Raw genomic sequence first — 56189 nt, 5'->3', positions numbered from 1 at the left:
GCAGGCTCTCACCGTCCCGCACGTAGGCGCCCGCCGCCACGCACTCGCCCGCGAGCGCCATCGCCGTCGGTGTCACGCCCCACCAGTGCTCCAGCGCCATCCGCAGGCAGGCCACCCCGCACAGCCGCCACGACCACCACGCGTACTCCGTCGGGCCGGCCGCCCCGGACTGCCCCCAGCGCGGGTCCGCAGACGCGTCCAACCGCCCGTCGACGATCTCCCGCACCAGCTCCGGGGACTCCCACTGCGCCCGGTACGGCACCTCGTGCACCACCCGCGCCGGCCGCGCGGCGCTGCCCTGATCCACCATCCCCCGACGCTCTCACGCCGGGCGGCCGGACAACTCACGACACTCCCTGAGTATCCGTACTCAGGCGGCCGACCTGCGGCTTTCCGTACCGTGATCACGCGGTGGACAAGGACGGTCGAGGACGTGGGAGCAACGGTGAAGCAGGTCTTCCTGGGGGTACTGGCCCTACTGGCGACGGGCGCGACGATTCTCCTGGCGCCATGGGTCTACCTGGCGGTCGCCATGGGGCCGGACTCGCCCGATTCACCCGTCTCGCCGGCCACCGCCACCTACGCGCCCGTCGCGCCGTCCCCGACGGCTGTGTCCCCGAGCCGCTTCCCGGCGCCGGCGGAGTCTCCCGCCCCGCCGGTCTCGCTCGACCGGTAGGCCAGCCGCTGCGTCGCGTGCCGTCCCCGCTTCTCCACCGGGAGCGCACCGGTGGCGCCGGCCAGACCGAACGGCGGCATGTCGAAGTAGATCGACTCGTACCCGCCCTCCGGCACGATGTACGTCTCGTGCCAGAGCCCGACGTGCCCGCGGGCCTTGCCCTCCCGCAGCTTGCGGTTGGCGATGCCCCACACGGTGTGGTGGAAGCCGTCCGGCGCGCTCGCGTAGCCGTACAGCCTCTCCTTCGACTCCCAGTACTGGACGACGTAGTAGGTGCGCGGCGAGGCGGTGAGCAGGATGCGGCCGAGAAGACCGCGCTCGGCGCCACGCTCGGAGCCGCGGCGCAGCTCGTACAGCATCCGGAACATCGCGAACATCACCGGGCCCCAGTGGTGCACGGCCCAGAACCGGTTGATCCGCATGCCGATGAGCAGCACCACGGTGTCGCCGGTGGCGGCGGCGGTGGTGTAGCCCCGCAGCGGCTTGGCGAACACCGAGCGGACGAACGGCGAACCCGTCCCTCCCGCACGTGATCCCGGACCCGTGGACATCCCGGCCTCCCCGCGCCGAACCCGCACCCCATGTAAGCGGTGATTACATCAGCGCACGATGACCCGGTCAAGGCTCGCAACCGCCACAATTCAGCTACTGCGCAGGTTGGTTGGCGATCCCCTGACCGAAGGTGTCCAGTACCTGCGCGGCCAGCTCCTCCGCCTTCTCGGTCGGCAGGTAGCCGTCCACGATCATCTGCGCCAGCCCGTACACCAGCGCCTGCCCGGCCAGCCCGACCAGCGCCGGATCCCCGGGACGCAACCGGCCCGCCTCCTGGTCCGCGGCGACCACATCCATCAACGCCCGGTCGATCCCGTCCAGTTGCTCCCGCAGCTCCGGCTCCCGCGAGGCCGCGAACACCCGCGAGCGCACCAGCTCGAACCGCCGCGGATGACGCACCGCGTACCGGACGAACCCCAGGCCGACCGCCCGCATCACCGACCCCCCGTCCGGCCCCCCATCCGGCCCGGCGGCCGCCACCTGCGCCTCCTGCCAGCGCACGAAGTCCGCCAGCACCCGGTCCGCCAACGCGGTCAACAGCGCCTGCCGGTCGGCGAAGTGCCGGAACGGCGCCCCCGCCGACACCCCCGCCCGCCGCGCCACCTCCCGCACACTCACCTTCTCCTGCCCCTGCTCGTCCAACACCTCGAACGCCGCCGCCACCAACGCCTCCGGCAACGCCCCGTGGTGGTACGCCCCCCGCTCCCCGCCCCGTTCCCTCGTCTCCCTCATACCAGCCTTGCTACCACAGCCGGCCGGGCCCGGGAGTCGACGTCCCGCGCCCAGCCGGCGGCGGCACCGAACCACCCGGGCAGGTGGCCGAGCAGGTCCCGCGGATCCCCGCCGGCCGGACGATCCCCGCAATGCCCGGCCCCGGCCGGGGGCGGGTGGCCTACCAGGCGTAGTCCTCCGGGGCGGGCTGGTGGCCCGGGAAGAGTTCGTCGAGGCGGTCGAGGGTCTTCCGGTCGAGTTCGAGGTCGAGGGCGGCGAGGGCGGCGTCGAGGTGGGCGGGGGTGCGGGGGCCGATGATGGGGGCGGTGACGGCGGGGCGGGAGAGGAGCCAGGCGAGGGCGAGGTCGGCGGGGTCGGTGCCGAGTTCGTCGGCGAAGTCCTCGTAGGCCTGGATGCGGTCGCGGTGCTTGGCGAGGAGTTCGTTCGCGTAGCCCGTGCCGCTGCGGTCGCGGGTGCCCTCGCGTTCCTTGCGCAGGACGCCGCCGAGCAGGCCGCTGCGCAGCGGCGACCACGGGATGAGCCCGAGGCCGTAGTGCTGGAGGGCGGGGATGACCTCGAGCTCGATCGCGCGGTCGAGCAGGTTGTAGAGGGACTGCTCGCTGACCAGGCCGAGGAAGTGGCGGGAGCGGGCGGCCTCCTGGGCCTGGGCGATGTGCCAGCCGGCGAAGTTGCTGGAGCCGACGTAGATGATCTTGCCTTGGGCGACCAGGATCTCCATCGCCTGCCAGATCTCTTCCCAGGGCGTGGCCCGGTCGATGTGGTGCATCTGGTAGAGGTCGATGTGGTCGGTCTGCAGGCGGCGCAGGCTGGCCTCGACGGCCTTGCGGATGGCGAGCGCGGAGAGCTTGCCGCCGTTGGGCCAGTCGCTCATGTCGGCGTAGGCCTTGGTGGCGAGGACGGTGCGCTCGCGGCGGCCGCCGCCCTGGGCGAACCAGCGGCCGATGATCTCCTCGGTGCGACCCTTGAGGTTGCCCTCGCTGTCGCGGCCGTAGCTGTTGGCGGTGTCGAAGAAGTTGATGCCGCGGTCGTGGGCGGTGTCCATGAGACGGTGGGCGTCGGCCTCTTCGGTGTGCGGGCCGAAGTTCATGGTGCCGAGGCAGAGGCGGGAGACGGTCAGGCCGGTGCGGCCGAGGTGGGTGTACTCCATGGCGCCCCACCCAAGACCACACCGACCCCCCTGTCCAGCACATTTCGCGGGCGCGCCGGAACCCCTGGTCACCGCCCGTGCGTGGCGAACTTCCGTACGGCGAGCGGCATGCAGAGCGCGAGCAGCACGGCGCTCCAGAGCAGCGCGGCGAGCGTGGCGTGCTGCGCCGGCCAGGCGGATCCGGGTGCCGAGGGGTTGCCGAAGAGCTCCCGGCAGGCCTGGACGACGGAGCTGATCGGGTTCCAGTCGGCGACGAAGCGCAGCCAGCCGGGCATGCCGACGGTCGGCACGTAGGCGTTGGTGATCATCGCCACCGGGAAGACCACGACGGAGAGTTGGCCGGCCGCCTCCTCCTTGCCGACGGTCAGGCCGAGCAGGGTGCCGACCCACGTCATCACGAACCGGAAGAGCAGCAGCAGTGCGAACGCCCCCGCGGTGTCGGCGAGTCCGTGCCGGGCCCGCCAGCCGGTGGCGAGCCCGACCAGTGCCAGCAGCGCCAGGACGACCGCGCTGACCAGCAGGTCGGCGAGGGTCTGTCCGAGCAGCAGACCGGTACGGGAGACCGGCATGGAGCGCAGCCGGTCGGTGACGCCGCGCCCGACGTCGCGGGCGGCGCCGACCATTGTGGGCATGATGCCGTTGGTGGCGACCATGGCGAACAGCCCGGGCATCAGGAACTCCCGGTAGTCGCCGCCGCCCGGCACCCGCATCGCGCTGCCGAAGACGTACCCGAAGACCACCACCATGATCACCGGGACGCCCAGCGAGGCGGCCAACAGGCCCGGTGAGTGGCGGTAGTTGAGCAGGATGCGGAGCATCGACGTCCAGGTGTCGGAGAGCAGCCGGCCGACGGTGGACGGTCGCGGGGCCGCGTACACGACGGTGGCCATCAGGCGGCCCTCCCGGCCTCGGCGGGCCCTCCGACCTCAGCGGGCTCGGCGGGCGCCCCGGCCTCGGCGGACTCGGCGGACTCGGCGGGGGCCCCGCCCGACCGGCCGGTCAGCGCCAGGAAGACGTCGTCCAGCGACGGAGTCCGCACCGCGACGTCCTGCGCGACGACCCCCGCCCCGTCCAACTCCCGCACCAGCGAGGGCAACAGGACGGACACGCCGGGGGCCGTCAGCACCGTGACGGTCCGCTCGGCGACGTCCACCTGCGCGTCGCCGCCCGTCATCGCGGACAACACCACGGCGGTGGAGGCGAGCTGACCGGGCGTGGCCAGGGTGACGGAGACCTGACTGCCGATCGCCGCCTTGAGCCGGTCCGGTGGGCCGGTGGCGATGGCGGCGCCGTGGTCGACGACGACGATGTCGTCGGCGAGCCGGTCGGCCTCCTCCAGGTACTGGGTGGTGAGCAGGACGGTGGTGCCGCCGTCCGCCAACTCCTTGACGGTGTCCCAGATTTCCTGGCGGCTGCGCGGGTCGAGCCCGGTGGTCGGCTCGTCCAGGAAGAGTACGGGCGGGCTGGTGACCAGGCTGGCGATGAGGTCGAGGCGCCGGCGCATGCCGCCGGAGTAGGTGCGCACCAGCCGGTCGGCGGCCTCGGCGAGGCCGAAGCGGGTCAGCAATTCGTCGGCGCGCGCCCGGGCCCGGCGGGCGCCCAGGCGGTGCAGCCGGCCGAGCAGGTGGAGGTTGTCGCGGCCGGTGATGCCCTCGTCGACGGCGGCGTGCTGCCCGGCGAGGCCGATGGAGCGTCGGACGTCCTCGGCGGCGCGGACGACGTCGTGTCCGGCGACCCTGGCGGTGCCGCGGTCGGGGGCGACCAGGGTGGCGAGGACGCGGACGGCGGTGGTCTTGCCGGCGCCGTTGGGGCCGAGGAGGCCGCAGACGGTGCCGGCGGGGACGGTGAGGTCGAGGCCGCGCAGGGCCTGGGTGGCGCCGAAGCGTTTCGCCACGCCCGCCATCTCGATGGCGGGCCGGGTGGTGTCGGACATGGCTCTGCCCTTCTCTAAGTACAGCGTACGTAGAAGCGAATGCGGACGCAATCGTACTACGTACGCCGTACGTATCTAAGGGGTCGATCCGGAAGCGTCTCTAAGATGGGAGAGCGAGGTGATCTTCCAGTGCCGTCCAGCAAGACCCCCACCGGCTCCGAGAGCCGAAAGAGCCCCGACGCTGCGCAGCAGCCGGGCAGGCCCACACCCCCCGAGGCCCCAGAACTGATCTGGCTGCGCCCCGAGCGCACCGGCCGCGGCCCGCGCCCGGCCCACAGTCGCGACTCGATCGCCGCCGCGGCCATCGGGATCGCCGACGCCGAGGGCCTGGACGCGGTCTCCATGCGCCGGGTCGCGGCGGCGCTCGGCGCGGGCACGATGTCGCTCTACAACTACGTTCCGAAGAAGGAGCACCTGCTCGACCTGATGCTCGACGCGGTCACCGGCGAGTACCGGCTGCCGCCCGCGCCGAGCGGCGACGTCCGGGCCGACCTCGCCGACCTCGCCCACCAGCAGCTCGACATCTCCCGCCGCCACCCCTGGCTGCCCGCGCTGCTGCTGGCCCGTCCCAGCCTCGGCCCCAACGCCCTGCGCTACACCGACCACTTCCTGGCCGTCACCGCCCCCACCGGCCTCGGCGGCGGAGCCCGGATGGAGGCGATGGCACTGTTCAACGGGTTCGTCACCCAGTTCGCGCAGTACGAGCAGACGGCGGCTGCGGGCGCCAAGTGGCAGGCGGAGCTGGTCGGTTACCTCAGCCAGGCGGCGATGAGCGGCGAATTCCCGCACCTGGCGCAGGCATTCGCCACCGCCGGCCCGCCCGCCGACCCGGACAGGGCCTTCGACCGCACGCTGGACCGGGTGATCTCCGCCATCCTGACACCCACCGGCGCCATCTGACGGATCGTCAGTTCTCGAAGGCCTCCCGCGGCAGCACCCCGGCCACCCGCCCGTCCACCAGCACCAGGACGGCCGGGTGGCCACCCCCGCCGGCCTGCCCGGCCTGCCCCACCTGCCCCACCTGCCCGGTCGGCCCCGCCAGGGCCGCCCGCGCCTCGGCCGGCGACTGCCCGACGCCCACCGTCGGCAGCGCCGGCCCGAGCAGCGCGCCCAGCGGATCGCCCGGCTTGGCACCGCCGTCCGCGAGCGCCGCCGCCAGCACCTCCCGCGACACCGAGCCCACCACCTCCGTCGCGCTCACCCCGAACGGGCGCGCCGCCCGCGCCAGCACCGCCGGTGCCACGCCACCCGGCACGGCCCGCAGCGCCTCCACCGCCTCGCCGACGGTCGCGTCGGCGGGGACCGTCACCGGCGGGCCCGCCGCCTCCAGCGCCTCCCGCACCGCCGTCTCCCCCGGCTCCTCCAGGAAGCCCCATTCCCGCATCCACACGTCGCTGTGCACCTTGGACAGGTACGAGCGTCCCGAGTCCGGCAGCAGCACGACCACCAGGTCGTCCGGGCCCAGCCGCCGCGCCACCCGCAGCGCCGCCGCCACCGCCGTGCCCGAGGACGGGCCGGCCAGGATGCCCTCCTCCCGTGCGAGCCGGCGTGCCGTCAGCAGCGATTCGCGGTCGGGGATCCGTTCGAAGGAGTCGACCACCTCCGAGCGGTAGGCCTGCGGCCAGCGGTCCTCGATCGTCTCGGGGTGGAGGAAGTGCCCGATGCTCTCGACGAACCACGGGCTGCCGTCCCCGCCTCCGTACGAGGAGGACTCCGGGTCCGCGCCGACCACGGTCACCGCGCCGCCGGACACCTGCTGCAGGTACCCGCCGGTGCCGGTGACGGTTCCGCCGGTGCCGACGCCCGCGACGAAGTGGGTCACCCGGCCGCCGGTCTGCTCCCAGATCTCGGGACCGGTGGTCCGGACATGGGCATCGGGATTGGCCAGGTTGTCGTACTGGTTGGCGAGCCAGGCCCCGGGAATCTCCGCGGCGAGCCGCTGGACCACGTTGAACAGGTGCCGCGGATCCTCCCGCGGCACGGTGGTCGTGGCGCGCACCACCTCCGCGCTGTATGCCCGCAGGATGTCCGACTTCTCGGGCGCCGACTTCTCCGACACCCCGGCGATCACCCGGTACCCGCGCCGCCGCCCGACGATGGCCAGGCCGATGCCGGTGTTGCCGGAGGTCGCCTCGATGATCGTCCCGCCGGGCTTGAGCAGACCGTCCCGCTCGGCGGCCAGGACCATGGACAGCGCGGCGCGGTCCTTGACGCTGCCGCCGATGTTGAGGAACTCGGCCTTGGCGTAGATCGGCGCCGCGATGTCGGCACCGAGCCGGGCGAGCCGGATCAGCGGCGTCCCGCCGATCGCGTCGAGGACGGATTCGTGCACTGCGGTCATCCTGGGCTCTCCTTCATCCGGTGCGGCGCGTGGGGACGTCCCGACCGAGCCTTCCCACACCCGCGCCCCGCCAGCCATCCCACAGCCACACCGGCACCCGCACCCGCACCCACACCCAGACCCCGCCGACCGGCCGACCGGCCGACCGGCCGACCGCGAGTCGACCTCGGTCAGTACCCCTGCGGGTGCTTCGACAGCCACTCGCTGTGCCGCTCCTTCAGCCGGTCGCGCTCCTGCGTCGTGGTCAGGAAGACGTCCGCGCCGCCGTCGTACGGGTGGTAGACCCGCAGGAGTTCGGTGTCCGTGATGATCACACCGGCCACCTCGTCGTCGGCGACCCGTCGCAGCAGCCCGTCGAGGCAGCCGCGCCGCCACGGGCGCTGCTCGACGAAGGCATGGCGGTGGAACCAGAATTCCGGGTCGGGGTCGTCCGTCTGCTGCCAGCTCCGCCAGTGGGTCGTTCCCGGGCGCGCGGCGGGGGCGGGCGGCTCCGACGTCCACTCCGGCGTGATCACGTACACCTCCGTGCCGGCGAACAGCTCGTCCAGCACGGTGTTGTAGCGCTCCAGCACGATCGCGTACTCGCGCTCGTCGTCGGGGTAGCGCTTGGACTCCGGCAGGCTGTGGAAGCGCACCCAGACGTCCCGCCCCTCCGCGTAGAGCCCGTTCCCTACGGGCTCGCAGCCCGGCCACCGCCGCTGCCAGAGCGCGGTCAACGCCTCCCGGTCCACCGGACCCCCTCCGTCGCTTCTCCTCCGGTTCTGCTCCGGATCGCCCGCGAGTCTGTCACACCCACCCCTCCAGCCCCGGCGTGGTGAAATCCCCTCGTCACGGCCGCCCGGCTCCCGTACCGTGGTCCGGTCGCTGATCTTGAGGGCAGAACGGGGCTCCACACCATGCAGCAGTACCAGGGCTGGGCCGACGAACGCTTCGGCGCCGTCGCGGATGCCTTCGCGCGCAACTTCGCCGAGTTCCCCGAGCTGGGCGCCGCCGTCACGGTGTTCGCCGGCGGCCACAAGGTGGTCGAACTGTGGGGCGGCACGGCCGACGAGCGCACCGGCCGGGCCTGGACGCAGGACACCGTGGTGCCGGTCTTCTCGTGCGCCAAGGGCCCGGTGAGCATCTGCGCGCACCTGCTCGCCCAGCAGGGCCGGCTCGACCTGGACGCGCCGATCGCCCGCTACTGGCCCGAGTTCGCGCGGAACGGCAAGCAGTCGATCACCACCCGGATGATCCTCGGCCACCGCGCCGGCCTCCCGGCGCTGGACGCGGTGCTCTCCTTCGAGGAGATCGCCGCCTGGGAGCCGGTGATCCGGGCGATCGAGGCGCAGGAGCCGCTCTGGGAGCCGGGCACGGCCTACGAGTACCACGGCCATGTGTTCGGCTTCGCGGTCGGCGAGCTGATCCGCCGGATCACCGGTCTGACCCCCGGCGCGTTCCTGCGCAAGGAACTCGCCGAGCCGCTCGGCCTGCCGGTCTGGCTCGGCCTGCCGGAGGGCGAACTCCCCCGCCTGGCCCGACTGGTGGAGGCCGAGGGCCGCCGTCCGATGCCCGGCCCGGAGCACCTGCTCACCCGGATCGTGACGATGAACGGCGCCCTGGTCTTCCCCGGCCTGGACGTGCCGCACGGCTGGAACGACCCGGCCCTGCACGCGATCGAGCTGCCCGGCGCGGGCGCCGTCGCCTCCGCCACCGGCCTCGCCGGCCTGTACGCCGCGGCCGTCACCGGCCTGGACGGCGGCGAGCGGCTGCTCTCGCCCGACACGGTCACCGACGCGGTGCGCGAAGTCTCCTCCGGCACGGGCTTCCTGGGCTTCGACATGGGCGCCCGCTGGGGCTCCGGCGTACTGCTCGACTCCCCCGCCTTCCGCAGGCTGCTCGGCGGGCGCAGCTTCGGCAACGACGGCGCCGGCGGCCAGTTCGCCTTCGGCGACGACGAGTTCGGCATCGGCTTCGGCTACGTCGCCAACCGGATGATCGGCCACGGCGACGCCCGGGCGACCCGACTGATCGACGCGGTGCGCGGGTGCCTGGGATGACGGACTTCATGGCTGTCCTCACCGGCCTGGCCACCACCGGCAGCCTCGGCGAGCTGCGCTACGGCGCCTCGCTGCCCGAACTCGCCGCCCACTACGGCGATCCGTGGGACCAGGGCCGGATCCACCGCGAAAGCCGCTGGCCGCGCGCCTACCACTGGGGCGACGTGATGACGGTGTTCTGCCGCTGCCGCCGGCTCCACTCACTGTCCCTGTCGGCCTGGAATGACCAGCTCGAATTCCCCCGGCCGGGTGGCGAGTTGGTGACGCTCGACACCATCGTCACCGAGACCGAGCTGATGGCCGCGCTGACCGCCACCGGCCACACATGGCAGACGGTGACGTACGAGAACCTCACGGACCAGCGGAACCTGATCTTCGAGCCGGTCGAAGACGTCCACGTGGAGCTGGTCCTCAGCAACCGGCCCGACTACGACGAGCCGCCGCTGGAGGAGTTCAGGCTGTACAAGGTGATCCTGTGGGGCTACGAGCACGACGACTGCGCCGAGCCGGACCCCACCCAGCCCGCCGACGGCTGGGGTACGGGCGACCACTGAGCACCGCACGGCCGCACCGGTGGCGGGCCGTCCGGGAGACCCCGACCGGCGACGGGCCGTTCCCACCCCCGTGTGGAACGGCCCGTCGCCGGTCTTCCCCGAGTCCCCCGAGCTCGCGAGCCCCCTGACTGCCCCGAACTCCCCGGTCTCCCCTGCTACTTCAGCAGGAAGTCGTACACCGCCTGCCGCCCGGCCGGGTTCGCCGCCCGGGTCTGCACCGAGTGCGACGCCCCGGGGACGATCACGATCTGCGGGTCGTGCGTCGACGCGGCCTGTTGGTAGAGCCATTCGTACGGCGTGGACAGGTCACGGTCGCCGCCGAGCAGCAGCACCGGCACGTTGGGCAGCCTGCGGTGGGCCGGCGGCGTCGGCGGCACCTGCTCGCGCGGCCAGTCAAGGCAGACCAGCAGGCTGCCGAGCCCGGTCGCGGTCGCCGCGTCGTACGGCCAGGTCTGCTGGGTGGTCAGCTGCTGCCGGGTGCGCTCCAGCGCCGCCGCCCGGCCCTCGACCGGAGTGTCCGAGGTGCCCCACGGGTACCGCCCGTCCGCGCACAGGGTGGCGGCGTGCAGGCCCTGGCTGAGCCATTCGGCGGGGGCGGCGTCGCCCTGGTGGACGGCGTCGATGAAGGCCTGGAGTTTCGCCGGCTGCCCGGCGGCGGCCTCGTGCAGGGACTCCGGCACGCCGCCGTAGTTCGGGTCGACGAACTCGTAGCTGGTGAGGGCGTCCAGGATCTGCGCCCCGTTGCCGTACCGTCGGACGGTCTCGGCGAGGTCGGCGGCCGGGTCGGTGGTGCAGCCGGTGGCCTGGCAGGCGGCCCGCAGCACCCGGGCGGTGGCCGGCAGAGCGATCAGGTCGAGCGGGTCGTAGCCCTGTTGCGGGACCACCGAGTCGAGCACCAGCCGGGCCACGTGCGCCGGCTGGGCGAGGGCGTACCGTTCGGCGACGAAGGTGCCGTAGGAGACACCGTCGATGGTGAGGCGGTGGTCGCCGAGGTCCCGGCGCAGCAGGTCCATGTCGGCGACGGTGTCCGCGGTGCTGTAGAAGCGCGCGTTCGGGCCGAGCGTGGCCGCGCAGTCGGTGACGGACTGCTTGCGGGGCGGGGCGAGGTCGGAGGAGCCCATGTCCTCCTGCAGCCCGGGGCACTGCAGGGCCCGCTCACCGGTGCCGCGCTGGTCGAACATGACCAGGCGGTAGTCCTTGAGGACGGGCTCGATCTTGCTCGCGATCCGTTGGATCAGCGGCACGCCGGGCTGGCCGGGGCCGCCGGTGAGGAACAGCAGGTCACCCTTGGGGGCGTCGGTGTTCCCGGTCATCGCCACGTCGAGCTGGAGGGCGCCGGGGACGGCGCCGCTGTGGTCGAGCGGCACGGTGATGGTCCCGCAGGTGAATTCGGGCGCGCCCTGGCAGGGCGCCTGCCCGGTGATCCCTCCGCCGTGCCGGGCCGGTGCGTCCGGCGCCGCGACGGCAGGAGTGGCCACGGTGGTGCCGGCGACCACCGCGACGGCGCCCAGCAGGGCGGCGATGCGGCCGCGCGTGCTCGTCATGTTCGTCCTTCCGGTCGCGCCGCGTCCGTGCTGACGCGGTCACGGAGTCAGCTTGGGCCCGGGCGACTTCGAACGCGAGCATTCATGCCAGGATTCGACCAGTGTCGAATCGTCGCCTGCCGGAAGCCCGGCAAATCCGGCCGTGTCCGACGGCTCGACAGTCCGACGGCTCGACAGTTTCGACAGTCCGGCGACTCGACAGTTCGACAGTTCGACAGGGGGAAGGACACTGATCCGGCTCACGATCGACTCGACCGGGCTCGCCCGCACCCGTTTCGTGGTCTCGCCACTGCACGAGGCGGTCAACACCCTGATGGCCTCCTCGCTCAACTCCCGTACCGGGCCGTACGCCTGGGTGGGCCGCACCCGCCGGGTGCTGCGCCGGGAGAAGCTGGAGCTGCTGTCGGGGCTGGCCCTGGAACAGGACGGCGGCTACATCCCCGACTTCCTCTCCCCGCACCCCTCCGGGCCGGACCCGACGGTGGCGGAGCAGCTGGAGGCCGTCCGCCGCACCGACCCGAAACGGGTACGGGCGGAGCTGGAGACCGTCCGACACGGGCTGCCGGCCGCCAATCTGGCTGGCCGTCAGGTCCCTGATGTGGTGCTGCGCTCACTGGAGCGCGGCCCGCGCTACTTCGCCGAGCGGGTCGCCGACGAGCTGGGCCGGTACTGGGAGTCGGCCCTCGCGCCGTACTGGCCGGACGCCCGGGGCGTCCTGGACGCCGAGGTCGACCAACGTGGCCGCCACCTGGCCCGGTACGGCACCGGCTCCCTGTTCAACTCCCTCTCGCCGCAGCTCTCCTGGGCCGACGGGCTGATCCTGCTGGAGAGCCGTTTCGACGTGGCCCTGCCGGCCCGGATGGTCCTGCTGATGCCGACCCTGGTGAGCCGGAGGATCCACGTCATGCTGGACCCGGTGGACGGCTGCCACCGGGTGCCGACGCTGATGTACCCGGTCGGCAAGCCGCCGACCGTCCCGCAGACCCCCACCCCGGCGCTGGCGCAGCTGCTCGGACCGACCCGGGCGGACCTGCTGGCCGCGCTGGTCGACCCGATCACCACCGCCGACCTTGCCGCCCGGCACTTCCTGAGCGCGGGCACCGTCTCGTACCACCTGGGCGTGCTGCACCGCTCCGGCCTGGTCAGCCGGGTGCGCAGCGGGCGGGAGGTGCTGTACCGGCGGACGCCGCGCGGGGAGGAGATGCTGGCAACCGGTAGCCCGCCGCGTTTCAGCCCCCGCCGGACTCAGCCACTGCCGGACTCAGCCCCCGCCGGTTTCAGGCCAGCGCGCGCGGGAGGACCACCCGCACCCACTCCTCCGGCTGCGACAGGTGCGGGGCGTGGCCGGCGCCGGTGTACAGGTGGCGCTCCGCCTTCGGCAGGGCGAGGTCGATCAGGTCCAGCACCTCGCCGAACATCGGCGCGCTGTCGTCGCTCTGCGTGAGCAGCGCCGGTTCGGGGTACCGGGCCAGCCCGGTGAGGTCGAGGTCGAGCGCGTCCGGGTCGCGCAGCTCGTCCAGGTAGGTGGGCGCGTTGCGGATGTACGTGTGCCGGATCGGGGCGGGCAGTTGCTCCCACGCGCCCGGCCCGAAGGCGAGGCTGTCCACGTAGAGTTCGGCGGCCGCGGCCGATTCGGCCTGTTCCAGCAGCTCCCGGACGGCGGCGATCCGGTCGGCGAAGGCGGTGCCGATCGGGCGCAGGTCCGGGTCGGCGAGCAGGATGCCGGTGCCGGGCGGCTCGTGCACGGCGATCCCCCGGAGCAGGTCGGGACGGGCGGCGGCGAGCCGGAGGGTGACCAGCGCGCCGTAGGAGTCGCCGTAGACGAACGCCGGAGCGAGGCCGAGCCCCTGGATCAGCCCGGCCAGGTCGGCCGCGTCCTCGTACACCGAACCCTGGGTGAGCGGGTCCTCGCTGCGGCTGTGCCCCCGGCGGTCGTAGGAGACGACGGTGGCGGACTCCGCCAGGCCGGGCACCACCCGCGCCCAGGAGTCCCCGTCGCTCCACGAGCCGTGCACCAGGACGACGCCGGGGCCCTCACCGTGGGCCTCGTAGTGCAGCGCCACTCCGTTCACCCTGGTCTCGGCCATCACGAGCCTCCCGATCTCGGCGGTGCTCCCCCACCAGCCTGACACAACCGCCTGGAAGGCTCAGATCCGCCGGTCGCGGCGGATCTCCCCCGCGCCGGGGAGGTCCCCGGACGAAGATCATCCTCACGCGTGATCCCGGCCGCCCCACCACCGTGCCAGGCTCGGCGCATGCACTACGTCGTACGCCGGATCACCGCCGAGGACTGGCGGGAACTCCGCGAGATCACCCTGGAGGCGCTGCGGGACTCCCCCGACGCCTTCAACCTGTCCTACGCCGACACCGCCGCCCACCCCGACGGCTACTGGCAGCACCAGGCCGCCGCCGAGGCCACCACCGGGGAACGCGCCACCTTCACGGTCCGTGACGAAGACGGGAACTGGGTGGGCATCGCCGGGGTCGAACCCGTCCCCGACGTCCCCGACACCATGTGCGTCCGCTCCGTCTACGTCGCCCCGGCCCACCGCGGCGCCGCCGGCCCCGCCGCCGACCTCGTGAACGCGACCGTCCGCCACGCCCGGGACCACACCGACGCACGGTGGCTGACCCTCGGCGTCAACGAGAGCAACGGCCGCGCGCTGGCCTTCTACCGGCGACTCGGCTTCGAGGACACCGGCAAGGTGATCCCCTACGTCCGGAACCCGGCGGAGAAGGTCTTCATCCTGGGCTACCCGCAGTTCCGGGACGGCTCCGGTAACCGGCGCGACTCCCGGTAACCCGGAACCGCACCCGGTAGCCGGAACCACGCCTGTCGGCCGGTCCCGCGTCCCGTCCTCAGTTCATCCCGCGTACCGGCGGCTCGTCCCGCGTCCCGTCCTCCGCCACCACCGTGAACCGCTCGGGCCCCGACACCGACAGGTCGACCGGGTACAGCGACGCCGTGCCGTTCACGTCCAGTTCGGCGCTCTGCCGTCCCGTCGTGGTGTCCACCCGGGCGACCCGGTCGCGCGTCATCGCCCAGACCGACGTCCCGTCCACCGCCAGGCCGGTGACCTGGTCGTCCAGCCCCGCCGTCCAACGCTGCACCCCGTCGGCGAGCGAGTAGGCCACCAGCCGGCCCGTCGCGCTGCGGCTCGGGTGCTTGCCGCCGCTGATGCTGACGTCGCCGGGCTTCTCGCCCGGCACGATGAACAGGTCCCCGACGACCACCCCGCCGAACAGGGGCCGGGCGTCGAACTCGTCGAAGGCGTGCAGCCCGCCGAGCATCACGTCCAGGTCGTACTCGTCCCCCGAGACCGGGATCGACGCCCGCTGCCGCCCGGCCCGGTCGTAGCTGAGCACCGCGTGCGTCCCGCGCTCGCCCTGGGCGTCGACCCACACCGCGAGCGGCTCGACCGACACCACCGCGAGGTTCTTCAGCCCGCCCGACGCCGGCAGCGCGATCCGCGACTGCTCCCGCCCGTCCGGGGCCGCCAGCGACCGCAGGACGGGCGCCGCCGCGCCGCACTGCGCCACGGTCACCACGTCCGCCGTCCCACCCGCGACCTGCAGCGGAGTGCAACCGGCGTCGGCCGTGGCGCGCCACACCGCCCCGCCGTCGGTCAGCCGCACCGCCCGCCAGCCGCCCTTCTCCTGCAGGACGGCCTGCTGCCCGGAGACGGCGACCACGTCCGGTGTCGCCGAGTCCCCGTCCCGGGCGGGCGCGTCCACGGCGGTGGTCCAGCCCTCCTTGCCGTCGGCCAGGTCGAGCGCGGTCACCGCCGCGCACGGCTTGTCGTGCGGCGAGTGGCCGATCAGCCCGACGCCGCCCGGGCCGACGGCGCTCTGCCCGGCACCGCCCTGCCCGGCACCGCTCTGCCCGATACCGCCCCGGCCGATCCCGCGGCTCATCGCGCACACCGAGTCCTCCCCCGGCGGCGTCCAGCGCCACACGACGGCACCGGTGGCGCTGCGGTACGCGACCACCTGGTCGGGCCGGACCCGCACCACCAGGTCCCCGGTCGTCCAGCTGCCCACCGCGCGGGTGGTGGACGGCCGGTCGAGCGGCGCCGCCCAGGAGTCGTTGAGGCCGTCCCCGGCGAAGCAGACGAAGATCCCGAGGCCCAGCAGCGCCCCGAGGGCGGCGGACGGCAGCCCGTACCGGGGGTGGATCAGCGCCCAGACGAAGCCCGCGCCGCACGGCATCAGCCCGAGGATGCTGATGATGCCCATGTAGGCGAGGCTGTCGCCGCCGAACCCGTTCCCCGGCCCGAACAGCACCGCCAGCCCCATGCTCGCGAACATGGCCCCCAGCACCCCGCCGGAGACCACCATCCAGGTCTCCCTGCCCCAGGCGAACCTGGCACCCCACCCCGCCCGGACCACGCTGTCCTCGGGCCCAACGGCCATGCCGGTCTCTCCCCTGCGACGCCCCTGAGACGCGCCGCCCACCACGACAGGGCGACGATCATCGGATCGTCGCAGAGCCCGTCATGATCCGGAAACAAAGAGCAGGGAAAACCCCGGCCAGGGCGGGCCAATCTTGGCCCCTCATCCTCGACCCGACGTCACCTCACACCCCGCCCCGACGTCACCTCACGCTTTCTCCGGCGCACCCGGTTCCCCGCCCTGTACCCAGTTCCCGTGCAGCCCCAGCGGCACCCGCACCGGCAGGTGGACCCGGGCGACGGGCTCGCCGGTGAAGTCCTGGGCGGCGAGGATCACCAGGTCCGTCGCACCCCGCGCCGGGTCGAAGACGTACGCCATCACATACCCGTCGTCCTCCCCGGTCGGCGACTCGGCGGCGACGAACACCCCCTCCCCCACCGCGCCATCGCGCCCGAACTCGTGGGCCTCGACCGTTCCCCGGCGCAGATCGTGCTTGAGCAGGGCGTTGCTGAAGCCCTCATCCGGACGGTCGTCCGCGGGCCCGGCCGGCGGCGCGTAGAGCTCGACGGCGGCCGCGTAGCCGTAGCGGTAAGGACGCCCGGTGTAGCGGGAGTTGAGGCGCGGGAACTCCTGGACCCGGTCGTCCAGCCGCTCCTCCTTCACCGTCCCCGCCGCCAGGTCGACCGTCCAGCGGTCGAGCGTGGGCCGACTCGCGCCGAGGTTCCGCAGGTCGATGCCCGGCGGATGCCGGACGACGTCGACCACCAGCGAATCCGCCGTCCGCTCGTACGCGTTGAGCGTGTGCCCCACCAGGTGCGGCGCGAGTTCGAACCACCGCACCTCGCCGCCCTCGCGCGGCAGCACGCCGACCCGGGCCGCGCGCCGCTCGTCCCAGGTGAACGGGACGCCGGTCGCCAGGTGCGCCGCGCTGAACACCACCGGAGTGTCGTACAGCACCACGAACCGCTCGGTGAGCGCGAAATCGTGCATGTACGGGTTCCCGGGCACCGGGATCGTGGTGGCGCGCCGGACGGCACCGGCCGCGTCCATCACGATGTGCTGCACCTGGTCCGAGCCGTAGCGGAAGGCGAGCGAGTGCAGTTCGCCGGTGTGCGGGTCGAACACCGAGTGCGCGTTGGCGCTGTACCCCTCCGGTGTCGCACCCAGGCCGCAGGGGCCCACCGTGTCCAGCTCGTAGGTGAGTTCGTACGGGGGGATGCCGCCCTCGGTGAGCGCGAAGGTACGTCCGGCGAGGCCCGCGACCTGCACGTTCGGGGAGATGTCCAGCCGCTCGTCGACGGGTGTGCCGCGCCGCGGTTCGCCGAGCAGGTCGGCGACGGATCCCGAGCGGACCCAGCGGTTGCGGTACCACTCGGCGCGCCCGTCCCGGATCCGGACGCCGTGCACCATACCCGCGCCCAGAGTCCACTGGTGCGCGGCGGGGTCCTCGATGCCCAGCGGGTTGGGGCCGTTGCGCAGGTATCGGCCGTCGAGGTGATCCGGGATCCGCCCGGTCACGGGCAGGTCGTAGGCGGTGACCTCCTCGGTCACGGGGGCGAAGTTCCCTGACAGGTAACGGTTCACGGGCGTGCGGCTCATCGTGTCGTCCTCTCGTCGGTCAGCGGATCACCGGTCAGCGCATCGCCGCCAGCGCATCGCCGGTCAGCGGATCGCCGGATCGCCGGTCAGTGGATCGCCGGATCATCGGCCGGCGGATCGCCGGCACCGAACGCCCGCCCCAGCGCAGCCATCAGCGCCTCGTAGCGCGGCCCGGCCTCGGCCGGGGCGAAGTGGCCGGCGAGCTCCAGGCTCACCGCGCCGTGCGTAGCCGCCCAGAAGATCTTGGAGACCTCGTGGGCGTCCCCGGGCCGGAAGACCCCGGCCGCCATGCACGCGTCCACGGCGACCACGGAGGCGCCGAACGCGCCCTCGGCCATGGCCAAGGCCTCGTCACTGGGCCGGAATTCGGGCACCGGCTGCTCGAACATCACCCGGTAGTAGGCGGGTTCGGCGATCGCACGCTCCCGGTAGGCCCGACCGAGTGCGGCCAGGTACGCCAACGGGTCGTCCCCGCGCGGGACTTGCTCCTGCGCGCGGCGCAGCCGTGCGAAGCCCTCGCGATACAGCGCGTCGAGCAGCCCCTCCTTCCCGCCGAACATCGTGTACAGCACCTTGGTCGAGGAGCCGATCTCGGCGGCGATCCGGCGCACGGTCAGCGCGGCGGGGCCTTCGGCGACGAGGAGGGCGATGGCGCGGTCGAGGATCACGGCGCGTACGGCGTCCTGGCCGGCCCGCTGCGCGTCCTGGTAGGGCGTGCTCATGAGCAACAACGTAACCCATCGGAAACAGTGTTACCACCCTTTCACGCCAATCGACTTGCCACTCCTTCCTCGCCCCTCGGCTGCACTGTCACGCTCCACCGCCGAGGGGAGTCACCGATGAGCAACTCCACCTGCCACGCCACCGACCAGACCCGACCCGACCGAATCGAAGCCCGCCACCCCCGGCCGACGCACACCGGCGGACCCGGAGCCGAGCGGCGCCGGAGCGCCCCCCAGCGTCGGCCCGACGATCCACCCGCCGCGTCAACCGCCGCCATCCACACGCAAGTTGCTGCCGTAGAAGGGTCGGCACCGCAGCACCCCCCCGCTCTTCACGTCTTCGCCACCACCCGCGCACAACGCCGCGCCGAGGCTCCCGTAGCCGTGATCGGGCGAGCAACAGCGGCGGTGATCTCCCTCGCGATCCTGCTCGTCCCGGCGGCGGTCACACCCGGCGGCGAACGGCCGCCCGAGGTCGGGGCGGGCTGGTGGGAGGTCTCGGCGAACGCCGCCAATGTCCGGATCGACCACGTCGGCGGCGACACCGTCATCGGACTCGCCCGCTCCGGCGACGTCGTGGAGATCGTGGACACCTGGACCTCACCGCTCGGTGCCCACTGGGCCAAGGTCATGGTCGTGCGCACCCGGATCACCGGCTGGGTCCTGTGGCCCCTGCTCACGCACCGCGACCCGCCACCGGAACCGTAGAATCCACCTGTACACATCAGGAAGGATCTCGCGTGTTCCGAGCGCACCACCCGCGCACCCCAGAACTGACCCCGCGACAGGGGAACGGGCCGGTCAACGGCGTCGCCCTGCTGCTGCCCGGCGGATTCATCCGAAGCCGACTCGGGCCACTGAAGGTCGCCGAGCTGGGTCTACGGGAACTCGCCACCGAACTCACCGACCGCGGCCGCCCGCACGGCCTCGCCGTCCACCTGCTGCGCTACCGCTACAGCGGCTGGAACGGCGACGCCGCCGACACCGCCGTCGACACCCGCTGGGCGCTCGACGAACTCGCCCGACGGTACGAGGGCGCGCCGGTTGTCCTGATCGGCAACTCGCTCGGCGGCCGCGCCGCCTTCCGGTGCGCCGGACACCCCTCCGTCGTCGGCGTCGCCGGGATCGCCCCCTGGCTGCCCAGCGGCGACCCGGTCGACCAACTCGCCGGCCGGCGGGTACTGATCGTCCACGGCACCGGCGACCACAGCGCGGCCAACGCCACCCAGTCCCTGGAGTACGCGCTGCGCGCCCGGCAGGTCGTCCCGGACCTCGCCCGCTACGAGATCCCCGGCGGCAACCACTACCTCCTCCGCGAGACCCGCGACATCAGCGCACTCACCACCGCCTTCACCCTCGCCACCCTGAACGCCGAACCCGCGGCGCTCGCCACCGGCGCCGTCCGCACCCGACTCCCGGCACGGATGTAGCACGCCCGAACTCCCCGGTCAGCGCGGCACCTTGTCCCCACCGACTGGTCCCCACCGACCGGACGTCGACGGCTGACGCCCCCGTCCGCGGCGAGGGCCACCTCAGCTACGACCTCTCCGCGCGGGCCGCCTTCACCTTCCGCTTCCTCGGCGCGACCGAGGCCGAGGAGGACATCCTGGCGGCCACCGAGCGGGCCGAGCAGACGGCGCAGAGCCGGCTGGCCGAGCGCGGCTACGGCTTCAAGAACCTCCGTTCCCAGTCCGAGGACCTCGGCCGCCTGTCCACCCTGCTCACCCGCCTCGGCGGCACCGCCCCCGGCCGACTCGGCTGAGCACCACCCCCGCCCCGACGCCCGGCACCTCCGACGCCCGGCACCCACGGTCCCCCGGCACCCATGCCCCGCCGGACCCAGCGCCCGACCCGCGCCCTAGGCTGAACCCGCACCACCGCACGACCACCCCGCGAAGGGCAGCGCCATGACCCAGACCCCCGTCACCACCCCCGACCTCACCATCGACGGCACCGGTCTGCTCTGCGTCCAGCTCCTGCTCCGCCTGCGCGCCCGGATCGCGCACCTCCCGGCCGGCGCGGTGGTCCACATCCACACCACCGACCCCGCCGCCCCGCTCGACCTGCCCGCCTGGTGCCACCTGACCGGCCACGACTACCTCGGCCCGGTCCCGTACGAGGCCACCGACCGCGAGGTGTACGGGCTGCGCCTCACCTCCGCCCCGGTCCGAACCCGCCCCGACCGCCCCTGGCACCCGGCCCCCACCACCGACTGATTTACCGACCCGGCGCCCGCCCCTCCGCCGGAAGACCCCGCGCGCCACCCCCACCTGGCAACGGGGCCGAGAACGGCTCACACCCGACTTCCCTCCGCCACCCGGTGTGCCACGATGAGGAATGCCGAACAGCCGAGAACCACAGGGAGGTTGACCATCATGGACCTGACCCTCCACTGCCACTGGCGTGACCAGGACGGCCAGTGGGCACTGACCGTCAGCCACAACGGCCGCGAGTGGGAGCTGTTCGCCGCCGGCCCCTTCGGGTCCGAGTCGCTCCCGTTCGCGAACCCGGACGAGGTCCGCCGGCTCGCCCAGGCCCTGCTGGACCTGCCCGCCGAACCGGAGCCCTACGAGTTCGAGTGGGAGCTCTCCCGGACCGAGGTCGCGCGGACGGGGCGGGAACACACCTGCTTCGCGACCTTCGCCGTCGGGCTCGACCCCAGCGACGACCACCGCCCGTACCTCGCCTTCCAGTCCTACTTCCACTGGGACCAGACGACCGCGCTCGGCATGGAAGTGATCTGCGAGGACCCGCCGGTCGACGACCTCCGCGCCCAGGCCCACGCCTTCCTCACCGGGTTCCCCGGCCCCGCGCACCGCCAGCCGTAGCCACCGCGCCCGCGCCACCCCTACCGCTTCAGGCCACGGCGCGCCGCACCCAGTCCACCTCAAACGCCCAACTCTCCGGCGCTGCCCACCCGTTGACCACCGTTACGGGAGATGCAAGCGGCCACTCGCGACGAGGCACGAGCGGCCGCCACGATCAGCCCGTCCGCCCGAGCTCCCGCCCGAGCCGTCCGTCCGATCCGCCTGTCCGAGCCCTCGCTCAGGCCGTCCGGCGCAGCAGCGCCAGGTACATCGCGTCCGTCCCGTGCAGGTGCGGCCAGAGCTGCACGTCCGGCCCGTCCCCGAGCGCCGGGACGCCGGGCAGCAGCGGGCGCGCGTCGATCCACTCGACCCGGCCGCCTTCGGTCCGCAGCACGTCGTCGACGACCGCCCGGGTCTCCGCCAGGTGCGGCGAGCAGGTCGCGTAGCCGACCACGCCACCGATCCGGGTGGCATCGATCGCCGAGCGCAGCAGGTCCCGCTGGAGCGGCCTGAACGCGGCCACATCGGCGGGCCGGCGCCGCCAGCGTGCCTCCGGGCGGCGCCGCAGCGCACCGAGGCCTGAGCACGGCACGTCGACCAGCACCCGGTCGAAGCTGTCCGCCTGCCAGGCCGGACGGGTCCCGTCCGCCGCGATCACCGTGTACGGACCGGGGTTGCCCTGCAGTGCCCGCGCCACCAGCCGGGCCCGGTGCGGCTGCTTCTCGCTCGCGACCAGCGCCGCCCCGCGTTCGGCGGCCAGTGCGCCGAGCAGCGCGGCCTTGCCGCCGGGGCCCGCGCAGCCGTCCAGCCAGATCCGGTCGGGGCCGTCGAGCGGGGCGGCGGCGAGGGCGAGCGCGACCAGCTGGCTGCCCTCGTCCTGGACGCCCGCCCGGTTGTCCTGCACCGCCTCGACCGAGCCGGGGTCGCCGCCCTCGGCGAGCCGCAGCGCGAAGGGCGACCAGCGCCCCGGCTCGGCTTCGGGCAGGGCCTCGGCCAGCTCGCCGACGGTGGCCCGGCCGGGGCGGGCGACCAGGGTGACCTCGGGCCGCTCGTTGTCGGCCCGCAGGAGCTCTTCGATCGCGCCGCGCCCGGAGGCGTCCGGCTGCCAGCGGCCGAGCGAGTCCCAGAGCGCGGAGACCACCCAGCGCGGGTGCGAGTGGACGACCGCCAGGTGGTCCTCGGCGTCCTTGTCGTACGGCGGGGCGACCTTCTCGATCCAGGTGTCCAGGTCGTGGGCGCTGATCCGGCGCAGCACGGCGTTGACGAACTTCGCCTTGCCGTCGCCGAGCACCACCCGGGCGAGCTCGACGGTCGCCGAGACGGCCGCGTGGCTGGGGATCCGGGTGGTGAGCAGCTGGTGGGCGCCGAGCGAGAGCACGTCCAGCACCGGCGGGTCGACCTTGCTGAGCGGCCGGTCGATGCAGGCGGCGATGACCGCGTCGTAGGTGCCCTGCAGGCGCAGGGTGCCGTAGACGAGTTCGGTGGCCAGGGCGGCGTCGCGCCGGTCCATGCCCTTCTGCTCGGCTTCGCGGAGCAGGGAGGGCAGGATCAGGTTGGCGTACGCGTCGCGCTCGTCGACGGCGCGCAGCGCGCGGAACGCGACGATCCGGGCCGGGTCCTTCTTCGGGCGACGGTGCGGGCGGGGGGCGCGCTTGGCGCTGGGGGTGGTCACAAGTGCCTCAAAGTGCTGCGGTGGTTATCACGCCAACGATATCCCTCCTGGGAGGGCCCGATCGAACGCCAGGTGCGAACGCCAGGGCCCGGTGCCCGGAACCAGACCGGCTCCGGGCGCCGGGCCCCTTCCCGGACGGCTCGTCACGCGCTCTCGCAGAGCGCGAACGCCGTCGCCCCGCCGGCTCCGGTCGCCTCGGCCAGCCAGGTGTCGGCATCGCTGGTCGAGGGGGCGTTGAGCGTCACGAGCACCGGTAGGGGCGTGTTCGTGGCGGGGTCGATCGGGACGCTCCCCAGGTCGAAGCCGCCACCGATCAGATGGGTGCCCTGAGGGCAGGTCGCGTGGGACTGCGAGCCGGCGGCGGCCTGGTCGCCTTGGACCACCGTGGTGGTCACGGCGCCGACCGGAGGAGCGGTCGCGAGTCCGTAGGTCGCGGTCACCAGCAGTGCACCGGCCACGGCGGTCCAGGTGCGCGGGCTCGTCCAGGTGAGTCGGGCCATGGGATCAGCCTTCCTGGTGAGGGATCCCCCACTCGGACCAAGGTAGGCCCACCCGCAGCGGCTCGCGCGGCGAGCCGACCCGCTCCCGGACCGTCCCGAACGCTCGGCCCGCCGAGCCCGTCGGCCCTCGGAGCCTGTCAGCTCTCGGAGCCCGTCGGCCCTCGGAGCCCGTCAGCCCCCGGAGCCCGTCAGCTCTCGGAGCCGCCGGACGGGAGGCCGAACCGCTCCCCCGCCTCCAGCCGGGCGCCGCGGGCCCAGTCCGCCGCCCGCATCTCCTTCTTGCCCTGCGGACGGACCTCTCCCAGCTCGACGTCGTGACTGCCGGTCCCGACCCGCACGCTGTTCTTGCCGACCATCGCCACCTGACCGGGCGCCAGTTCGGCCGACTCCGGCAGCAGCTTCACCGGTCCGGTGACCTTCAGCCGCTCGCCGCGGAACTCGGTCCACGCTCCCGGCGCCGGCGCGCAGCCGCGCACCACGCGGTCGACGCGCAGCGCGGGGTGGTTCCAGTCGATCCGCGCGTCCTCGACGCTGATCTTCGGCGCGAGCGTGATGCCTTCGCCCGGCTGCGGCACGGCGTGCAGGGAGCCGTCCTCGATGCCGTCCATGGTGGCCGCGAGCAGTCGCGCGCCGGAGTGCGAGAGCCGGGTGAGCAGTTCGCCGCTGGTGTCGGCCGGGCGGATCTCCTCGGTGATCACGCCGTAGACCGGGCCGGAGTCCAGGCCCTGCTCGATCAGGAAGGTGGACGCGCCGGTGACCTCGTCGCCGGCCAGCACCGCGTGCTGGACCGGGGCCGCGCCGCGCCAGGCGGGCAGCAGCGAGAAGTGCAGGTTGACCCAGCCGTGCTTGGGGATCTCCAGGGTGCCGGGGCGCAGCAACGCGCCGTAGGCGACCACCGGGCAGCAGTCGGGGGCGAGTTCGGTGAGCCGGGCGACGAACTCCGGGTCGCTGGGCTTCGCCGGCTTGAGGACCTCGATCCCGGCCTCCTCGGCGCGCTGGGCGACGGGGCTGGCGACCAGCTTGCGCCCGCGCCCGGCGGGGGCGTCGGGGCGGGTGACCACCGCGACGACCTCGTGCCGGCCGGAGGCGAGCAGGGCGTCCAGGGCGGGAACGGCGACCTCGGGGGTGCCGGCGAAGACGAGACGCATCAAGTGCCTTTCTGCAAAAGGGAGTTCGGGACGCCAGGGTGGTTCAGATCGCCGGGGTGGCTGAGGACCCCAGGATGGCTCAGGACCCCGGGGTGGCTCAGCGCGCCGCGCCGAAGGTGCTGTGCGGCGAGACCTTGACGACCGGCGCCGGCCCGCTGCCCCAGTCCGCCTCCCGGATCGCCTTCAGCGCGGCCTTGCGCTGCTCGCGGTCGAGTCGGTCGATGAAGATGATGCCGTCCAGGTGGTCGGTCTCGTGCTGGATGCACCGGGCGAGCAGTTGGGTGCCCTCCACCGTCACCGGGTCGCCGTACATGTTGAAGCCCTTGGCGACCACGCCGTACGCGCGCTTGGTGTCGTAGCGCAGGCCGGGCAGCGAGAGGCAGCCCTCTGGACCCTCCTGCTCGTCCTCGCTCAGCGACAGGTCCGGGTTGATCAGGTGCCCGGTGACACCGTCCACGTGGTACGTGAACACCCGCAGGGAGACACCGAGTTGGGGCGCGGCGAGACCGGCGCCGGGGGCGTTCAGCATGGTTTCGGTGAGGTCGCCGACCAGGTTGCGCAGTTCCTTGTCGAACACGGTCACCGGCTTGGCGGTGGCCCGCAGGACAGGGTCTCCGAAGAGACGGATCGGCTGGATCGACACGGGGTACGGGCTCCTGTCCGTCGGGGTGTCGGAAGTCGGGGAGGGACTGCGGTCAACGGCTGTTCCCGCCAAGTCTATGCAACGCGCCTGCGCCGTCCCCCATGCCCTCGGAGCCGCCGGAACCGTCCTGGCATATCCCGACTCCGCCGACGGCGTTACCCCGGCCCCCGCTTCGGCGTTGGTCAAGAGAGATTGACCGGGGCCGGGCGCACGGGACACCGCGCCCCGGCCGAGCCGAACCGTACGGAAGGTGGCACGTAAGCCATGGCCGAGCAGATCAACCACGACGCCCGGGCGCGGGCGAGCCTTCACCTGCTGGTGCGGGACATCGAGCGGGTGAGGCGCCAGGTCGACGCGCTGCGGACGCTCACCGCCCAGCTGGGCAACGTCTACCGACCGCGCCGCCCCAGCACCTCGGCCGGCTTCGTGGTGTACGGGCGGGCGCCGGCACCGACCGTGCGCCTGGCCCAGGAGCTGCGGGAGAGCGTCGAGACCCTGGTGGCGGCGGCGGTGGAGTTCGACCGGGCGCTGGGCTTCTCCTGGGACTCGGTGGGCTCCGCCCTCGGGGTCACCAAGCAGGCCGTGCACCGCCGCTACGGCATGCGCCGCCCGACCAGCGAGCTGCTCGCCGCCAGCGGCGCCGTCCCGGGCCCCGGCCGCCCGGACCGCTCCGAGGACCTGCCCGCCGCCTCCACCGGCGGCCTGGCCGCGACCGTCCCGGCGGCCCGCCAGGGCGGCCTGGACCGCAGCAGCCTGGAACGCGCCGCCCTGGACCGCGGCGCGATGGACCGCGGCGCCCTCGACCGCGCCCCCCTGGACCGCACCCCCCTCGACCGCAGCCCCCTCGACCGTCCCCAGCCCGACCGCAGCCCGATCGACCGCAGCACCCCCGTCGACCGCACCGGCATCCCCCTGCGCGGCTGACCGCACCACCACCCGAACGCCCGGCCACCCCGGGGCGGGGTGGCCCACTCACCCCGCCCCCAGCAGCCCCCTCTCCACCTGCCCCGCCCCCAGCAGCCCCCTCTCCACCTGCCACGCCCCACCGACCCCTCAGCCGATGTCCGTCGGATCCACCCGCACCCGCACCGGCTCCGCCGTCCGCAGCGCGATCCGCGCGATCTGCGCCGCCTTGAGCGCCGCGGCCAGCGCCGACCCCTGCCCGGGCGACACCCGCAGCAGCGCGCGCTCCTGCTCCTCCCCCCGCAGTGCGGGCACCGGTACCGGCCCGAGCACGTCGGCCCCCTCCGGCAGCCTGATCAGCCCGAGCAGGTCGGCGACCGCCGCCGGGGTCCCGCTGATCGAGGCCATCCGCGACACCGGCGGGAAGTGCAGCTGCGCCCGTTCGTCCCGCTCCAGCCCGGCGTGGCCGAGCGGGTCCCAGCGCACCAGTGCCTGCACCGGACGGGCCGACGGCTCGGCGACCACGACGACCGTGCCGCCCTCCGTCGAGGAGCGCACCAGCGCGGCGGCCGCCAGCCAGAGCCGCAGGGTCTCCTCCCCCGCGCGCAGGTCGGGCCGGCTCAGCAGGGCCCACCCGTCCAGCAGCAGCGCCGCCCCGTACCCGCCGCCGCCCTCCACCACAGGCTCCGCGCCCGGTGTGGAGATCACCAGTGAGGGCTCGTCCGGCACGGTGACCAGCACCGAGTCCCGCCCGGAGGTGCGCACCGGGATCCGCGGGAAGGCCTTGCCCAGTTCCTCCGCGGTCCGCCGGGCGCCGATCACCTGGGCCCGGAGCCGGAACGACCCGCACTCGGGGCAGTGCCAGTCGTTCTCCGCCACCCCGCACCATCCGCAGCACAGCGGGGCGTCCGCCGAGGGCGCCTCCAACGGCCCTTCGCACCGCCGGCACCGCGCCGGGGTCCGGCAGCGCCCGCAGGCCAGCCGGGGCACGTAGCCGCGCCGGGGCACCTGGATGAGCACCGGGTGTCCGGCCGCCAGCGCCTCCCGGGCGGCTTCCCAGGCCACCGAGGGCAGCCGGGCGGCCTGCGCGGCCGCGTCGCGGTGCTGGTCCTGGTCGGTGACGGTGCGCACCCTCGGCGCGACCTGCCGCACCGTCTCCCGGTCCGCGACGAGCGGGCGCGCCCAGCCGGTGCTCACCAGCTGCGCGCCCTCGACGGTGACCGCGTGCCCGCCGAGCAGCACCGCCGCGCCCTCCTCGGCGGCGCGCAGCAGCGCCACCTCCCGGACGTGCGGGTGCGGGGCGCGCGGGTCGCTGTGGCTGCCGTCCCCGTCCGACCAGACGACGACCAGCCCGAGGTCGCGCACCGGCGCGAACATGGTGGCGCGGGTCCCGATGACGGCGTGTACCGAGCCGCGGCTCACCGCGAGCCAGCGCGTGTAGCGCTCGCGCGGGCCGAGGTCGGCTTCCAGGGCCACGTGCATCCCGGGGCCGAGCAGTTCGGTCAGCGCCTGGTCGACCCGGGCCACCGAGCGCCCGTCCGGCAGCACGACCAGCGCACCGCGCCCGCCGGCCAGCGTCGCCGCCACCGCCCGCGCGATCTCGTACGGCCAGCCGGGCCCGGGCAGGGCCGCCCACACCGCGCGCGGCGCGCCGCCGCCGGCCAGCGCGGCGAGGAGGTCGGGCCCGGCCGGGTAGCGCTGCCAGCCGCCGGGGGCCGGGGCCGCCGGGCGCGGCAGCGGCGGCGGCGAGGGCTCGGCCTCGGCCTTGGCGTGCCGGGGCGGGACGGCCAGCTGCAGCACGTCGGCGAGCGTCCCGGCGTACCGGTCGGCGACGGTCCGGCACAGCCGGAGCAACTGCGGGGTGAGCACGGGCTCGGGCGACAGCACCTGGGCGAGCGGGGCGAGCGGCCCGGGGAAGTCGCTCTTCTCCAGGCGGGCGACGATGAACCCGTCGTGCAGTTCCCCGCCCTCGCGCTGCCCCTTGACCACGCGTGCCCCGAACCGCACCCGCACCCGGACGCCCGGCTGGGCCTCCTCGGCCATGGCGGCAGGCACCTCGTAGTCGAAGAACTTGTCGATGGTGAGCACGCCCTTGTCCACCACGACCCGGGCCACCGGCAGGTGCTCGGCCCGCTTGGCCCCGCGCCAGCTGCGCGGCTTGGCCCGCTTGACCGTCTCCCGGATGAACGCCAGCTGCTCCGGCTCGGCGGCCCCGTTCTCCCCTGTGCTGCTCATCGCCACCAAGTACTACCAGGTCACACCGACACTGCGCACACCTCGGCAACGCGCACACACCGGCAGCGGGCACGAAAGCGGCGCCCGTCCCCCGTCGGGGGCGGGCGCCGCTTCGAGCGCTACGGACGTCAGTCCTGGACGGCGGCCTTCAGGGCGTCCACCCGGTCGGTGCGCTCCCAGGTGAAGTCCGGCAGCTCACGGCCGAAGTGGCCGTACGCGGCGGTCTGGGAGTAGATCGGGCGCAGCAGGTCCAGGTCGCGGATGATCGCGGCCGGACGCAGGTCGAAGACCTCGGAGACAGCCTTCTGGATGCTGAGGACCGGCACGGCCTCGGTGCCGAAGGTCTCCACGAAGAGGCCGACCGGCTCGGCCTTGCCGATCGCGTACGCGACCTGCACCTCGGCGCGGCGGGCGAGGCCGGCGGCGACGATGTTCTTCGCCACCCAGCGCATCGCGTACGCGGCCGAGCGGTCCACCTTGGACGGGTCCTTGCCGGAGAAGGCGCCGCCACCGTGGCGGGCCATGCCGCCGTAGGTGTCGATGATGATCTTGCGGCCGGTGAGGCCGGCGTCGCCCATCGGGCCGCCGATCTCGAAACGTCCGGTCGGGTTGACCAGCAGGCGGTAGCCCTCGGTGGTCAGCTTGATGCCCTGCTCGGCCAGCGCCTTCAGCTCCGGCTCGACCACGAACTCGCGGATGTCCGGGGTGAGCAGCGACTCCAGGTCGATGTCGCTGGCGTGCTGGGTGGAGACGACCACGGTGTCGAGGCGGACGGCCTTGTCGCCGTCGTACTCGATGGTGACCTGGGTCTTGCCGTCGGGACGCAGGTACGGGATGGTCCCGTTCTTGCGGACATCGGTCAGCCGGCGCGAGAGGCGGTGGGCCAGGGTGATCGGCAGCGGCATGAGCTCGGGCGTCTCGTCGGACGCGTAGCCGAACATCAGGCCCTGGTCGCCGGCGCCCTGCTTGTCCAGGTCGTCCTCGTCACCCTCGACCCGAGCCTCGTACGCGGTGTCGACACCCTGCGCGATGTCGGGCGACTGGGCACCGATGGACACCGAGACGCCGCAGGAGGCGCCGTCGAAGCCCTTCTTGGAGCTGTCGTAGCCGATCTCCAGGATCTTGTCCCGGACGAGCTGGGCGATCGGCGCGTACGCCTTGGTGGTCACCTCGCCGGCCACGTGCACCTGGCCGGTGGTGATGAGCGTCTCCACGGCGACCCGGGAAGTCGGGTCCTCGCGCAGGAGAGCGTCAAGGATGGTGTCGCTGATCTGGTCAGCGATCTTGTCGGGGTGTCCCTCGGTGACGGACTCCGAGGTGAACAGGCGGCGAGACACAGCGCTCCCTGGGGTTGCAGCGGCTGCTGACTGAAGTTCCCGGGCGACCCGGGAACTCCGGAAAGACTTGATTCCTGGAGTCTAACCGTCTGCCTCCGTCGAACGTCACCCGCTCCAGGAATTCTCGAGCGTTCTGCAGCCTCTTCCGATCAGTTGCCGCTCGTTTCCAGCCTCTTTGCGACCAGGTCCCAGATCACGTCCGCGAGCGCTTCCTTCGGACCCACCGGAACGGGCGTCTCACTGCCGTCCGAGCCCAGGACGACGGCCTCGTTGACGTCCGTGCCGAAGGCCTTGCCGTTGCCCACCTCGTTGACGACGAGCAGGTCGCAGCCCTTGCGGGCGAGCTTGGCGCGGCCGTTGGCGAGCACGTCGTCGGTCTCCGCCGCGAAACCCACCACCAGTTGACCCGAACGGGGCCGGTGGGCCGACAGCTCGGCCAGGATGTCGGGGTTGCGGATCAGCGCGACCGGCGCCGGCTCGACCCCCTCGACCTTCTTGATCTTGCCGGTCGCGTACTCGGCGGGCCGGAAGTCCGCCACCGCTGCGGCCATCACCACGGCGTCCGCGTCCGCGACCGCCTTGAGCGCCGCCTCGCGCAGCTCGAGCGCGGTCGACACGTGCACCACGTCCACCCCGGCCGGGTCCGGCAGCTCGGCATTGGCCGAAAGCAGGGTCACCCGGGCCCCACGCGCCGCGGCCGTCACGGCCAGCGCGTAGCCCTGCTTGCCGGAGGAGCGGTTGCCCAGGTAGCGCACCGGGTCGAGCGGCTCCCGGGTGCCGCCGGCCGAGACCACCACGTGTCGGCCCGCGAGGTCGGTCGGCACCGCCCCGCCGCGGCGCAGCACGGCCCGGCAGGCGTCGAAGATCGCCGACGGCTCGGGCAGGCGTCCCTTGCCGGTGTCCTTGCCGGTGAGCCGGCCGACAGCCGGCTCCAGCACGATCACGCCCCGGCGGCGCAGCGTGGCGACGTTGTCCCGGGTGGCCGGGTGCTCCCACATCTCGGTGTGCATGGCGGGCGCCACGACGACCGGACAGCGGGCGGTGAGCAGCGTGTTGGTCAGCAGGTCGTCGGCGAGGCCGTGGGCGGCCTTGGCGATCAGGTCGGCGGTGGCCGGGGCGACCACGACCAGGTCGGCCTGCTGCCCGATCCGCACGTGCGGCACCTCGTGCACGCGCTCCCAGGTCTCGGTGGCGGCCGGGCGGCCGGACAGCGCGGCCCAGGTCGCCTCGCCGACGAAGTGCAGCGCCGCCTCGGTGGGCACCACGGTGACCTGGTGACCGGACTCGGTGAACCGGCGCAGCAGCTCGCACGCCTTGTACGCGGCGATCCCGCCGCTCACACCGAGGACCACACGGGGGGCGTCCGCACCAGCGTTCATTTACCCGGCCTTTCTCCGCATCGGGACCCGCCCACCCTACGGCCCCTCAGCTGCCGCCCGCGCAGTGCCCCACCCCCTGCGGCACGACCGACGGGCCCGCCGACACGACAGGAGGTTCCGCCGACACAAGCCGACACGACAGGAGGGCCCGCCGACACAAACGGGAGGGCCCGGCGGAAACGATTCCGCCGGGCCCTCCCGAAATCACCGACCGCCTCAGGCAGCCTCGACCGCCTCGGCGGTCAGCATGCCCGCGTTGATCTCGCGCAGCGCGATCGACAGCGGCTTCTCGTGCACGTGGGTGTCGACCAGCGGGCCGACGTACTCCAGCAGGCCCTCACCGAGCTGGGAGTAGTACGCGTTGATCTGGCGCGCGCGCTTGGCGGCGTAGATCACGAGGCTGTACTTCGAGTCGGTAGCCTCGAGCAGCTCGTCGATCGGCGGGTTGATGATGCCCTCGGGCGCGGTCATGGAAGAGGACACGCGAAAACCTTCCGAAAGGGTGGAAAAGACAGACAGGTCAGGCTACACCGAGCAAGGCTAGCAGTTCGGCCGCTACCTGCTCGACGGAGGTGTTGACAAGGGTCGTGTCGAACTCGGTCTCGGCCGCGAGCTCGACCTTGGCGGCGTCGAGCCGCTTCGCGATCACGTCCTGCGACTCGGTGCCCCGGCCGGTCAGCCGGCGGACCAGCTCGTCCCAGCTCGGCGGGGCCAGGAAGACGAGCTGCGCCTCGGGCATCGACTCGCGCACCTGCCGGGCGCCCTGCAGGTCGATCTCCAGCAGCACGGGCTCGCCGCGCTCCAGCTTCTCCAGCACGGCCGCGCGCGGGGTGCCGTAGCGGTTCCCGGCGAACTCGGCCCATTCCAGCAGCTCGCCGTTGGCGATCAGCTTGTCGAACTCGTCGTTGTCGACGAAGTGGTACTGGACCCCGTTCTTCTCGCCGGGCCTCGGGTGCCGGGTCGTCGCCGACACCGAGAGCCAGACCTCGGGGTGCATCTTCCTCATATGAGCGACGACCGTGCTCTTGCCGACCCCCGAGGGGCCGGAGAGCACGGTCAGCCGCGGACGCTCACTCATGCACCGATTATCCCGGATCGCGGACGATGACGGGACCACCGGGGCACGGTCAGGCGGCACCCCCGCCGAACTCCCGCTCCAGGGAGGCGATCTGGTTCGTGCCGAGACCCCGGACACGCCGGCTCTCGCTGATGCCGAGGCGCTCCATGATCTGCTTTGCACGGACCTTGCCGACGCCCGGAAGCGACTCCAGCAGGGCCGAGACCTTCATCTTGCCGATGACGTCGTTGTCGGCCTTGCCGGCCTTGATCACCTCGTGCAGGGAGGCGCCGGAGTGCTTGAGTCGGTTCTTGACCTCGGCGCGCTCCCGGCGAGCCTCGGCGGCCTTGGCGAGCGCGGCGGTGCGCTGTTCAGGGGTAAGGGGCGGAAGAGCCACGCCATTCACCTCAGGTGTGGATGGAAGGAATTGAGCTAGGACTGGTTTGGTACCCAGGAGACCGTCCGCAAGGGGAACCACAAGGCCCTGACCTGCGGGAGCCGCGAAAATCACGGCTCGCCGATGACCTATCGCCGGACACTACCCGTATTGCGGCGCCACGTCAGGAAAAGAACACGAAAAGTCCTGGTCAGCCAAGGCCGACCAGGACTTTCCAGGGCAAAATGACCGCGATTGCGAGACTTTGACAGTCCCGATGTGACGGCGCTCACGTCAACTCCGCGGCGCCGTCGCCACCCTGCGGACACTCCACAGGGTCACCGGGCGGCTACTTGACCGCGTCCGCGAACTCGCCGACGAAGCGGTCCGCCGCCTCCCGCAGCGCCGGCACCGAGGGCCCGTGCTTGAGCACGTCCCGGCTCACGCTGGGCACCACGTTGATCACCGACGCACCGAACACCCGCGGCAGGTCCGCCATGGTCGCCCCCTGGGCGCCGATCCCCGGGGCCAGCAGCGGGCCGTTGATGGCCAGCTCGACGCCCGCGTCGGCCAGCGTCGCGCCGACCACCGCGCCGAAGGAGCCCAGCGGCGCGGCGCCCGCGTTCTCGGCCGCCAGCTGCCGCAGCACCGAGGCCGCGACCGACTCGCCGTCCGCGCCCACCGCGCGCTGCACCTCGGCACCCTCCGGGTTGGAGGTGAGCGCCAGCGCGAACACGCCGCAGCCCTGCTCCCGGGCCAGGTCCAGGGCCGGGCGCAGCGAGCCGAAGCCCAGGTACGGGCTGACCGTCACGGCGTCCGAGAACAGCGGGCTGGCGGGCGACAGGAAGGCCTCCGCGTAGGCGGCCATGGTGGAGCCGATGTCGCCGCGCTTGGCGTCCATCAGGACCAGCGCGCCGGCCGCCCGGGCCTCCTCGACGGTCTTCTCCAGCACCGCGACGCCCTTGCTGCCGAAGCGCTCGAAGAAGGCGGCCTGCGGCTTGAGGACGGCCACCCGGTCGGCCAGCGCCTCGACCACGGTGCGGCTGAAGGTCTCCAGCCCGGCGAGGTCGTCGCCGAGCCCCCAGGCGGCGAGCAGGGAGGCGTGCGGGTCGATGCCGACGCAGAGCTGGCCGCGGGTGTCGAGGGCCTGGCGCAGCCGGGCGCCGAACGGGGCGAGGGTCATGTCGTCCTTTCCGAATGGTCCGAGGGTCGTACGGGTCGTCGGGTCGTGCCGGGAGCCGGGTCGCTCACGAACTGCGCACGGCGCTGCCGACCGCCGAGGCGAGGTCGCGGAAGCCCGCGGCCCGGAGCCGGGCGGACAGGCCCCGGTGGATCTTCCGGCACCAGAGCGGGCCCTCGTAGATGAAGGCGCTGTAGCCCTGGACCAGGTCGGCGCCGTGGACGATCCGCTGCCAGGCGTCCTCGGCGGTCTCGATGCCGCCGACCGAGACCAGGGTCAGCCGCCCCTCGGTCCGGGCGCGCAGCCGCTGCAGGACCTCCAGGGCGCGGGCCTTGAGCGGGGCGCCGGACAGGCCGCCCATGCCGATCTCCTCGACCCGCCCGGCGTCGGTGCGCAGGCCCTCGCGGCCGATCGTGGTGTTGGTGGCGATGATGCCGTCCAGGCCCAGCTCCAGGGCGAGGTCGGCGACCGCGTCGACGTCCTCGTCGGCCAGGTCGGGGGCGATCTTGACCAGCAGCGGCACGTGGTGCGCGGTGGTGCGGTCGGCGGCCTCGCGGACGGCGGTGAGCAGCGGGCGCAGGTGGTCGACGGCCTGCAGGTTGCGCAGCCCGGGGGTGTTCGGCGAGCTGACGTTGACCACCAGGTAGTCGGCGTACTTGGCCAGCCGCTCGGTGGACTTGACGTAGTCGGCGACCGCGTCGGCCTCCTCGACGACCTTGGTCTTGCCGATGTTGACGCCGATCACCGGGGTGGAGCTGGTGTGCGGGCGGGCCGCCAGGCGGGCGGCGACCCGGGCCGAGCCCTGGTTGTTGAAGCCCATCCGGTTGATCAGCGCGCGGTCCTCGACCAGGCGGAACAGCCGGGGCGCGGGGTTGCCGGGCTGGGGCTCGCCGGTGATGGTGCCGATCTCGACGTAGTCGAAGCCGAGCATGGCCAGGCCGTCGATGCCGACGCCGTTCTTGTCGAAGCCGGCCGCGAGGCCGAACGGGCCGGGCAGGTCGAGGCCGAGGGCGCCGGTGCGCAGGGCGCGGTCGCGCGGGGCGAGCACCAGCCGCACCAGGGTGCGCAGGCCGGGCACCGAGGAGGCGAGCCGGATCCAGAAGAAGGCCAGGTGGTGGGCCTTCTCGGGGTCCATCTTCTTGAAGACCAGGTCGAACAGAAGCTTGTACAAGGGTGGTTCAACTCCCGCAGCGAAAAACGGATTCGGGCACAAGAGTGGGGGGCACCCGACTGGCTTCGGTGCCCCCCACTACGGTGGTGCTACTTGCGGCCGGCGTTGATCAGCTCGGCGTGCTCCTGGAGCGACATCACCCCGACCTCGTCGCGCAGCAGCCGGTCGATGCCCTGGACGGCCGCGCCCATCGCCTGGACGGTGGTCAGGCAGGGCACCGCGCGGGCCACGGCCGCGGTGCGGATCTCGTAGCCGTCGAGGCGGCCACCGGTGCCGTACGGCGTGTTGATGATGAGGTCGACCTCACCGTCGTGGATCAGCTGGACGATGGTCTTCTCGCCGTTGGGACCCTCGCCCTCGCTGTGCTTGCGCACCAGCGTGGACGGGATGCCGCCGCGCTGCAGCACCTCGGCGGTGCCGGCGGTGGCGAGCACCTCGAAGCCGAGGCTGACGAGCGCACGGGCCGGGAAGACCAGGTTGCGCTTGTCGCGGTTGGCGACCGAGACGAAGACCTTGCCCTTGGTCGGCAGCGCGCCGTAGGCGCCGGCCTGGGCCTTCGCGTAGGCGGTGCCGAAGACCTTGTCGATGCCCATGACCTCACCGGTCGAGCGCATCTCCGGGCCGAGCACGGTGTCCACGCCGCGGCCGTGCACGTCGCGGAAGCGGCTCCACGGCATCACGGCCTCCTTGACCGCGATCGGCGCGTCGGCGGGCAGGGTGCCGCCGTCGCCCTCGGCCGGGAGCAGGCCCTCGGCGCGCAGCTCGGCGATGGTGGCGCCGAGCGAGACCCGGGCGGCGGCCTTGGCCAGCGGCACGGCGGTCGCCTTGGAGGTGAACGGGACGGTCCGGGAGGCGCGCGGGTTGGCCTCCAGGACGTACAGGATGTCGCCGGAGAGGGCGAACTGGATGTTGATCAGACCGCGCACCCCGACGCCGCGCGCGATGGCCTCGGTGGAGGCGCGCAGGCGCTTGATGTCGTGGCCGCCGAGGGTGATCGGGGGCAGCGCGCAGGCGGAGTCGCCGGAGTGGATGCCGGCCTCCTCGATGTGCTCCATGACGCCGCCGAGGTAGAGCTCGGTGCCGTCGTAGAGCGCGTCGACGTCGATCTCCACCGCGTCGTCCAGGAAGCGGTCGATGAGCACCGGGTGCTCGGAGATCAGACCGGCGTGCCGCTCCAGGTAGGAGGCGAGCGAGGCCTCGTCGTAGACGATCTCCATGCCGCGGCCGCCGAGCACGTAGGACGGGCGGGCGAGGACCGGGTAGCCGATCTCGTCCGCGATCGCCTTGGCCTCCTCGAAGGAGAAGGCGGTGCCGTGCTTGGGCGCGGGCAGGCCGGCGTCGCGCAGGACGCGGCCGAAGGCGCCGCGCTCCTCGGCGAGGTCGATCGCCTCGGGCTGGGTGCCGACGATCGGCACGCCGTTGTCCTTGAGCGCCTGGGCCAGGCCCAGCGGGGTCTGGCCGCCGAGCTGGACGATCACACCGGCGAGCGGGCCTGCCTGCTGCTCGGCGTGGACGATCTCCAGCACGTCCTCCAGGGTGAGCGGCTCGAAGTAGAGCCGGTCGGAGGTGTCGTAGTCGGTGGAGACGGTCTCCGGGTTGCAGTTGACCATGACGGTCTCGTACCCGGCATCGGCGAGCGCGAAGGAGGCGTGCACGCAGGAGTAGTCGAACTCGATGCCCTGGCCGATGCGGTTCGGGCCGGAGCCCAGGATGATCACGGCGGGCTTGGTGCGCGGGGCGACCTCGTTCTCCTCGTCGTAGGACGAGTAGAAGTACGGGGTCTTGGCGGCGAACTCGGCGGCGCAGGTGTCGACGGTCTTGAACACCGGGCGGATGCCGAGGGCGTGGCGCACCTCGCGGACCACGTCCGGCTTCAGGCCGCGGATCTCGCCGACCTGCTGGTCGGAGAAGCCGTGGCGCTTGGCGTGGCGCAGCAGGTCGGGGGTGAGCTCGGCGGCGTCGGCCAGCTCGCCGGCGATCTCGTCCAGCAGGAAGAGCTGGTCGACGAACCACGGGTCGATCTTGGTGGCCTCGAACACCTCCTCCGGGGTGGCGCCGGCCCGGATCGCCTCCATCACGGTGTTGATCCGGCCGTCGGTCGGCACGCCGGCCTTGGTCAGCAGCGCGGCCTTCTCGCCCACCGGGCCGGTCCAGGAGAACTGGGAGCCCTTCTTCTCCAGCGAGCGCAGCGCCTTCTGCAGCGCCTCGGGGAAGTTGCGGCCCATGGCCATGGCCTCGCCGACCGACTTCATGGTGGTGGTCAGCGTCGCGTCGGCGCTCGGGAACTTCTCGAACGCGAACCGCGGCACCTTGACCACGACGTAGTCGAGGGTCGGCTCGAAGGAGGCCGGGGTCTCCTCGGTGATGTCGTTGGGGATCTCGTCCAGGGTGTAGCCGACGGCCAGCTTGGCGGCGATCTTGGCGATCGGGAAGCCGGTGGCCTTGGAGGCGAGCGCCGAGGAGCGGGACACCCGCGGGTTCATCTCGATGACGATGACCCGGCCGTCTTCGGGGTTGACGGCGAACTGGATGTTGCAGCCGCCGGTGTCGACGCCGACCTCGCGGATGACGGCGATGCCGACGTCGCGCAGGATCTGGTACTCACGGTCGGTGAGGGTCATCGCCGGGGCGACGGTGATCGAGTCACCGGTGTGCACGCCCATCGGGTCGAAGTTCTCGATGGAGCAGACGACCACGACGTTGTCCTGCTTGTCGCGCATCAGCTCCAGCTCGTACTCCTTCCAGCCGAGGATGGACTCCTCCAGGAGCACCTCGGTGGTCGGCGAGAGGGTCAGGCCCTGGCCGGCGATGCGGCGCAGGTCCTCCTCGTCGTGGGCGAAGCCGGAGCCGGCGCCGCCCATGGTGAAGGAGGGGCGCACGACGACCGGGTAGCCGCCGAGCGTGTCGACGCCGGCCAGCACCTCGTCCATGGTGTGGCAGATGACCGAGCGGGCGGACTCGCCGTGGCCGATCTTGGCGTTGACGGCCTCGACGACGCCCTTGAAGAGCTCGCGGTCCTCGCCCTTGTGGATCGACTCGACCTTGGCGCCGATCAGCTCGACGTTGTACTTGGCGAGCACGCCGTTGGCGTCCAGCGAGATCGCGGTGTTGAGCGCGGTCTGGCCGCCGAGGGTCGGCAGGAGGGCGTCGGGGCGCTCCTTGGCGATGATCTTCTCGACGAACTCCGGGGTGATCGGCTCGACGTAGGTGGCGTCGGCGATCTCCGGGTCGGTCATGATCGTGGCCGGGTTGGAGTTGACCAGGATGACCCGCAGGCCCTCGGCCTTGAGCACCCGGCACGCCTGCGTACCCGAGTAGTCGAACTCGGCGGCCTGGCCGATCACGATCGGGCCGGAGCCGATCACCAGGACGGACTTGATGTCAGTGCGCTTAGGCACGCTGGCCCTCCAGAAGCTTCACGAAGCGGTCGAACAGGTAGGCGGCGTCGTGCGGACCGGCGGCCGCTTCGGGGTGGTACTGCACGCTGAAGGCGGGGACGTCGAGCGCCTGCAGGCCCTCGACCACGTCGTCGTTCAGGCAGACGTGGGAGACCTCGACCCGCCCGTACGGGGTGTCGCTCACCTTGTCCAGCGGGGCGTTCACGGCGAAGCCGTGGTTGTGGGCGGTCACCTCGACCTTGCCGGTGGTGCGGTCCTGCACCGGCTGGTTGATGCCGCGGTGGCCGTACTTGAGCTTGTAGGTGCCGAAGCCCAGGGCGCGGCCGAGGATCTGGTTGCCGAAGCAGATCCCGAAGAACGGGGTCTTGCGCTCCAGCACGCCCTGCGCCACGGCGACCTGGTGGTCGGCGGTGGCCGGGTCGCCCGGGCCGTTGGAGAAGAAGACGCCGTCCGGGTTGACCGCGTAGACGTCCTCCAGGGTGGAGTTCGCGGGCAGCACGTGCACCTCGATGCCGCGCTCGGCCATCCGCTGCGGGGTCATCGCCTTGATGCCGAGGTCCAGCGCGGCGACGGTGAACTTCTTCTCACCGATGGCGGGCACCACGTACGGCTCGGTGGTGGCGACCTCGGCGCACAGGTCGGCGCCCTTCATCTCGGGCGACTGCTGCACCCGGGCGAGCAGGGTGGCCGGGTCGGCCAGCGTCTCGCCGGAGAAGATGCCGCAGCGCATCGCGCCGCGCTCGCGCAGGTGGCGGGTCAGCGCGCGGGTGTCGATGCCGCTGATGCCGACGACGCCCTGGCGGACCAGTTCCTCGTCGAGCGAGCGGCGCGAGCGCCAGTTGGAGGCGATCCGGGCGGGGTCGCGCACGACGTAGCCGGCGACCCAGATCTGCCGGGACTCGTCGTCCTCGTCGTTCCAGCCGGTGTTGCCGATCTGCGGGGCGGTCATCACGACCACCTGGCGGTGGTACGACGGGTCGGTCAGGGTCTCCTGGTAGCCGGACATGCCGGTGTTGAAGACCGCCTCGCCGAAGGTCTCGCCGATCGCGCCGTAGGCCTGGCCGCGGAAGGTCCGGCCGTCCTCCAGGACGAGCACGGCGGCGACACGCTCCCGCCGTCGGCGCTGCGTGGTGGGGGCAGGTGCGGTCATTGCGCGGCCTCTTCCGTCATCTTCGTCTGCGTACGTGTGGCAAGGTGAGCGATCGCCTCGACCCAGGCGGCGTGCTCGTCGGGGTGGTCGGCCCGGAAGCCGGAGTCCAGCTCAATGGTGCCCATGGGGGTCCCCCCGGCCGAAGGCTGGGGGAGCGTCCAGGTGACGACGAGCAGCCCGGACGGGACGACCTTGCCGGCGATCCCGGAGTCCGTGCGGGCACCGGCCAGGTTCGCGGCCGGGATCCAGAGGTCGACGTCGCCGGGGCGGCGGACCAGCAGGCCGTCCTCGCCGAGGGTGAGGTCGGCCCGGCTGCGGGTGCCCAGGCCGTGCGCGACGACCCGGTCGAGCCAGTTCCCGGCGGTGGTCGTGCCGTGGTACCGGCCGCTGGTCTCCAGGATGGTGCGCCCGGCCCGGTCGGGCACGGCGGGCAGCGGCGGGATCCCGGACTGCAGGGTGCGCCGCCAGTTCCAGCCCTGGCGCATCAGCCAGTAGACGAGGCCGATCAGGATCAGCAGGCCGACGGACCAGCCGATGTACCCGGGCCAGTTGGTGACCTTCGCCTGTTCCTTGGCGAGGGTGGCGTAGTCCATCACTGCGCGCCGTCCCGCTCGGCCGGCTCGCCGGCCAGCACGGTGGCGCGCCCGCGCAGGAAGGTGGCGTGCACCCGTCCGGGCAGGTCCAGGCCCTTGTAGGGGGTGTTACGGCTGCGGGTGGCGAAGCTGTCCGGGTTCACGGCACCACGGTACGCGGGATCGAACAGCACCAGGTTGGCAGGCTCGCCCACCGAGATCGGCCGGCCGTGCCCGGTGAGACGGCCGATCCGGGCCGGGCGGTGCGACATCCGGTCGGCGACGCCCGCCCAGTTCAGCAGGCCGGTATCGACCATGGTCTGCTGGACGACCGACAGCGCGGTCTCCAGGCCGACCATGCCCATCGCGGCGACGGCCCACTCGCAGTCCTTGTCCTCGGCCGGGTGCGGCGCGTGGTCGGTGGCGACGGCGTCGATGGTGCCGTCGGCGAGCGCCTTGCGCAGCGCCTGGACGTCCTCGGCGGTGCGCAGCGGCGGGTTCACCTTGTACACCGGGTCGTAGGAGCGGACCAGTTCGTCGGTGAGCAGCAGGTGGTGCGGGGTCACCTCGGCGGTGACGTCCCAGCCCTTGGCCTTGGCCCAGCGGATGATCTCGACCGAGCCGGCCGTGGAGACGTGGCAGACGTGCAGCCGGGAGCCGACGTGCGCGGCGAGCAGCACGTCGCGGGCGATGATCGACTCCTCGGCGACGGCCGGCCAGCCGCCGAGCCCGAGCTCGCCGGAGACCTGGCCCTCGTTCATCTGGGCGCCCTCGGTCAGCCGCGGCTCCTGGGCGTGCTGGGCGACGACGCCGTCGAAGGCCTTGACGTACTCCAGGGCGCGGCGCATCAGCACCGCGTCGTCCACGCACTTGCCGTCGTCGGAGAAGACCCGGACGTTGGCGGCGGACTCGTGCATCGCGCCGAGCTCGGCGAGCTTCTTGCCCTCCAGGCCGACGGTGACGGCGCCGACCGGCTGCACGTCGCAGTAGCCGGCCTCCTGGCCGAGCCGCCAGACCTGCTCGACGACGCCGGCGGTGTCGGCCACCGGGGTGGTGTTGGCCATCGCGTGCACGGCGGTGAAGCCGCCCATCGCGGCGGCCCGGGTGCCGGTGAGCACGGTCTCGGCGTCCTCGCGGCCGGGCTCGCGCAGGTGGGTGTGCAGGTCGACCAGGCCGGGGAGCGCGACCAGCCCGGTGGCGTCGATCTCGATGTCCGCCTCGGCCGTCAGGCCGGTACCGATCTCCTTGATCACGCCGTCGGCGAGGAGGAGGTCCTGGGGGGCGCCGCCGAGGATCTGGGCGTTGCGGATCAGGTAGGTGGTCACTGAGCGGTCTCCACGGTCTCGGTGCGGGGGGCGTCGGCGGGGGCGTCGGCGAGGGTGGCTCCGCCGAGCAGCAGGTAGAGCACGGCCATCCGGACGGAGACGCCGTTGGCGACCTGCTCGACCGCGGTGCAGCGCGGCGAGTCGGCGACCTCGGCGGTGATCTCCATGCCGCGGACCATCGGGCCGGGGTGCATCACGATCGCGTGCTCCGGCAGCTGGGCCAGCCGCAGGCCGTTCATGCCGTAGCGGCGGCTGTACTCGCGCTCGGTCGGGAAGAACGCGGCGTTCATCCGCTCGCGCTGCACCCGCAGCATCATCAGCGCGTCCGTCTTGGGGAGCACGCTGTCCAGGTCGTAGCTGACCTCGCAGGGCCAGTTCCGGATGCCGATCGGCAGCAGCGTCGGCGGGGCGACGAAGGTGACCTGGGCACCGAGGGTGTTCAGCAGGTGGACGTTGGAGCGGGCGACCCGGCTGTGCAGGACGTCGCCGACGATCGTCACCCGGCGGCCCGCGAGATCGTGGCCGGCGCCCGGGTTGAGGTGGCGACGCATGGTGAAGGCGTCGAGCAGTGCCTGGGTGGGGTGCTCGTGGGTGCCGTCACCGGCGTTGATCACACTGCCGTGCAGCCAGTCGGACTGGGCCAGCCGGGCCGGCGCGCCCGAGGCGTGGTGGCGGATGACCACCGCGTCGGCGCCCATGGCCTGCAGGGTCAGCGCGGTGTCCTTGAGGCTCTCGCCCTTGGAGACCGAGGAGCCCTTGGCGGAGAAGTTGATGACGTCGGCCGAGAGGCGCTTCTCGGCGACCTCGAAGGAGGTCTTCGTCCGGGTGGAGTCCTCGAAGAAGAGGTTGACGACGGTACGGCCGCGCAGCGTGGGCAGCTTCTTGACGGCCCGGCCGGAGAGCTGGGCCAGCTCCTCGGCGGTGTCCAGGATCAGCAGCGCGTCGTCGCGGCTGAGATCGGCGGCGGAGACGAGGTGGCGCTTCACGCGGGTTACTCCGGGAGGTGCGGTTCGGACGGCTTGGCGGCCATGGCCTGCGAGGAGCGTGACGCGAAGTCGCGGTCCCCGACCAGGACGGCGTCCACGCCGTCGCTGTCGGAGAGGCGCACCTGCACGGCCTCGCGCAGCGAGGTGGGGAGGTTCTTGCCCACGTAGTCCGCGCGGATCGGCAGCTCGCGGTGGCCGCGGTCGACCAGGACGGCGAGCTGGACGGCGCGCGGCCGGCCGATGTCGTTCAGCGCGTCGAGCGCGGCGCGGATGGTGCGGCCGGAGAAGAGCACGTCGTCGACCAGGACGACGAGTTTGCCGTCGATGCCGCCGGGCGGGATCTCGGTGTGCTCCAGGGCCCGGGCGGGCTTCAGCCGCAGGTCGTCCCGGTACATGGTGATGTCCAGGGTGCCCAGCGGGATCTCGCGCCCGGTGATCTGGGCCAGCCGGCCGTGCAGGCGGCGGGCGAGGTGGACGCCCCTGGTGTGGATGCCGAGCAGCACGACGTCCTCCGCGCCCTTGGCGCGCTCGACGATCTCGTGTGCTATCCGGGTGATGACCCGGGCGATGTCCGTGCCGTCCAGCACCTGGTGCGGCGGCCGCGGCGTCGGTTCCTGCAGCGTGGGTTCTCGGTGTGCGGTCATGCCGAAGCGGACCTCCTTCCCCGCCTCACTGGACGGGCCTTAAAGGATGTCTGGGATCGCCCCCGCCGGGTCGGCGTGGGCTTCGGGTCATCCTAGCAGCGCCCGGGACGGCAAACAGAAGTCCACCATTCCGCTTCCGGGGGTTAACACCCCGGACGCGCCGACGATGCGGGCCATTCGCACGACTGCCCCATTCGGCTTGACGCAACTACCTTACTCTACGTAACCTCACAGTGAGTTACGAGACGGAGTTCGAACCCACCGGTAACGGCGTCGACAATCGCCCGTGACCCACCACTGAACGCGAAGCAATCTCGTCCGGGGAGATCAATGTCCAGCGACTACGCGAAGCAACTCGGAGGCAAGCTCCGAGCGATCCGCACTCAGCAGGGTCTCTCCCTGCATGGTGTCGAGGAGAAGTCCCAGGGGCGCTGGAAGGCAGTCGTCGTCGGCTCGTACGAGCGCGGCGACCGTGCGGTCACCGTGCAGCGGCTGGCCGAACTGGCGGAGTTCTACGGCGTCCCGGTGCAGGAGCTGCTGCCCGGCGGCACCCCCGGCGGCGCGGCCGAGCCGCCGCCGCGCCTGGTCCTCGACCTGGAGAGACTGACCCAGGTCCCCTCCGAGAAGGCCGGCCCGCTGCAGCGCTACGCGGCGACCATCCAGAGCCAGCGCGGCGACTACAACGGCAAGGTGCTGTCGATCCGCCAGGACGACCTGCGCACCCTGGCGGTCATCTACGACCAGTCGCCGTCGATCCTCACCGAGCAGCTCATCTCCTGGGGCGTGCTGAACCCCGACGCGCGCCGTGCGGTGCGCGAGGAGGACGCGAGCTGAGGCTCACCGCACCGGCTCCCGCCAGCGGATCCTTGCAGCTTCCAGCATGCTTTTCACCCGTGCTGGGAAGCAGAAACGTCACGGCGCGGCACCCCGAACGGGGGGCCGCGCCGCGGCGTGTCCGGGCGCGGCGGGTCACTCGTCAGCAGACGGTGCCCAGGCTGTAGCCGGGCTGCGCCGCCACCCCGTCCAGCCGGACCGGCCGGTCCGCCGGCGCCCAGTCCTGCCCGCCGCTCGACCACGCCCAGGAGGCCGGCAGGTACTCCCCGCAGGAGGCGGCCGAGCCCTGCAAGCCGTGCAGCACCGCGACGCCCGGCAGCTCCAGGGCCAGCCCGGCGCACAGCACCGCGCAGACCAGCTCCAGGTCCTCGTCGTTGATCCGCACCACGCCGTCCTCCCACTGCAGCACCCGCGCCGCCGCGGTCAGCTTCCCGCCGGGCGCGTCCACCCGCAGGCGCAGCTCGTACACCCCGGCGCCCGCGCCGACCAGCATCCGGCGGAACACCTCGCTCCCGCGCTGGTGGGCGGCGCGCACCCAGCCCGCGTGCTCCTCGTCCTGCTCGCCCGCGCCCCCGTACAGGGCCCCGTCGAGCAGCAGGTCGACGTGGCAGAGCGTCAGCCCGTTCTCCCGGGCCCGGACCAGGCGCGGCACGAAGTCCCCGGCCAGCTCCTCGCCCTGATAGGCCAGCAGCTGGGACTGCAGCGGCGGGTTCACCAGGTAGCGGTCCCGGGCGGCGGGCTCGGCCGGGTCCAGCCCGTTGAGCAGGCAGAACTCCTCGAAGTCCTGCGGGTGGAACATCCGGGCCCGGACGGTCTCGAAACGCTCCAGCGCGTCGGCCAGCAGCTCGGCGGTGTCGGCCAGGTAGCGCTCGAAGTCGGGGGCGTCGGAGATCCCCCAGGCGCGGGCCCGGGCGAAGTCCGCCGCGTCGGCCAGCACCCCGATGACGAACGCCTGGTCGGCCCCCTCGGCCCGCTGCGGCCGGTGCGGCGCCCGCACCACGGGCCGCGAGCCGCCGGCGGTGCAGTCGGAGTTACGGCGGGCGCGACCCTTATGACTCATCGGTGGCTCCTGGCTTCGGCGGTGACGGTCGGCGGCGGGCTCGCCGCTGACCGCCTTCCTCCCCACCCCCCGCACGCCGCACACGTACGGCGTGTCACAGGAATGTAACCACCGGTAATAGCATCGGCGTCGGGAGCTACCGCGGCACCCGGGCCAGCTGGCGGGACTGCGCGACCAAGCGGCCGGACTCGTCCCAGACCTCGGCGTCCTCCTCGAAGTACCCGCCGGCCAGGTTGCGGGTCGCGTGGGTGACGCGCAGCCAGCCCGGGGCGGGCTTGGCCCGCAGGTGGACGGTCAGTTCGATGGTCGGGGCCCAGCCCGGCATGCCGAGGTCGAAGGTGACCGGCGGCAGCGCGTCGGCGACCAGCAGGAGCAGCAGCGGGTCGGGCTCGCGGCCGTCGGCGAGCCGGAACCAGCCCTGGATCCGCCCGTTGCCGGAGGGCTGTCCGAGCGCCCAGCCGACGGTCGCCGGGTCCAGCCGCAGGTCGAAGCGCTCCAGCAGGGCGGCCTGGGCGATCAGCTCCTTGGGCGCGTGCTCCACGCCGATGCACTGGTCCGGCGGCGGCAGCTGCGGAGGCTGCGCGCTGGTGCGCACCTCGCCGTCGGCGGTGGAGAGGTCGCCGTGGCTGGCCACCACGCGCAGCCGCTCGACGCCGTCCTGGCTGAGCGAGGCGGTGCCGGTGGAGAGCCCGCGCCCGGCGCGCAGCACCTCGGTGCGGACGGTGGCCGGCCCGGGGGTGGAGGCGGACAGGTAGTAACCGCTGATCGACACCGGGTCCGGGTGCGTGCCGTGCTCCAGCGACAGCGCGTGTCCGGCCACGGCGAGCAGCAGCCCGCCGTTCACCCCGCCACCGATCTGCCAGCCGGCGCCCAGCTCGGCCTCGTAGCGGCCGGCCTCCTCGGGGTGTCTGGTCAGGGCGATGCCCTGGTCGAACTCGCTGCGGGTCGCGGTGGTCATGTGGGGGGGACCTGCCCTTCGCACGTGGTTCCGAACGCCAAGTTACTGACGAGTAGGTTCCCACCTTACGCCGAGCGGGTGAAACGCGCGACGGCCGCCGGACCCGAAATTTCGGGTCCGGCGGCCGTCTGCGGGGCATCGTCCGGTTATCGGCGGATGCTCGGCTTCAGCTCCAGGAAGCGGGCGAGCAGGCCGTTGACGAAGGCCGGGGAGTCGTCCGTGGAGAACTCCTTGGCGATCTCGACGGCCTCGTCCAGGACGACCGCGTCCGGGACACCGTCCTCCCAGATCAGCTCGTAAGCACCGAGTCGCAGGACGTTGCGGTCCACGATCGGCATCCGGTCGAGCGTCCAACCCACCGCGTACTGCGAGATCAGGTCGTCGATCCGGCGAGCGTGCTGGACGTACCCCTCGATCAGCTCCATGGTGTACTCGCCGATCTGCGGGGTGCCCTCGTCAGGCTTCGGCTCGCGGGCGCGGGCCACCCAGTCGGCGAGGACCTGCTGCGGGTCGACCCCGCGATGGTCGGCCTCGAAGAGGATCTGGAAGGCCCGGGTACGGGCCTTGCTACGTGCGGCCGACACGGACTTACTTCACCCGGCCGAGGTAGCTGCCGTCGCGGGTGTCGACCTTGACCTTCTCACCGGTGGTGACGAAGAGCGGCACCTGGATCTCGGCGCCGGTCTCCAGGGTCGCCGGCTTGGTGCCACCGGTCGAGCGGTCACCCTGGACGCCCGGCTCGGTCTCGGCGATGGTCAGCTCGACGGAGGTCGGGAGCTCGATGTACAGCACCGCGCCCTCGTTGGTGGCGACCAGGGCCTCGAAGCCCTCCAGCAGGTACTTGGCGGCGTCGCCGACGACGGCCTTCTCGATGGTCAGCTGGTCGTAGGTGTCCATGTCCATGAACACGAAGTTCTCGCCGTCCATGTACGAGAACTGCATGCCGCGCTTGTCGACGTTGGCGGTCTCGACCTTGGTGCCCGCGTTGAAGGTCTTGTCGACGACCTTGCCGGTCAGGACCTCCTTGAGCTTGGTACGCACGAAGGCCGGGCCCTTGCCGGGCTTCACGTGCTGGAACTCGACGACAGACCAGAGCTTGCCGCCGTCCAGCTTGAGGACCATGCCGTTCTTGAGATCGTTCGTGGAAGCCACGGGCGCACTTACTCCTGGATATAGCTGTCAAGGAACCAAGGGATTGCGTCCTGCCGCCCACGGCCGTCGAGCGGCCGCGGTCACAGGGCGAGGAGCTCCTTGGTGGTGATGGTGAGCAACTCGGGCCCGCCCTCTTCGAGGGGGCGGACGACGAGCGTGTCCTCGATCCGGACACCACCCTTGCCCGGGAGATGAACCCCTGGGCCGACGGTGACCGGCACGCGGCTGTCCAGTTTACCCATGTCCGACGGACCGAGGCGCGGCGCCTCCCGGATCTCCAACCCGATGCCGTGGCCCACCGGGTGCGGCGAGGCCTCGCTGTGGCCCGCCGCTTCCAGGACCTGCCGGGCGGCCCGGTCGGGTACGCACTGCTCCACGCCCGGTCCGAGCGCCTCCCGGCCGGCCCGCTGGGCCCGGAAGACCAGCCGGTGCAGCTCCACCTGCCAGGGCGCGGGCGCGGCCCCGATCACGAAGGTGCGGGCGGTGGAAACGCCGTAACCGCGGTACTGCGCGCCCATCACGACGGTCAGGAAGTCACCCTCCTCCACCCGGCGGTCGGTCGGCTGGTGGGCGGCCTGGCCGGAGTGGCTGCCGGTGCCGACCGACACCGGGAAGGCGGCCCGGTCCGCGCCGTGGTCGATCATCCGGCGCTCCAGCTCCATCGCCAGGTGCCGCTCGGTGCGGCCGACCAGGATCGACTCCAGCAGCTCGCCGAGCGCCTGGTCGGCGATCTCGGCGGCGATCCGCAGATCGGCGATCTCGTGCTCGTCCTTGACCACCCGCAGCCGCTCGACCACCTGCCCCAGGTCGACCAACCGGGCCCGCTCGGCCAGGCCCGCCACCGCCCGGTGGCGGCTGACGGTCAGGTCGTGCTCCTCCACCGCCAGAGCCGCCACCCCGAAGCTCGCCGCGGCGGCCGCGGCGGCCAGCGCGGTGTCCGCCCCGGCCGCCACTGGCAGCTGGGGGACGTCCGGGGCGATCAGGTGCTCCCCGGAGTCGTCCGGCGGCAGGTCGTCCGGCAGCGCGAGCAACACCCGCTCCCTGGTCAGCAGCAAGGTCGCTCCACAGGGCGCGCAGCCCGTCAGATACCGCACGTTCGCCGCCCGGGTGATCAGCGCCGCATCGGCCCCGGCCGCACTGCAGTGCTCCCTCACCCGCTCCCGCCGACCCGCGTACGCATCCGCCATGCGTCGAGCCTACGAACCCCCGGGCCGAACCGCCCGCCGAGCACTCCCGACGGAACCCCGGGACACCTCGGGCAGGCGCCGTTCGGCGCGCGACGACAGGGGTCAGCGCGGCGGCCGGGCGGAGACCACCATGGTCAGCGCCGGCATCCGCCGCCCCGGGTTGCGGCAGACGTGCGGGTAGGAGGCGCCGAAGAAGACCGTGCTGCCGACCGGCACCGGGTGTCCGCGCTCGTCGTGCACCAGGGCCGGCTCGCCCTCGTCGACCCGGATGATCTCCACCGTTCCGGCCGGGTGCTGCTCGCGGCCGCATGAGTGACGCTCATGGCGCTGCCGCATGAGCTGTCCTCATGGGGCGGCCGCATGAGCCGTCCTCATGGCCCGACCTCATGAGTCGAGCTCATGGCGCTGCCGCATGAGCGCGGCTCATGCCCCGGCCCCATGAGCCACTCTCATGCCCTCCGGCTCACGACCCCTCGGGTGCCCAGCGCTTCTCGACCCGGGCGAGCTTCCAGTACCCGATCGCCACCGCCCAGACCACCACGAACAGCCCGGCGATCGCGTAGCCGACGTTGTCCAGCGAGATGTCCGCGATCCAGCCGGTCACCGGGTCGGTCAGGTCGAGCTTCTCGTGCAGCACGCCGATCAGTTCGATGGTGCCGATGATGAAGGCCACCGCGATCGACAGCCCAGTGATGGTCAGGTTGTAGTACACCTTGCGAACCGGGTTGGCGAAGGCCCACTGGTACGCGAAGTTCATGAACGTCCCGTCCAGGGTGTCGAACAGGCTCATCCCGGCCGCGAACAGCAGCGGCAGGCAGACGATCGCGTACCAGGGCAGCCCGGAGGCCGCGCCCGAGCCCGCCATCACCATCAGGGTGACCTCGGTCGCGGTGTCGAAGCCCAGGCCCAGCACCATGCCGACCGGGAACATCTGCCCGGGCCGGGTGATCGAGCGGGTCGCCCGGTTCAGCACCCGGGCCATGAAGCCGCGCGAGTCGAGGTGCGCCTCCAGCTCCGCCTCGTCGTACTGCCCGGCCCGCATCGCCCGGAACACCTTGATGATGCCGAGCAGCGCCGCCAGGTTGAGCGCGCCGATCAGGTAGAGGAACACGCCGGAGGTGGTCGTCCCGATCATGCCGAGCCACTTGTGGGTGGCCGAGTCGTCGTCCATCAGCGTGCTCGCCAGCTGCGCGCCGCCCGCCACCAGGGCGGACATGAGGACCACCATCGAGGAGTGCCCGAGGGCGAACCAGAAGCCCACCGAGACCGGCCGCTTGCCGTCCGCCATGAGCTTGCGGGTGGTGTTGTCGATCACCGCGATGTGGTCGGCGTCGAAGGCGTGCCGCATGCCGAGGGTGTACGCGGTGATACCCAGGCCCACCCCGAAGACCTGGGTACCGACCGCGTACCGTTCGGGTGCGACCAGGAAGATGAGCGTCCCGAAGGCCACCACGTGCATGGCCAGGATCACCCCCATCAGCCCGGCCGTACGGACGGTGTCCTCGCGCTTCCACCGGAAGGTGGGCAGCACGGACGGGACCGTTCTCACGCCCGCTTTCACGTCTGCGGCGGCGGTTTCGGGCAGGGTCATCTTCGGATCACGCTCCAGCACCTCGTGGAATCACTTCGTGAGATGCCGTGGCCGGTCTCCTGGCTTACGGGACGTCCGTACCCGCCTTCCCAGGTGCGCGAGGCACCCAGTGGCGTCGTGGGTACGGACGACACTCCTCCGGGGACGGAGGAGTGACCCGATCACAGTGGCGAGGGCCGCTCCGGAATCCGGACCCCTGAGGGTCCGTCACCGGTCTTCCCGAGCACCACGGCGGGCAACACCGTAGGGGCCACGCCCCGACCCATGCAAGGCTGCGCACCTGCGCAGGTGTCCAGGATCACAGCACGCCGCCTGCAAGAATGTCCGCATGCATCTCGTACCGGCCGACCGCGCGGGCCACCGCACCATCGACGGACACCGGGTCTGCGAGGCCATCGCCGCGATCGGCGACGCCGCGCACGTCCGGTCCTGGTCCGAGCGGTTCTCCCTGCTCGCCGACCCCGGACGGCTCGCCCTGCTGCTCGCCCTCCACCGGGCCGGCCCGCTCGCCGTCACCGATCTCGCGGTCGCCACCGGCATGCGCGACACCGCCGTGTCCCAGGCCCTGCGGCTGCTCCGCACGGCCGGCGTGGTCACCGGCGACAAGGACGGACGTGTGGTGCGCTACCGGCTCGTGGACGAGGACATGCGCCCCCTCCTCGACGCGTGCGCCGCCGCCGAGCATCACGAGCCCACCGCAGCGGCGGGCTGACCGACACTCGGGAAACAGCACCCGGCGCGCCACCCCGGATGAGTACGATCATGGTGTGCCGTCCCACCCCCACGTCTGGCCCGCCGACCGCTGGAACACCCGACCGGTCAAGGCCCGCGTGCTGGCGGTCGCCCGCACCCTCACCTCGGCCACCCGGGTCCTGGACGTCCTCACCCTGCTGAACCCCGACGGCATCGCCCGGTACTTCACCGTCAACCCCGGCTCCGCCTTCGCCGACCGCGCCCTCGACGAGTACCTGCACGGCCTGCCCGGCTTCACCGTGCTGGACTGGGAGGACGCCGTCCGGCACCGCTTCGACCTGGCCGTCGCCTGCGCCGTCCACTCCTCCATGCACCGCCTGGACGCCCGGCTCGTCGTCCTCCCCCACGGCGCCGGCTACAACCGCCTGGTGACCGAGTCCACCGGCGACACGGTCAGCGCCGCCGGCCTGTCCCGCAACGAACTCACCCACCGCGGGCGGGTGTTCGTGGACGTCCTCGGCCTCTCCCACCCCGAGCAACTGGACCGCCTGCGGGACTCCTGCCCCGAGGCACTGGACGTCGCCCACGTGGTCGGCGACCCGTGCTTCGACCGGATGCTGCACAGCCGACGCTCCCGCGACACCTACCGCGCCGCACTCGGCGCCGTCGACGGCCGACGGCTCGTCGTCGTCAACTCCACCTGGAGCGAGCACTCGTTATTCGGCCGCCGCCCCGACCTGCCCCAGCGCCTGGTCCGCCGGCTGCCCGCCGACGAGTACACCGTGGCCGTCGTCCTGCACCCCAACATCTGGAGTCGGCACGACCCGGAGTCCCTGCTCGACGCCGCCCGCCGGATGGGCCTGCGCCTGATCCCGCCGCACCAGGGCTGGCAGGCCGCCCTGGTCGCCGCCGACGTCTTGATCGGCGACCACGGCTCGGTCTCCTTCTACGGCGCCGCCCTGGAACGCCCCACCATGCTCGTCGCCACCGGCGCCGCCGAGCTCGACCCGCGCTCCCCCAGCTACGCCTTCGGCCAGGCCGCACCCGTGCTCGACCCCGACGGAGACCTCCCCGCCCAGGTCGAGAAGGCTCTGGCCCGGGACCCCGCCGACCTGCGCGAGATCACCGACCGCTCACTCGCCCGCCGCGGCGAATCCGCCCGGGTGCTGCGCCCGCTGCTCTACTCCTTCCTGGAGCAACTGGACGAACCAGGGGACGAACCGGCCCTGCCGCCCTACCCCAAGCCCGTCCTCGGCCCCGGAGCCGCCGACCGGCCCACCGCCTACGACGTCGAGGGCGCGAGCGAGGGGACGGAGGTCAGCCTGCGGCGCTACCCCTTCGACCCGAAGGACCACAGCCCACGGGGCTTCCACGCCCTCACCGACGAGCACCCCGGCGACGCCCTGCGCTACACGGCCGAGGTCCTCGCCCGGACCGAGGTGCACGCCGAGCGCCCCGCCGAACGCTGGCTCGCCGACTCCGCCGCCGAACTCCCCGGCCTCGCCGTCGCGGTGGCCGCCCTCGGCCCGGACCGTCACCTGCTCCGGCTGCGCACCGGCCTGCTGCTGGCGGCCTGCGCCGAACCGGACTGGACGGGCACCGCCCCCAGCGTCGATCCGCTGCTGCTCGGCTCCGCCGTCGCCTGCTGGCTCGCCGACGGCGGCGACCCGGCCGCCCTCCCCGAGCACGGGCTCACCATCCGCACCGGCGAGCGCCGCACCCGGGTGTCCTTCCGTACCGGACCGTAGGGCCCAGACCATAGAGCCCGGACCGTAAGGCCTAGCTCGACAGTTGGCGCAGCCGCTCGCGGCTGCGTTCCGCCAGTTCCTCGTCGCCCTGCTCCTCGGCGAGGGTGAGCAGCAGGGTGTGGGCCTGCGCCTCCTTCGCGTACTGGCTGCGCTGCCCGGCCTGCCGGGCGCAGTCCTCGGCCTGGGCGACGGCGAGGTCCAGCTGTCCGAGCGCCCGGTGGGCCCGGGCGCGGACCAGCGGCAGCTTCATCAGCATGTCGTTGTCGTGCGACTCCTCGGCCTGGGCCGTGGCCTCGGCCAGGACGGCCAGCGCCTCCTCCGGCCGGCCGTCGGCGATCAACGCCTGCGCCAGGTGGTAGGCCTGGACGATCTCGCCGTGGTCGTCGCCCCGGTTCTCCGCCAGGGCCAGGGTGAACCGTTCCACCGCGTCGCCCGGGCGGCCGTCGGCCAGACACAGCAGGCCGTCCATCTCGTAGAGCACGCCGACGACCTGGCGGTTGGTGACCAGCGGCGCCTGCTCCGTGGCGAGCGCGAACTGTTCGGCGGCGAGCGGGTACTCCTTGCGGTCGAGGTAGGCGCGGGCCAGTTGGTTGCGCATCCGCACCACGGCGTCCGGCTGGTTGTCCCACTGTGCCGACTCGATGCCGAGCCGGTGGGTGGCGATCCAGTCCTGGAAGAGCTTCCGGTCGTGGTAGAGCAGCCAGAGCGACTCGCAGAGCCGCCACACCTCGCCGTGCCAGCCCTGCTCGGCCGCCGCCTCCACGACCGCGCGGAAGTTCGCCCGTTCGGCGTACAGCCAGTCCAGGGCCGCGGTCTCGGAGGCGAAGCGCGGCAGGTCGTCGCCGCTCGGGTCCTGCAACCGGAGTCGCTGCTTGGCCATCGCACGGTCGGCGAGCGAGGCCCGGCCGCGGTAGTACGCCACGACGCCGGCGAGGAGTTCCTCGTGGTCGGGCAGCTCGCGCGCCCGGGCGTAGGCGTGCAGCCGCACCACGTCGTGGGCCCGGAAGCGGGCCTCGCGGTCGTCGTCCAGCACCTCGTCCACCAGGTGGACGGCCCGCAGCTGCTTGATCGCCTGCCCGGCCCGCGCCACGCCGACCGCATGCGCCAGTTCGGCCGACACGAAGGGGCCGGGGTGCACGCCGATCAGGTGGTAGAGCGCCCGGGCCTCCGACGACAGCCGCTCGTAGACCAGGTCGTACGTCGCGCCGAGATCACTGTCCTCGTCTTCCAGCATCGCCAACCTGCCCTCCCGGTCGTGCAGTTCGGCCACCACCCGGTCGACCGGCAGGTGGTCCTGGTCCAGCAGCTGGCTCCCGACCGCGTTCAGCGCGAGCGGCAGCCCGCCGCACAGCTCGACCAGTTCCGCCAGCTCCGCGTCGGTGCCCCGCCCGGAGCCCAGCCAGGCCCGCACCAGGTCGGTGCCGGCCGTCGCGCTCAGTGGCCCGAGCTGCCGCACCTCCGCGCCGTCCGTCCGCAGCGCGGGCAGCCGCCGCCGACTCGCGACCACCACCAGCCCGCTGGAGGGAAGCAGTGCCCGGACCTCGGCCGCGTGCTCGACGTTGTCCAGGAAGAACAGACAGCGGCGCTCGGCGGTCACGGTTCGGAAGGTGGTGAACCGCTCCGCCTCCGCCGCCGGGGGCTCGGTGCCGAGGGCCCGCAGGAAGCCGGCCAGCAGCTCGGGGAGGTCCACCCCGCCCTGGTGCCGGTAGGCCAGGAGGTCCGCGTAGAGGTCGCCGTCCGGGAAGCTCGCCCGGTGCTCCTCGGTGAACTTGGCGATCAGCTCGGTCTTCCCGACCCCACCCAGGCCGGTGAACACCACGAGCCCGAGTCCGCCCGCCTCGACCCGACCCAACGCCGTCATCAGGGCGCCGAGTTCCGGCTCACGGTTGACGAACGGGCCGTGCGGCTCACGTACCTGACGAGGCCTCGGCACCGGCTTCGGATCGGCACCGGCCGGGTGGATGTGCAGCGACCCGATGTCCCGGGCCTGCACCACATGGCCGCCCACCGTGGCACCTGACACGGTGTTGGCCACCTCGTGACGCTCCATCCACCCGCTCCCTCCGCCCGGTCGGCCGGCCCCAGCCTACGGGCTGGGCACCGGGCCGGAAGGCGGATCGGCGAGCCGGAGTGCGGATCGGCGGCCCACCGGATCAGTGGCCCGCCGGATCAACGGCCCACCGGGTCAGGGCCTCAGGCCGCCTGGCAGGTCGGGCACCAGAAGAGGTTGCGCGCGGCGTGCGCCTCCGTGCGGACGTCCGTGCCGCAGACCAGGCAGGGCATGGCCGCCCGCCGGTAGACGTACACCTCGCCGCCGTGGTCGTCCACGCGGGGCGGGCGGCCCATCGCCTCGGGGGTGTGCTCGGGACGGACGGTGTCGATCCGGCCGACCGCGGCGCCTTCGCGCATCAGCGCCACCAGGTCGGCCCAGATCGCGTCCCATTCCTTCCGAGTGAGGTCGCGCCCGGCCCGGTGCGGGTCGATGCCGTGGCGGAACAGCACCTCGGCCCGGTAGACGTTGCCCACCCCGGCCAGCACCTTCTGGTCCATCAGCAGCGCGGCGACCGTCGTCCGGCTGCCCGCTATCCGGCGCCAGGCGGCCTCCGGGTCGGCGTCGGCGCGCAGCGGGTCGGGGCCGAGGCGGGCCGCGACGGCGGCCTTCTGGGCGTCGGTGACGAGCACGCAGGTATTGGGACCTCGCAGGTCGGCGTAGCCGTCCTCGCTCTCCAGCCGCAGCCGGACCAGGCCGACCGGCGCGGGCGCCGGGCCGGTGCCGAAGGCGAAGCCGCCGTAGAGCCCGAGGTGGATGTGCACCCAGGCGCCCTCCTCGAAGCCGAGGAAGAGGTGCTTGCCGGTGGCCTCGGCACCGGTGAGCAGTTGCCCGTCGATCACCTTGGCCTCGTCGGCGAACCGGCCCTGCGGGCTGGAGACCCGGACCGGGCGCCCGCCGAAGGCCTTCCGGTTCTCGGCGGCGAGGCGGTGGATGATGTGGCCTTCCGGCACGGGCGTCAGCTCCCCCGGGTCGTTGGACAGGACGGGCCGCTGGGCGGGCCCGAGGACATGTCCATCATCGCAGCCGGCTCCGACACCACCGCGGCCCCTCGGATCAACGGATCGACAGATCAGCGGATCGGCGAGGTGCGCAGGTCAGCGGACCGGCATGCCCATCAGCCGGGCCAGGATGACGCGGTCCAGCTCGGCGGCCGTCCCGGCCACGTCCAGGTAGGAGTTGTCGATGATCGGCAGCCCGGAGTTGTACCAGCCGGCCATCCGCCCGTGGATGCGTGCCACTTCCTCGTCCCCGAGGCGCCGGTTGCCGCTGCGCCGGGCGTTGCGGCGCAGCACGGAGTCCAGGCTGGGCAGCAGGACGACCGGGATCATGCCGGGGCCGATGTGCCGCTTCCAGCCGCCGAGGCCGATCGCCGGGCGGTCCGGGAAGACGGCGTCGTCGATGATGCAGGAGATGCCGTTGGCCAGGTAGTTGCGGCAGGCGAAGCCGCAGGTGCGGCGGGCCAGCCGGTACTGCGCCTCGGAGGCGTTGTTCCAGCCGGACTGCGGGTTGGCGAAGCCGGACTGCACCCATTCCCGTACGTCGTCCAGGCTGATGTGCGCGGTCGGGGTGGGCCGACGCTCGGCCCAGTACCGGGCGACGGTGGTCTTGCCGGCCCCGGCCGGACCGATCAGCAGGACGGCGATCGGGCCGGTGGGCGCGTGCTGCTGCGGCGGGTGGGCGGGCAGCTGGACCGGCGTCCCGGACGGCAGCACGAAGTGCCCGGTGCCTCCTGCGGGAACCGGCGCGCTGGGCATCGGAGCGGGCGCCGGGACCGCGGCGGGAGCCGGAGCCGGGCCGGCGGCCGGCGCGGGAGCCTGCCCGGGGGCCGGCGGAGCAACGGGTACCTGCGAACGAGTCGGCGCGGGCGGAACCGGCGCGGGCTGAACCGGCGCGGGCTGAACCGGCGGCGGAGGCGGCGGCGCGACCGGCGCTCCCGAGGGGTTCACCCCCGTACCGCCCCCCGGCGGCACCGGCGGAGCGGCGGGACGCGGCGGGACCTGCCCACCTCCGGCGTACTGCGTCACGGCACCCTCCCGACACCTCTCAGCGGGGACACTACACGGCGGCCCGGCGGCGGGCCCAGTCCGCCGCCGGGCCCCGGCCGTGGGGGCGGTCTGCCCCCACCCCTTGGAGGTAGAGAAGGTTTCCCCCCCCCCGTGTGGTGGGCGCTTCTGCTAGCGCACGCACAGCTACATCTTC

The 56189-nt window shown here is 72.9% G+C and carries 53 protein-coding genes, 2 pseudogenes and 1 riboswitch (1 of these 56 only partly in view); of the genes and pseudogenes, 14 read left to right on the top strand and 41 right to left on the bottom strand.

What is annotated here, in order from left to right:
* From ACZ52J_RS09580 to ACZ52J_RS09555, 6 genes are all read right to left on the bottom strand, one after another.
* A protein-coding gene (locus ACZ52J_RS09580; protein ID WP_360492283.1) for a C39 family peptidase crosses the window boundary here: on the bottom strand, window positions 1-310 show its 5' end (the start). It extends 341 nt beyond the left edge of the window; 310 of the gene's 651 nt are visible here — the first part of the coding sequence; its start codon is at window positions 308-310; its stop codon lies beyond the left edge, outside the window.
* A gap of 269 nt (window positions 311-579) precedes the next feature.
* Entirely contained in the window at window positions 580-1170 is a 591-nt protein-coding gene (locus ACZ52J_RS09575; RefSeq protein WP_465617423.1) for a DUF4188 domain-containing protein, read from the bottom strand.
* Window positions 1171-1321: 151 nt separating this feature from the next.
* On the bottom strand, window positions 1322-1960 hold the full coding sequence (locus tag ACZ52J_RS09570) for a TetR/AcrR family transcriptional regulator (RefSeq protein ID WP_465617160.1): 639 nt from the start codon (window positions 1958-1960) through the stop codon (window positions 1322-1324).
* A gap of 160 nt (window positions 1961-2120) precedes the next feature.
* Window positions 2121-3107, bottom strand: coding sequence for an aldo/keto reductase (locus ACZ52J_RS09565; RefSeq protein ID WP_465617158.1), 987 nt, complete (start codon window positions 3105-3107; stop codon window positions 2121-2123).
* A gap of 68 nt (window positions 3108-3175) precedes the next feature.
* Window positions 3176-3997 carry an ABC transporter permease gene (locus ACZ52J_RS09560; RefSeq protein WP_465617156.1) on the bottom strand — a complete coding sequence of 274 codons (822 nt, stop codon included), beginning with the start codon at window positions 3995-3997 and terminating at the stop codon, window positions 3176-3178.
* The gene (locus tag ACZ52J_RS09555) at window positions 3997-5040 is read right to left on the bottom strand and encodes an ATP-binding cassette domain-containing protein (protein ID WP_465617154.1); all 1044 of its coding nucleotides are present in this window, start codon (window positions 5038-5040) and stop codon (window positions 3997-3999) included. Before ACZ52J_RS09555 ends, ACZ52J_RS09560 begins: the two co-directional genes overlap by 1 nt.
* 129 nt (window positions 5041-5169) lie before the next feature.
* Here ACZ52J_RS09555 and ACZ52J_RS09550 point away from each other — a divergent pair, with 129 nt between their 5' ends.
* Window positions 5170-5940 (top strand): TetR/AcrR family transcriptional regulator, encoded by a 771-nt coding sequence (locus tag ACZ52J_RS09550; protein ID WP_465617152.1) that lies wholly within the window; start codon window positions 5170-5172, stop codon window positions 5938-5940.
* A gap of 7 nt (window positions 5941-5947) precedes the next feature.
* On the opposite strand, the gene ACZ52J_RS09545 is transcribed toward ACZ52J_RS09550, so the two are convergent.
* Together ACZ52J_RS09545 and ACZ52J_RS09540 are read right to left on the bottom strand one after the other, a co-directional pair.
* A complete protein-coding gene (locus tag ACZ52J_RS09545) occupies window positions 5948-7381 on the bottom strand; it encodes a pyridoxal-phosphate dependent enzyme (RefSeq protein ID WP_465617150.1) in 1434 nt (477 codons plus the stop codon).
* Window positions 7382-7551: 170 nt separating this feature from the next.
* Complete coding sequence (locus tag ACZ52J_RS09540) at window positions 7552-8112, bottom strand: DUF3885 domain-containing protein (protein WP_465617148.1); 561 nt, start codon at window positions 8110-8112, stop codon at window positions 7552-7554.
* A 165-nt stretch (window positions 8113-8277) separates the two neighbouring features.
* On the opposite strand from ACZ52J_RS09540, the gene ACZ52J_RS09535 reads away from it, so the two are divergent.
* Together ACZ52J_RS09535 and ACZ52J_RS09530 are read left to right on the top strand one after the other, a co-directional pair.
* A complete protein-coding gene (locus ACZ52J_RS09535; RefSeq protein ID WP_465617146.1) occupies window positions 8278-9420 on the top strand; it encodes a serine hydrolase domain-containing protein in 1143 nt (380 codons plus the stop codon).
* On the top strand, window positions 9417-9974 hold the full coding sequence (locus tag ACZ52J_RS09530) for a hypothetical protein (RefSeq protein ID WP_465617144.1): 558 nt from the start codon (window positions 9417-9419) through the stop codon (window positions 9972-9974). Before ACZ52J_RS09535 ends, ACZ52J_RS09530 begins: the two co-directional genes overlap by 4 nt.
* A gap of 155 nt (window positions 9975-10129) precedes the next feature.
* Here the strand turns inward: ACZ52J_RS09530 and ACZ52J_RS09525 are convergent, their stop codons facing one another.
* Window positions 10130-11518, bottom strand: coding sequence for an alpha/beta fold hydrolase (locus ACZ52J_RS09525; RefSeq protein WP_465617142.1), 1389 nt, complete (start codon window positions 11516-11518; stop codon window positions 10130-10132).
* Between the two features lie 313 nt (window positions 11519-11831).
* On the opposite strand from ACZ52J_RS09525, the pseudogene ACZ52J_RS09520 reads away from it, so the two are divergent.
* Window positions 11832-12653, top strand: a pseudogene (locus ACZ52J_RS09520) (winged helix-turn-helix domain-containing protein); the annotation flags it as partial.
* Window positions 12654-12795: 142 nt separating this feature from the next.
* On the opposite strand, the gene ACZ52J_RS09515 reads toward ACZ52J_RS09520, so the two are convergent.
* Window positions 12796-13605 (bottom strand): alpha/beta fold hydrolase, encoded by an 810-nt coding sequence (locus tag ACZ52J_RS09515; RefSeq protein ID WP_360507467.1) that lies wholly within the window; start codon window positions 13603-13605, stop codon window positions 12796-12798.
* A 168-nt stretch (window positions 13606-13773) separates the two neighbouring features.
* Here ACZ52J_RS09515 and ACZ52J_RS09510 point away from each other — a divergent pair, with 168 nt between their 5' ends.
* On the top strand, window positions 13774-14319 hold the full coding sequence (locus ACZ52J_RS09510; RefSeq protein WP_465617140.1) for a GNAT family N-acetyltransferase: 546 nt from the start codon (window positions 13774-13776) through the stop codon (window positions 14317-14319).
* Window positions 14320-14377: 58 nt separating this feature from the next.
* On the opposite strand, the gene ACZ52J_RS09505 is transcribed toward ACZ52J_RS09510, so the two are convergent.
* The 3 genes from ACZ52J_RS09505 to ACZ52J_RS09495 form a co-directional block, all read right to left on the bottom strand.
* A complete protein-coding gene (locus tag ACZ52J_RS09505; protein ID WP_465617138.1) occupies window positions 14378-15931 on the bottom strand; it encodes an outer membrane protein assembly factor BamB family protein in 1554 nt (517 codons plus the stop codon).
* 186 nt (window positions 15932-16117) lie between these two features.
* Entirely contained in the window at window positions 16118-17509 is a 1392-nt protein-coding gene (locus ACZ52J_RS09500) for a carotenoid oxygenase family protein (protein WP_465617136.1), read from the bottom strand.
* 86 nt (window positions 17510-17595) lie between these two features.
* Window positions 17596-18231: a TetR/AcrR family transcriptional regulator gene (locus tag ACZ52J_RS09495; RefSeq protein ID WP_465617134.1), complete on the bottom strand. Its 636-nt coding sequence runs from the start codon at window positions 18229-18231 to the stop codon at window positions 17596-17598.
* A 408-nt stretch (window positions 18232-18639) separates the two neighbouring features.
* On the opposite strand from ACZ52J_RS09495, the gene ACZ52J_RS09490 reads away from it, so the two are divergent.
* From ACZ52J_RS09490 to ACZ52J_RS09470, 5 genes and pseudogenes are all read left to right on the top strand, one after another.
* Entirely contained in the window at window positions 18640-18939 is a 300-nt protein-coding gene (locus tag ACZ52J_RS09490) for a hypothetical protein (protein WP_465617132.1), read from the top strand.
* Window positions 18940-18971: 32 nt separating this feature from the next.
* Complete coding sequence (locus ACZ52J_RS09485; RefSeq protein WP_360507484.1) at window positions 18972-19661, top strand: alpha/beta hydrolase; 690 nt, start codon at window positions 18972-18974, stop codon at window positions 19659-19661.
* Window positions 19662-19753: 92 nt separating this feature from the next.
* Window positions 19754-19993 (top strand): annotated as a pseudogene (locus ACZ52J_RS09480) (DUF6204 family protein); the annotation flags it as partial.
* Window positions 19994-20138: 145 nt separating this feature from the next.
* Window positions 20139-20447 (top strand): sulfurtransferase TusA family protein, encoded by a 309-nt coding sequence (locus ACZ52J_RS09475; RefSeq protein ID WP_360507492.1) that lies wholly within the window; start codon window positions 20139-20141, stop codon window positions 20445-20447.
* 159 nt (window positions 20448-20606) lie between these two features.
* A complete protein-coding gene (locus tag ACZ52J_RS09470; protein ID WP_360507494.1) occupies window positions 20607-21059 on the top strand; it encodes a hypothetical protein in 453 nt (150 codons plus the stop codon).
* A gap of 217 nt (window positions 21060-21276) precedes the next feature.
* Here ACZ52J_RS09470 and ACZ52J_RS09465 read toward each other — a convergent pair whose 3' ends face one another.
* From ACZ52J_RS09465 to def, 4 genes are all read right to left on the bottom strand, one after another.
* Window positions 21277-22710: an RsmB/NOP family class I SAM-dependent RNA methyltransferase gene (locus ACZ52J_RS09465; RefSeq protein ID WP_465617129.1), complete on the bottom strand. Its 1434-nt coding sequence runs from the start codon at window positions 22708-22710 to the stop codon at window positions 21277-21279.
* 143 nt (window positions 22711-22853) lie between these two features.
* Window positions 22854-23210, bottom strand: a complete 357-nt coding sequence (locus ACZ52J_RS09460; RefSeq protein ID WP_465617127.1) for a hypothetical protein — start codon at window positions 23208-23210, stop codon at window positions 22854-22856.
* A 188-nt stretch (window positions 23211-23398) separates the two neighbouring features.
* Entirely contained in the window at window positions 23399-24358 is a 960-nt protein-coding gene (gene fmt / locus ACZ52J_RS09455) for a methionyl-tRNA formyltransferase (RefSeq protein WP_465617125.1), read from the bottom strand.
* A gap of 97 nt (window positions 24359-24455) precedes the next feature.
* The gene (gene def / locus ACZ52J_RS09450; protein WP_465617124.1) at window positions 24456-25001 is read right to left on the bottom strand and encodes a peptide deformylase; all 546 of its coding nucleotides are present in this window, start codon (window positions 24999-25001) and stop codon (window positions 24456-24458) included.
* Between the two features lie 264 nt (window positions 25002-25265).
* Between def and ACZ52J_RS09445 the strand changes: the two genes are divergently transcribed.
* Complete coding sequence (locus ACZ52J_RS09445; protein ID WP_465617122.1) at window positions 25266-25925, top strand: hypothetical protein; 660 nt, start codon at window positions 25266-25268, stop codon at window positions 25923-25925.
* 129 nt (window positions 25926-26054) lie between these two features.
* Here the strand turns inward: ACZ52J_RS09445 and ACZ52J_RS09440 are convergent, their stop codons facing one another.
* From ACZ52J_RS09440 to pyrR, 14 genes are all read right to left on the bottom strand, one after another.
* Window positions 26055-28139, bottom strand: a complete 2085-nt coding sequence (locus ACZ52J_RS09440) for a primosomal protein N' (protein ID WP_465617120.1) — start codon at window positions 28137-28139, stop codon at window positions 26055-26057.
* A 128-nt stretch (window positions 28140-28267) separates the two neighbouring features.
* Window positions 28268-29476: a methionine adenosyltransferase gene (metK, locus tag ACZ52J_RS09435; RefSeq protein WP_360507516.1), complete on the bottom strand. Its 1209-nt coding sequence runs from the start codon at window positions 29474-29476 to the stop codon at window positions 28268-28270.
* Between the two features lie 149 nt (window positions 29477-29625).
* On the bottom strand, window positions 29626-30855 hold the full coding sequence (coaBC, locus tag ACZ52J_RS09430; protein WP_465617117.1) for a bifunctional phosphopantothenoylcysteine decarboxylase/phosphopantothenate--cysteine ligase CoaBC: 1230 nt from the start codon (window positions 30853-30855) through the stop codon (window positions 29626-29628).
* Window positions 30856-31071: 216 nt separating this feature from the next.
* Window positions 31072-31338: a DNA-directed RNA polymerase subunit omega gene (rpoZ, locus tag ACZ52J_RS09425; protein ID WP_030056185.1), complete on the bottom strand. Its 267-nt coding sequence runs from the start codon at window positions 31336-31338 to the stop codon at window positions 31072-31074.
* 37 nt (window positions 31339-31375) lie between these two features.
* Window positions 31376-31933 carry a guanylate kinase gene (gene gmk / locus ACZ52J_RS09420; RefSeq protein ID WP_360507522.1) on the bottom strand — a complete coding sequence of 186 codons (558 nt, stop codon included), beginning with the start codon at window positions 31931-31933 and terminating at the stop codon, window positions 31376-31378.
* A gap of 49 nt (window positions 31934-31982) precedes the next feature.
* Window positions 31983-32309, bottom strand: coding sequence for an integration host factor, actinobacterial type (mihF, locus tag ACZ52J_RS09415; protein ID WP_030056187.1), 327 nt, complete (start codon window positions 32307-32309; stop codon window positions 31983-31985).
* Window positions 32310-32637: 328 nt separating this feature from the next.
* Complete coding sequence (gene pyrF / locus ACZ52J_RS09410; RefSeq protein WP_465617115.1) at window positions 32638-33471, bottom strand: orotidine-5'-phosphate decarboxylase; 834 nt, start codon at window positions 33469-33471, stop codon at window positions 32638-32640.
* A gap of 64 nt (window positions 33472-33535) precedes the next feature.
* A complete protein-coding gene (locus ACZ52J_RS09405) occupies window positions 33536-34639 on the bottom strand; it encodes a quinone-dependent dihydroorotate dehydrogenase (RefSeq protein ID WP_465617113.1) in 1104 nt (367 codons plus the stop codon).
* An 89-nt stretch (window positions 34640-34728) separates the two neighbouring features.
* Entirely contained in the window at window positions 34729-38037 is a 3309-nt protein-coding gene (carB, locus tag ACZ52J_RS09400; protein WP_465617111.1) for a carbamoyl-phosphate synthase large subunit, read from the bottom strand.
* The gene (gene carA / locus ACZ52J_RS09395; protein WP_360507536.1) at window positions 38030-39187 is read right to left on the bottom strand and encodes a glutamine-hydrolyzing carbamoyl-phosphate synthase small subunit; all 1158 of its coding nucleotides are present in this window, start codon (window positions 39185-39187) and stop codon (window positions 38030-38032) included. The genes carB and carA overlap by 8 nt, the downstream gene beginning before the upstream one ends.
* Window positions 39184-39780 carry a PH-like domain-containing protein gene (locus ACZ52J_RS09390; RefSeq protein ID WP_465617109.1) on the bottom strand — a complete coding sequence of 199 codons (597 nt, stop codon included), beginning with the start codon at window positions 39778-39780 and terminating at the stop codon, window positions 39184-39186. The genes carA and ACZ52J_RS09390 overlap by 4 nt, the downstream gene beginning before the upstream one ends.
* Complete coding sequence (locus ACZ52J_RS09385) at window positions 39780-41084, bottom strand: dihydroorotase (protein WP_360507542.1); 1305 nt, start codon at window positions 41082-41084, stop codon at window positions 39780-39782. Before ACZ52J_RS09385 ends, ACZ52J_RS09390 begins: the two co-directional genes overlap by 1 nt.
* Window positions 41081-42070 (bottom strand): aspartate carbamoyltransferase catalytic subunit, encoded by a 990-nt coding sequence (locus ACZ52J_RS09380; RefSeq protein ID WP_360507545.1) that lies wholly within the window; start codon window positions 42068-42070, stop codon window positions 41081-41083. Before ACZ52J_RS09380 ends, ACZ52J_RS09385 begins: the two co-directional genes overlap by 4 nt.
* A 5-nt stretch (window positions 42071-42075) precedes the next feature.
* A complete protein-coding gene (pyrR, locus tag ACZ52J_RS09375) occupies window positions 42076-42714 on the bottom strand; it encodes a bifunctional pyr operon transcriptional regulator/uracil phosphoribosyltransferase PyrR (RefSeq protein ID WP_465617106.1) in 639 nt (212 codons plus the stop codon).
* A 330-nt stretch (window positions 42715-43044) separates the two neighbouring features.
* Between pyrR and bldD the strand changes: the two genes are divergently transcribed.
* Window positions 43045-43548, top strand: a complete 504-nt coding sequence (gene bldD, locus ACZ52J_RS09370) for a transcriptional regulator BldD (protein WP_030056198.1) — start codon at window positions 43045-43047, stop codon at window positions 43546-43548.
* 142 nt (window positions 43549-43690) lie between these two features.
* On the opposite strand, the gene ACZ52J_RS09365 is transcribed toward bldD, so the two are convergent.
* The 7 genes from ACZ52J_RS09365 to nicT form a co-directional block, all read right to left on the bottom strand.
* Window positions 43691-44608: a hypothetical protein gene (locus ACZ52J_RS09365; protein ID WP_465617105.1), complete on the bottom strand. Its 918-nt coding sequence runs from the start codon at window positions 44606-44608 to the stop codon at window positions 43691-43693.
* A gap of 136 nt (window positions 44609-44744) precedes the next feature.
* Complete coding sequence (locus tag ACZ52J_RS09360) at window positions 44745-45566, bottom strand: thioesterase family protein (protein ID WP_360507553.1); 822 nt, start codon at window positions 45564-45566, stop codon at window positions 44745-44747.
* A gap of 146 nt (window positions 45567-45712) precedes the next feature.
* Window positions 45713-46150, bottom strand: coding sequence for a transcription antitermination factor NusB (gene nusB, locus ACZ52J_RS09355; RefSeq protein WP_360507556.1), 438 nt, complete (start codon window positions 46148-46150; stop codon window positions 45713-45715).
* A 4-nt stretch (window positions 46151-46154) separates the two neighbouring features.
* Window positions 46155-46718 (bottom strand): elongation factor P, encoded by a 564-nt coding sequence (efp, locus tag ACZ52J_RS09350; protein WP_360507559.1) that lies wholly within the window; start codon window positions 46716-46718, stop codon window positions 46155-46157.
* Window positions 46719-46798: 80 nt separating this feature from the next.
* A complete protein-coding gene (locus ACZ52J_RS09345) occupies window positions 46799-47905 on the bottom strand; it encodes a M24 family metallopeptidase (protein ID WP_360507562.1) in 1107 nt (368 codons plus the stop codon).
* Window positions 47906-48007: 102 nt separating this feature from the next.
* The gene (locus ACZ52J_RS09340; protein ID WP_465617102.1) at window positions 48008-48241 is read right to left on the bottom strand and encodes a cupin domain-containing protein; all 234 of its coding nucleotides are present in this window, start codon (window positions 48239-48241) and stop codon (window positions 48008-48010) included.
* A 127-nt stretch (window positions 48242-48368) separates the two neighbouring features.
* Complete coding sequence (gene nicT / locus ACZ52J_RS09335) at window positions 48369-49496, bottom strand: Nickel transporter NicT (protein WP_465617100.1); 1128 nt, start codon at window positions 49494-49496, stop codon at window positions 48369-48371.
* Between the two features lie 32 nt (window positions 49497-49528).
* A riboswitch (cobalamin riboswitch) is annotated at window positions 49529-49742 on the bottom strand.
* 82 nt (window positions 49743-49824) lie between these two features.
* Here nicT and ACZ52J_RS09330 point away from each other — a divergent pair.
* Window positions 49825-50208, top strand: coding sequence for an ArsR/SmtB family transcription factor (locus ACZ52J_RS09330; RefSeq protein ID WP_465617098.1), 384 nt, complete (start codon window positions 49825-49827; stop codon window positions 50206-50208).
* Between the two features lie 55 nt (window positions 50209-50263).
* On the top strand, window positions 50264-51937 hold the full coding sequence (locus tag ACZ52J_RS09325) for a hypothetical protein (RefSeq protein WP_465617096.1): 1674 nt from the start codon (window positions 50264-50266) through the stop codon (window positions 51935-51937).
* Window positions 51938-51968: 31 nt separating this feature from the next.
* Here the strand turns inward: ACZ52J_RS09325 and ACZ52J_RS09320 are convergent, their stop codons facing one another.
* The 3 genes from ACZ52J_RS09320 to ACZ52J_RS09310 all read right to left on the bottom strand — a co-directional run bounded on the left by ACZ52J_RS09320 (window position 51969) and on the right by ACZ52J_RS09310 (window position 56014).
* Window positions 51969-53987: an AAA family ATPase gene (locus ACZ52J_RS09320; RefSeq protein ID WP_465617094.1), complete on the bottom strand. Its 2019-nt coding sequence runs from the start codon at window positions 53985-53987 to the stop codon at window positions 51969-51971.
* Between the two features lie 143 nt (window positions 53988-54130).
* Window positions 54131-54940 (bottom strand): Fpg/Nei family DNA glycosylase, encoded by an 810-nt coding sequence (locus ACZ52J_RS09315; RefSeq protein ID WP_465617092.1) that lies wholly within the window; start codon window positions 54938-54940, stop codon window positions 54131-54133.
* A 144-nt stretch (window positions 54941-55084) separates the two neighbouring features.
* Window positions 55085-56014, bottom strand: a complete 930-nt coding sequence (locus ACZ52J_RS09310) for an AAA family ATPase (protein ID WP_465617090.1) — start codon at window positions 56012-56014, stop codon at window positions 55085-55087.
* Window positions 56015-56189: the final 175 nt, after the last annotated feature.

The sequence above is a fragment of the Kitasatospora sp. NPDC034035 genome (assembly GCF_055575755.1).
This window is presented reverse-complemented; position numbering and strand designations above follow the sequence as displayed.

Bases quoted from the DNA above. Each gene is read 5' to 3' on its own strand.
- ACZ52J_RS09390 (WP_465617109.1), bottom strand. From the start codon at position 39,780: ATGGACTACGCCACCCTCGCCAAGGAACAGGCGAAGGTCACCAACTGG.
- carA (WP_360507536.1), bottom strand. From the start codon at position 39,187: ATGACCGCACCTGCCCCCACCACGCAGCGCCGACGGCGGGAGCGTGTC.
- ACZ52J_RS09445 (WP_465617122.1), top strand. From the start codon at position 25,266: ATGGCCGAGCAGATCAACCACGACGCCCGGGCGCGGGCGAGCCTTCAC.
- ACZ52J_RS09505 (WP_465617138.1), bottom strand. From the start codon at position 15,931: ATGGCCGTTGGGCCCGAGGACAGCGTGGTCCGGGCGGGGTGGGGTGCC.
- fmt (WP_465617125.1), bottom strand. From the start codon at position 24,358: ATGCGTCTCGTCTTCGCCGGCACCCCCGAGGTCGCCGTTCCCGCCCTG.
- ACZ52J_RS09495 (WP_465617134.1), bottom strand. From the start codon at position 18,231: ATGAGCACGCCCTACCAGGACGCGCAGCGGGCCGGCCAGGACGCCGTA.
- ACZ52J_RS09320 (WP_465617094.1), bottom strand. From the start codon at position 53,987: ATGGAGCGTCACGAGGTGGCCAACACCGTGTCAGGTGCCACGGTGGGC.
- ACZ52J_RS09570 (WP_465617160.1), bottom strand. From the start codon at position 1,960: ATGAGGGAGACGAGGGAACGGGGCGGGGAGCGGGGGGCGTACCACCAC.
- ACZ52J_RS09330 (WP_465617098.1), top strand. From the start codon at position 49,825: ATGCATCTCGTACCGGCCGACCGCGCGGGCCACCGCACCATCGACGGA.
- ACZ52J_RS09475 (WP_360507492.1), top strand. From the start codon at position 20,139: ATGACCCAGACCCCCGTCACCACCCCCGACCTCACCATCGACGGCACC.
- ACZ52J_RS09535 (WP_465617146.1), top strand. From the start codon at position 8,278: ATGCAGCAGTACCAGGGCTGGGCCGACGAACGCTTCGGCGCCGTCGCG.
- nicT (WP_465617100.1), bottom strand. From the start codon at position 49,496: ATGACCCTGCCCGAAACCGCCGCCGCAGACGTGAAAGCGGGCGTGAGA.
- coaBC (WP_465617117.1), bottom strand. From the start codon at position 30,855: ATGAACGCTGGTGCGGACGCCCCCCGTGTGGTCCTCGGTGTGAGCGGC.
- ACZ52J_RS09565 (WP_465617158.1), bottom strand. From the start codon at position 3,107: ATGGAGTACACCCACCTCGGCCGCACCGGCCTGACCGTCTCCCGCCTC.
- ACZ52J_RS09510 (WP_465617140.1), top strand. From the start codon at position 13,774: ATGCACTACGTCGTACGCCGGATCACCGCCGAGGACTGGCGGGAACTC.
- pyrR (WP_465617106.1), bottom strand. From the start codon at position 42,714: ATGACCGCACACCGAGAACCCACGCTGCAGGAACCGACGCCGCGGCCG.
- ACZ52J_RS09560 (WP_465617156.1), bottom strand. From the start codon at position 3,997: ATGGCCACCGTCGTGTACGCGGCCCCGCGACCGTCCACCGTCGGCCGG.
- ACZ52J_RS09555 (WP_465617154.1), bottom strand. From the start codon at position 5,040: ATGTCCGACACCACCCGGCCCGCCATCGAGATGGCGGGCGTGGCGAAA.
- ACZ52J_RS09365 (WP_465617105.1), bottom strand. From the start codon at position 44,608: ATGAGTCATAAGGGTCGCGCCCGCCGTAACTCCGACTGCACCGCCGGC.
- ACZ52J_RS09460 (WP_465617127.1), bottom strand. From the start codon at position 23,210: ATGGCCCGACTCACCTGGACGAGCCCGCGCACCTGGACCGCCGTGGCC.
- ACZ52J_RS09345 (WP_360507562.1), bottom strand. From the start codon at position 47,905: ATGGCGGATGCGTACGCGGGTCGGCGGGAGCGGGTGAGGGAGCACTGC.
- pyrF (WP_465617115.1), bottom strand. From the start codon at position 33,471: ATGACCCTCGCCCCGTTCGGCGCCCGGCTGCGCCAGGCCCTCGACACC.
- ACZ52J_RS09440 (WP_465617120.1), bottom strand. From the start codon at position 28,139: ATGAGCAGCACAGGGGAGAACGGGGCCGCCGAGCCGGAGCAGCTGGCG.
- ACZ52J_RS09530 (WP_465617144.1), top strand. From the start codon at position 9,417: ATGACGGACTTCATGGCTGTCCTCACCGGCCTGGCCACCACCGGCAGC.
- ACZ52J_RS09340 (WP_465617102.1), bottom strand. From the start codon at position 48,241: ATGCGGCAGCGCCATGAGCGTCACTCATGCGGCCGCGAGCAGCACCCG.
- ACZ52J_RS09525 (WP_465617142.1), bottom strand. From the start codon at position 11,518: ATGACGAGCACGCGCGGCCGCATCGCCGCCCTGCTGGGCGCCGTCGCG.
- ACZ52J_RS09545 (WP_465617150.1), bottom strand. From the start codon at position 7,381: ATGACCGCAGTGCACGAATCCGTCCTCGACGCGATCGGCGGGACGCCG.
- ACZ52J_RS09500 (WP_465617136.1), bottom strand. From the start codon at position 17,509: ATGAGCCGCACGCCCGTGAACCGTTACCTGTCAGGGAACTTCGCCCCC.
- ACZ52J_RS09360 (WP_360507553.1), bottom strand. From the start codon at position 45,566: ATGACCACCGCGACCCGCAGCGAGTTCGACCAGGGCATCGCCCTGACC.
- ACZ52J_RS09470 (WP_360507494.1), top strand. From the start codon at position 20,607: ATGGACCTGACCCTCCACTGCCACTGGCGTGACCAGGACGGCCAGTGG.
- ACZ52J_RS09515 (WP_360507467.1), bottom strand. From the start codon at position 13,605: ATGGCCGAGACCAGGGTGAACGGAGTGGCGCTGCACTACGAGGCCCAC.
- bldD (WP_030056198.1), top strand. From the start codon at position 43,045: ATGTCCAGCGACTACGCGAAGCAACTCGGAGGCAAGCTCCGAGCGATC.
- gmk (WP_360507522.1), bottom strand. From the start codon at position 31,933: ATGAGTGAGCGTCCGCGGCTGACCGTGCTCTCCGGCCCCTCGGGGGTC.